The organism is Ruegeria sp. BK1 (assembly GCF_056535645.1).
Genome location: NZ_JBQFIS010000003.1, coordinates 403,701 through 458,150, shown reverse-complemented (window position 1 = coordinate 458,150; position 54,450 = coordinate 403,701). Strand labels below are relative to the sequence as shown.

The window sequence follows — 54,450 nt, the reverse complement described above, 5'->3', positions numbered from 1 at the left end:
TCCGATGGACCGCGCCCAGCGGGATGTAGACCGATTGGTTTTCCGGAGACCAGACGCACCTCGTCATCAATCGTGACTTTCGCCGTTCCTTCCACAACGATCCAGTGCTCGGACCGATGGTGATGCGATTGCAAGCTTAGCGCGGCGCCGGGATGCACGTGGATGCGTTTGACCTGAAAGCGGTCGCCGATCACCAGGCTTTCGAACCAGCCCCAGGGGCGATGATCCACCGGCAGGGATCTGCCTGCTTCGCGCCCTTTTCCTTCAGGGCGGCAACAGCTTTCTTCACGTCCTGCGCCCGATCCATACTGGCCACAAGAACGGCGTCTGGCATTGCAATGGCGATCATGTCTTGTACCCCCAACGCGACTACTTCCTGCGCCGAGGATTCCGAGCGGATCAGCACGTTCTGACAGTCGATAGCGGTCGCCTCGCCTGCAGTTGCGACCCCTTGCGCGTCTGGTTCTCCCAACTCGTGAACAGCGGACCAGCTGCCGACATCGGACCAGCCTGCGGCATAGGGCACGACGCTCAGGTTCGGGGCTTTTCCATGACGGCGTAGTCGATCGAGATATCCTCGACCTGCGACCAAGCCTCGGGGTCAAGGCGCAAGAAACCAAGGTCCGTTTTGGCGTTCGAGACTGCGGCGCGCACAGGGTCCATCAATTGGGCCGCATGGCCTTCAAAGGCTGCGATGATATCGCGGACCGCAAACAAGAAGATGCCCGAATTCCACAGATAGCTGCCATCCTCCAACATGGATTGTGCGCGGGCCAGGTCGGGCTTTTCAACAAACCGTTCCAGTGGAACAGCTTGGCCCTCACCGGTCGGTGCATGGCTGAGTTTCAAATAGCCATAGCCGGTTTCGGGGCGGTCGGGCTGAATACCGAATGTGACCAAATCACTGCGAGTGGTGATGGCGTCCACACCGGCTGCAACGGCCGTATGAAATGCCAGTTTGTCCGGAACCACATGATCGGACGGGGCGACCAGCATCACCGCATTGGGGTCGCTGGCGTGCAGATAGAGCGCGGCGGCCAGAACCGCCGGGGCAGTGTTGCGCCCTTCGGGTTCGATCAGAATGGGGCCGGGATCAATGCCGATTTCCGCCAGTTGTTCGGGCACCACAAAGCGAAAAGCATCATTGGTCAGAATCAATGGCTTGGCATAAGGGGCATCCGCAGGGCCACGCATCCGCTCGGCACAATCCTGCAACAGGCTTGTCGCGCCGATCAGCGGCACGAATTGCTTGGGATAGCTCTTGCGCGACAAGGGCCACAGTCGAGTCCCCGCCCCACCGCAAAGAATCACGGGATAAATCGTAGTCATCAATATCTGCCTATTAGCGCGTCGCGCCTATATTGCGCGTCTTGCGATCAAAGGAAAGAGTGGCCGATTACTGGGCCGCCTGATCCGTCGCAACAATGTCATGCAGATATTCGCGCAGATCGTCGCGCATCCGGGCGGGCCAGAGCAAAGGCCACGGTGGCTTGCAGGAACCCGGACTTGGAACCGCAGTCGAACCGCTGGCCTTCAAACTTGTAGCCAAAGACGGGAACTCCGTTGCCGATATCTTCTGCAATGGCGTCAGTCAGCTGGATCTCACCGCCGCTGCCTTTCTTCTTTTGGTTGAGGTTGTAGAGAACCGACGGCCCAAGAATATAGCGCCCGATCACAGCCAGATTCGACGGGGCTTCTTCGGGTTTTGGTTTCTCTACCATGCCGCGCGCGCACAACCGATCCGATGTTTTCACCGACATCCAGAACACCGTAAGATTTTGTTTTCTCTTGCGGAACTTCCATCGCGGCAACCATATTGCCGCCGGTTTCCTCATAGGCTTCGACCATCTGTTGAAGGCAAGGTTTGTCCCCCGCAATCACATCGTCGGGCAGCATAACGGCAAAGGGCTCATCCCCGATCAGGCGGCGGGCGCACCAGACTGCGTGCCCAAGACCAAGTGCTTTGTGCTGACGAATATAGGCAATCGCGCCGCTTTCCATATTGGTGGCATTCAGCGCTTCCAGCAGGTCATCCTTACCCTTGGCTTTCAATTCCTGTTCGAGGATGTGGTTGTGATCAAAGTAGTCTTCGAGGGCGGATTTCCCGCGTGACGTGACAAAGATGAATTCCGTAATTCCGGCTGCCCGGGCTTCGTCGATCGCGTATTGAACCAGCGGGCGATCCACCAGAGTCATGATCTCTTTTGGGACGGATTTCGTCGCAGGCAAAAAGCGGGTACCAAGTCCCGCGACCGGGAAAATTGCTTTGGTGACCTTGCGTGCCATAGTACCTCTCAAGTTCAATCTATAGTGCCGGAAATTCCGTCAGGTGCCCACGGCGTGTTCATAGGCGGTGCGGCCGGAATGTACAACGTCAACACTCGTATCAAATAACCAATCGCCGACAAGCGTGCCACTCAGACGGCAGGAAGTCAAAACGATCCGATGTCAAAGGTGCGCGCCGGGCGAATGAGTTCCAACGGTTTGGAAACAATCTTACTTATTTGAGTTAAACTAGTGCTGAATTATTAGTTAATCTTGCCTGCAAATTAAGCAGGGTTTGAATACGCCCGAAGTCAGCATTCTGACTTCGGGCCGGGTATCACCCATTGGCCATGATGGCATCCAACGGGTCGTGTTCGGCGACAAAGTGGTCAGGACGAACTTCGCTGAGGCTTGGAACATAGTCGGTCTCACCGGCAGACAACCGGCTGGGCAAAAAGCGCAGCGCGGCTTTGGGGTCCATGGGTGAGGGCAGCTCTCCTGGCAGCTTCAGCCGCTGACGGGTGCGTTCCACATCCGGGTCAGGGATCGGAACAGCCGAGATCAGCGACTTGGTGTAAGGATGGATCGGGTCCGAGCAGATTACCTCGCCATCGCCCAGCTCCACGATCCGACCCAGATACAACACCATGATCCGGTTCGACACGGCGCGTACCACCGACAGATCGTGGCTGATGAAGATCATCGACAGACCGAACTCCTGCTGCAACTCGCGCAGCAATTCAACGATTTGCGCCTGAATGGACACGTCCAAGGCCGAGACTGCCTCGTCGCAGATGATCAGCTTGGGTTTGTTGATCATCGCGCGCGCGATGCCGACCCGTTGGTTCTGACCGCCTGACAACTCGTGCGGATAACGGTTGATCATGTTGGCATTCAGGCCCACACGCTCCATCATTTCGCTGACCATCTGCTTGCGCTCGCGGTCCGTCAGATCGGGGCGATAGGTCTTGAGCGGCTCGGCGATTGAGGCCGAGATTGTCATGCGCGGATCGAGGCTGGCCAGTGGGTCTTGAAAGACGATCTGCAAGTCCTTGCGGTACTTGTTCAGCTCGGCGCGTTTCAGACCCACAATGGGATGGCCCAACCAACTGACATTTCCACCGCTGGGTTCGATCAGTTGTAATACGGCGCGCGCCAGCGTGGACTTGCCGCAGCCGGATCGCCCACAACACCCAGAGTTTCACCCTTGCGGATGTCAAAGCTGACGCCATCGACAGCCTTGAGCGGCACTTTGCGGCCGAACAACCCGCCTTTGACGTTGATCGGGAAATGCACCTTGACGTCATCGACCTTGAGCAGCGGTTCTTCGACCTTCTCCAACGCCTTGGGCGCATCGCCCGCATCAATGCGCGGCATCGCATCGAGGAGGGTGCGGGTATAGTCGTGCTGCGGGTCGCGGAAGATTTCGCGGGTGTCTCCGGCTTCGACAAATTCGCCCATGCGCATGACTTGAATGCGGTCGCACATACGGGCGACTACGCCCATATCATGGGTGATCAGGGCAATGGCGGTGCCTTCGTCTTTTTGCAGGCGCACCATCAGGTCCAGAATGTCGGCCTGAACGGTCACGTCCAGCGCCGTGGTGGGCTCATCCGCGATCAGCAGCTTGGGATTGCACAGCATCGACATGGCGATCATCACGCGTTGGCGCATCCCGCCGGACAGTTCGTGGGGGAACTGGTCCAGTCGCCGCGCGGCCTCAGAGATACGGACGCGGTTCAGCCAGTCCAGGCAGCGGGCCCGCGCCTTCGCGCCTTGCAACCCTTCATGCACCTGCAGAACCTCGCGCATTTGCTGGCCTATCCGAAGATGCGGGGTAAGTGCCGTCAACGGGTCCTGAAAGATCATGCCCACGTCAGAGCCACGGATCTTGTTCAGGCGGTTGATCGGCAGGTTCAGGATTTCGGTGCCGTTCAGAGTGGCCGACCCCAGCGCCCGTCCTGCGGGTGGTAGCAAGCCCATCGCGGCCATGAAGGTCTGGCTTTTGCCCGACCCGCTTTCGCCCACGATGCCAAGGCATTCGCCGGGGTTGATGTCGAAGCTGATGCCTTTGACGGCCTCGACCGCGCCATCGGGGGTGTCGAACTGGACCTTCAGGTCTTTTACGGAAAACAGGCTCATATCAGCGATCCTTCGGGTCCAGAGCGTCACGCAGACCATCCCCGATGAAGAACATCGTGATGATGATGGCGACGTAGAAAGTCAGCGGGAACATCAATTGCCACAGGGTGCCATACCCCATGGTTCCCGCCCCTTCCGCGATGAGACGACCCAGCGAGGTGTACGGTTCTGAAATCCCCAGCCCAAGGAACGAGATAAAGCTCTCGGTCAGGATCATTTCGGGCACCAGAAGCGAGGCATAGACGATCACAACGCCCAGCAAGTTGGGCAGGATATGGCGGTACATGATGGTAAATTCGCTGACACCTGCGGCGCGGGCGGCCTCGATAAACTCGCGGTTCTTCAGGGTCAGGGTCTGACCCCGTACGATCCGCGCCATGGTCAGCCAACCAACCGCGCCAAGGGCGATGAACAGCATGAAGAAGGATCGACCCGCCACGACAAGCAGCAGAATAATCACCAGAGTTGCCGGGATCGCCAGCAAGATGTCGACAAAGCGCATCATGACGCTGTCGGTCCGGCCACCGATATAGCCGGCGGCGATGCCATAGCAGGTGCCAACGATCAGCGCTGTCGCTGCACCGATCAGACCGACCAGCAGCGATGTGGTGGTGGCCTGAATGACGCGGCTGTACAGATCGCGCCCCAAGTCATCGACGCCAAAGAAATGGCCGGTTTCGACTGAGGGCATACCCATGCCCTGCACGTCACCCATAACGTTCCAGTCGATCTCTTCATTGTTCCAGACCGCGAAGTAGGGCCCGATAAGGGTGAACAGAACGATCAGCGCCAGAATGATTACGCTGGCCATCGCGGCCTTGTTGCGCACAAAACGCATCCGTGCGTCTTGCCACAGTGAACGCCCCTGAATGACCGTGTAATCGGTGATATCTTCGGCCAGATGGGCGGCTTTTTGAGATTTTCCAAGCATGTTTCGCCCCTTAGTACCGGATTTTCGGATCGAACCAGGCATAGGCTAGGTCGGTCAAAAGGTTCACGATTACGGTCAGCGCGCCATAGAGGATCGTGACCCCCAAGAGCACCGCATAGTCACGCGAGAGGGCCGAGCCGACATAGGCTTGCCCCAGACCGCCGGTCGAGAAATAGATGTCAACGAAGACCGAACCCGTCAGAACATAGACGAAGACCGGTCCCAGATAGGACACCACCGGCAAAAGCGTCGGTTTCAGCGCATGGCGCCAGATCACGGTTCTGGTCGGCAGTCCTTTGGCCCGCGCGGTGCGGATGAAGTTCGAGTTCAGAACCTCGAGCATAGACGATCGTGTGATCCGCGCGATCGAGCCGATATATGAGGTCGCGAGCGCGATAACGGGCATGATCAGATATGGCCATTGCCCTCCGTTCCAGCCACCGCCCGGCAGCCAACCCAGCCAAAGGGTGAAGGTCAGGATCAGGATCGGGCCCATGATGAAGTTCGGCAGCGCCTGAGCTGCAATGCCCAGACCGACAGCGAAATAGTCGATCCAGCTATTGTGCTTGATGGCCGCCGCAATCCCCAGCCCCACACCAATCGTGGTGGCAAACAGGAACGACAGGGACCCATAGGTCAGTGAGATCGGGAAACCTTGGGCGATGATATCATTCACATCGCGATCCTTGAATTTGAAGGATGGCCCGAAATCGAAATGCACCACGATGTTATACAGATAGTCCCAAAGCTGCTTCCACAGCGGCTGGTCCAGCCCATAGCGTGCCTCGATATTGGCCAGTACCGCGGGCGGCAGAGGCCGTTCCGAGGTAAAGGGCCCACCGGGCGCGAAGTGCATCAGAAAGAAACTGGCGACGATCAGCAAAAGGATCGTCGGAACGGCGACCAATAGCCGCCGGATAATATAGGCAAGCATTTCATGCCCCCAATTATTGGCTGTGCCCCAAAGCGGTCCTTGGGGCACAGCGGGATCTAAAGGTGATTACTCGGCTGTTTTGTAGAGGTTTTGGAGTACCAGTTCTGCTCTACGTTATTGACCGGCCAGTTCCCCACATCGCTGTCCATCATATAGACGCCAGCATAGTGATAGATCGGGATGACGGGGTCTCTTGCGCGATGATACGCTCGACCTCGGTATAAAGCGGCGCGGCATCGTCTGCGGTTTTGGCAGAGGCCAGCAGTTCATCAACTTTGGCGTTGTTGTACTTGCCGTCGTTATAGCCCGAATCGGACTGCAACAGGTCCAAGAAGGTCGAGGCTTCGTTATAGTCGCCACACCATGCGCCACGGGCCAGATCGAAGTTCTGGTTGCCGCGCTCTTCCAGGAACACTTTCCATTCCATGTTGGCCAGCTCGGCGTTCACGCCCAGTTTCTGTTTCCACATCTGGCTCAGCGCCACGGCAACTTTCTTGTGCGCTTCTGACGTGTTGTAGACCATCTCGAAGCTCAGCGGATTGTCTGCGCCATAACCAGCCTCGGCCAGCAGTTCTTTGGCCAGTTCGTCCCGTTCGGCTTGCGACATCGACGCCATTTCGACGTCCGGAACGGTGAAGCCTGCGGTTGCTTCGGGTGCGAAAGTATATGCCTGCGGCTGACCGCCTGCCATGATGTTCTCGGTGATGATCTTACGATCGACAGCAAGCGACAGGGCCTGACGGACATTCGGGTCTTTGAACGCTTCCGGACCACCTTCGGACAGGTTGAACGTGTAATAATAGTTGCACAGACGCGGGAAGCTGATCGCCTCTTCCGGGTGCTCTTTTTGCAGGCGCGGGAACTGGCCTGCGGGCACTTCGGTGCGGTCCAGTTCACCGGCCAGATAGCGGGTCAGGGCCACGTTTTCGTCGTTAATGACCAAGGCCACGACTTTTTCGATAATCGTGTTGTCGTTGTCCCAGTACATCTCGTTGCGCTCGCGAACCGAGCGTTCCTGCGGCAGATGCTCGGTCAGAACATAAGCACCGTTCGACACGATGTTGCCGGGCTTGGTCCAGGCGTCGCCGAACTCCTCAATCACTTTCTGCGGGGCAGGGAAGGTGGTCGCATGCGTGGTCATCTGCGGGAAATAGGACAGCGGCGCGCTAAGCTTTACTTCCAGCGTGTGGTCGTCGATGGCTTTGACGGCCAGATCGTCAACCGGCTTTTCGCCTGCGATAATTTCAGACGCGTTCTCGATCGACATCAGCTCCATGTACCACGCATAGGGCGAGGACAGCGCGGGATCAACGGCACGTTTCCAGGCGTAAACGAAATCGCCAGCTGTAACCGGATCTCCATTGGACCACTTGGCATTGTCGCGCAGGGTGAAGGTATAGACGTCCTTGGCATCATTGGTGGTGAAGCTGGTGGCAACACCCGGCACCAGATTACCGTCTTCGTCCTGGTTCATCAGACCTTCGAACAGATCGCGGACGATCTCGGCGCCCGAAACATCCTCAACTACCTGCGGATCGACCGAGCTGTGCTCGTCCAGAATGCGATAGGTGAACGTCTGGTCATCGGCCAGCGCTTCGCCCGTGGTTGGGTGGGTTCCGGCGGCAAAAGCCGCGCCGGTGATCATAGTCGAGGTCAGCAGGCCTGCTAGAGATGTCCGAATATACTTGTTCATATTGTTAACTCCCGTTTTTTGAAGGCAAGGCGCACGCAGCCGATCAGGGTGGCCCGTTGCCACCTTGATTGCCCGACCAGAAAGCGGCCCGGAACAGGTTCAGATTTTGCTTTGTCAGATCGCAATGAACACCGCGTCACTGGGTTTCGGTTTGCAGTCAGGAATGTTGTTGCGAAAGTCGCCTTTCACTGGGGCAGACGTTGGCATTATTTCAAAAAAGGTTAAAGCCTTTGCCTGCAAATTAGGCAACCTTAGGTGGATTGTGAATGAAACCGAGAGGTCGCAGGCAATAAAATGGCGAAACTTCACGTGTTCTTGACACTTTCGTGAAGCATGAGGCTTGGACTTGACCTGAAGTCTTTGTGTTTCCCTCACGTCACCTGATCCAAAAATGCGAATCGCTCCTGAATCCATCTGTCCGTCTTGTGATCCGGCAATCAGGCGCTTGGGCCTTGGCACCGCGCACGACAGAGTATAACAGGGCGCATCCCGGTCGCAGCCTACCCGGGTATCAAAACAAGGGTTCAAAATATGAAAACGATCGTAATCTGCTCGGGCGGGCTGGATTCGGTATCTTTGGCGCATATGGTTGCGCAGAATCACGAATTGGCGGGCCTGATCTCTTTCGACTATGGCCAGCGCCACCGCAAAGAGCTGGACTATGCCGCGCTGTGCGCGCAGCGCCTTGACGTGCCCCATGACATTATCGACCTGCGCCCAGTTGGGGCGGTGCTGACCGGTTCGGCCCTGACCGATGATGTGGATGTGCCCGACGGGCACTATGCCGAAGACAGCATGAAGGTGACCGTGGTGCCCAACCGCAACGCCATCATGCTGACCGTTGCATTCGGTGCTGCGGCCGCATGTGGGGCGGATGCTGTTGCCACCGCCGTCCATGGCGGGGATCACTTTATCTATCCCGATTGCCGCCCTGCCTTCACCGAAGCCTTTGAGGCAATGCAGAAGCTGGCGCTGGACGGCTATGCCGACGTCTCGCTGTTCACGCCGTTCGTGCATCGCAGCAAAGCCGATATCGTGACCGAGGGCGCGCGTGTGAACACCCCCTTTGCCCAAACATGGTCCTGCTACAAAGGCGGAGACAACCATTGCGGGCGCTGCGGTACCTGTGTCGAGCGGCGAGAGGCCTTCCATCTGGCCGGTATCCCTGACCCTACAACCTATGACGACCCTGATTTCTGGGTGGCAGCCACGACACAGAAGGAAAGCGCCTGATGTATCGGATCACCAAGGAATTCCACTTTTCTGCCTCGCACCAACTGACCCATCTGCCCGACGATCACCAATGCGCGCGGATGCACGGGCATAATTATGTGGTCGAGGTCGAACTGGCCGCCAAGGACCTGAACGCTGACGGGTTTGTCCGCGATTATGGCGAGCTGAAGCCGCTCAAGACCTATATCGACGAGACGTTTGATCATCGCCATCTGAACGATGTGATGAACATCCTGACCACGGCCGAGAATATGGCGCGTCATTTCTATGACTGGTGTGCTGCCCGTTGGCCGGAAACCGCTGCCGTGCGGGTCAGCGAAACTCCTAAAACATGGGCCGAGTATCGCCCATGACCCGCCTGCGCATTGCCGAGATTTTCGGCCCCACGATTCAGGGCGAAGGCGCGCTGATCGGGGAACCTACTGTATTCGTGCGCACCGGCGGATGTGATTACCGGTGCAGCTGGTGCGACAGCCTACACGCGGTTGATACTGCCTATCGTCATGACTGGGCGGCGATGACCACGGATGCGGTTTGGAGCCGAGTGCGCGACCTGTCAGGCGGGCGGCCTTTGACCGTGTCGCTGTCGGGTGGCAATCCTGCCATTCAGGATTTTGCCCCTCTGATCGCCAAGGGAAAGGTCGAAGGCTATCGGTTCGCCTGCGAGACGCAAGGTTCTATCGCAAAGCCGTGGTTCAGCGATCTGGATACGCTGGTCCTAAGCCCTAAACCGCCCTCGAGCGGGGAGTCGGTGGATTGGGTCGCGTTCGACGCCTGTCTGACGGCTGCTGGAAACGGCCCCAAAACGGTGATGAAAATCGTGATCTTTGATGAGCGTGACTACGCTTGGGCCCGTGCCGCGGCGGATCGCTATCCGGCGCTGCCACTGTATCTACAGCCGGGTAATGAGACGGTCGACCCCACGCAGCCCGTCGATCCGCAAACCCTGTCGGATCGGCTGCTATGGCTGGTCGAGAAAGTCACCGCAGATGGCTGGTTCACCCCTCGGGTGTTGCCGCAACTGCATGTCCTATTGTGGGGCAACAAACGCGGGGTCTAAAACCCCATCAGGAGAAGACAATGGAAACCATCTACAGCGACCTGACCCAATTGGGCGGCAAAACCGAACTGCCCACCTCTCCCGAAACCGCCGAGCTGGAACGGGTGCAAAACCCGCAGGCCGATATCGACTATTGCGTGCGGTTCACCGCGCCCGAGTTCACCTCGCTGTGCCCGATGACGGGGCAGCCGGATTTTGCACATCTGATGATCGACTATGTGCCCGGCGAATGGTTGGTGGAATCGAAGTCGCTCAAGCTGTTTCTGGGCTCGTTCCGCAATCACGGCGCGTTTCACGAAGATTGCACCGTGTCCATCGCGCGCCGTCTGGTCGATTTTCTTGACCCGCGCTGGCTGCGGATCGGCGGGTACTGGTATCCGAGGGGCGGTATTCCGATTGATGTTTTCTGGCAGACGGGGGCCATACCCGAGCATGTCTGGATTCCCGATCAGGGCGTGCCGCCCTATCGTGGGCGCGGCTGACACCGCTCGCTTGGGTCGGGCGAAAATCCGACCCGAAAAAGCCTTGAGTAATCGTGTGACTCTGCCGATAGTTGACCCAGATATCGGTATAAGGGCTTTTGGGTGTGAGGTATTTCAATTGGTCGCGGGTGCTCGTGCTGGTTGTGCTTGCACTTGTGTCCGCGCAATCCGTTTTTGCCAGCGACAGTTTTCTGGACCCGCAGGGGCCGATTGCGGCCGTGCAGAAGACCCATCTGCTGCGCGCAACGGCTCTGATCCTGATTGCGGTGATCCCGGTGTTGGTGCTGGTACCCCTGATCGCCTACCGCTATCGCCGTCGCCCCGACACCTCTGCCACTTACCGACCCAAATGGGATTTCTCGGGGCCTCTGGAATTTGCTATGTGGGGTGTGCCGGTACTGATCGTGGCCATCCTGTCGTTCTACTTGTGGAAAGCGACGCATCGGCTTGATCCCTATGCCGCCCCGTTTGGAGACCAACCCGCCCTGAACGTGCAGGTTGTGGGGCTCGACTGGAAATGGCTGTTCATCTACCCCGATCATGGCATCGCCAGCGTGGGAGAGTTCGGCATACCCGTGAACCAGCAGGTGGCCCTGACCTTGACGACCGATACGGTCATGCAATCCTTCATGATCCCGGCGCTGGCAGGGCAGATTTACGCGATGCCCGGCATGACAACCAAATTGCATCTGGTGGCCGACACCCCCCGGACCATGCAGGGCGAAAACACCCAATATAACGGCCGTGGGTTCACCAAGCAGAAATTCGTGACGCAAGCGATGCAACCGGGCGATTTTGAGGCCTGGGTCAACAGCGTCCGCACCCATGGCATTCCGCTGACCGATGAGACCTATCAAACATTGGCCATGCGCACCGATCGCGATGAGGTACAGGCCGCGTTGGGTACGCCGCTCATGCCGCTCAACGCGCTGTATTTCACGATTGAGGAGGGGGATTTGTTCCACTCGATCCTGCACCGATATCACGGTGGGCAACCGCTACCGACAGATCAGCAACCCGGAACTGCAACCTATGGGCAGGAGGGTGCGCAATGACGTCGGAAGCAGGAGGGCTGATCGGGCGGTTAAGCTGGGATGCGTTCCCGATCGTAGGTCTGATCCAGACGCCAAACGCCAATGAGATCGTGGCCAATGCCGCCGCCGCCGTTGTTCTGGTCGGGGTGGTTGCCGTTGTAGGGCTGCTGACATGGTTCCGCCTGTGGGGGCCCTTGTGGCGTGATTGGCTGACCAGTGCGGATCACAAGAAAATCGGTATCATGTACATCGTCTTTGCGATCGTCATGCTGGCGCGTGGGGTGCTGGAAGGCGTCGTTATGCGCGCCCAGCAGGCTGCGGGGCCTGGGGACGGGTTCCTTGAAGCCGAACATTTCGCCGAGCTTTTCAGCACCCATGGCACGATCATGGTGTTCTTTGTGGCGGTGCCCTTTGTATTTGGGGTCGCGAACTTTCTGATCCCCCTGATGATCGGCGCGCGTGATGTTGCCTTTCCGGTCATGAACCAGATCGGCTTGGGCCTGACGGTTTCTGCCGGGATGATGTTGATGGTTTCGCTGGTGGTGGGCGCGTTCTCGACCGGAGGGTGGACGGCCTATCCGCCCTATACCGGCGCCGCGTTCAACCCAGGGGTCGGGCCGGATTACTGGATTTGGGCGATTGTCGTATCGGGGATCGGCACCACCCTGACAGGAATCAACTTTGCGGTGACGATCTACAAGCTGCGGGCGCCGGGTATGACCTTCATGCGGCTGCCGATGTATTGCTGGACGATCATTTGCAGCTCGATCCTGATCATCTTTGCAATGCCGCCTTTGGGTGTGGCCGCCTTGATGTTGGCGGCTGACCGGTATCTGGATTTCCACTTTTTCACCAATGACCTTGGCGGCAACATGATGAACTACGCCAATCTGTTCTGGCTGTTCGGCCACCCCGAGGTCTACTTGTTGGTTCTGCCCGCCTACGGGATCTATTCCGAGATTTTCGCCACCTTTTCGGCCAAACGGCTTTACGGTTACAACTCGCTGGTTATTGCGACCATGTCGATTGCGATACTGTCCTTTACCGTCTGGCTGCACCATTTTTTCACCATGGGGCAAAGCGCGCTGATCAATGCGGTTTTCGGGATCGCCACGATGCTGATTGCCATCCCGACCGGTGTGAAAGTCTATGACTGGACGGCAACGCTGTTTCGCGGGCGCATCCGGTTTTCGGTGCCGATGCTTTACGGTTTGGCCTTCCTGATGCTCTTTGTGATCGGAGGGCTGTCGGGTGTCATTCTTGCCAATCCGACCATCGACTATCAGGTGCACAATACTCTGTTCTTGGTGGCGCATTTCCACAATGTGCTACTGCCGGGGGTGCTGTTCGGGCTGTTGGCCGGGTATAACTATTGGTTCCCCAAGGCCTTCGGATTTCGCCTGAACGAAACATGGGGCCGGATCTCGGTGGTCCTGTGGACGGTCGGGTTCATGCTGACCTTCCTGCCGCTTTATTTCGTGGGGCTGATGGGGATGCCGCGCCGGTCGTTCAGTTGGGAAGACCCCAGCTTTCATCCTTATATGATCGTGGCTGCACTGGGCTCGCTGGTCATTCTTGCCGCACTTCTGTCGGTTGTCGCGCAGTTGTGGGTCAGTATCAAACAGCGTGAAACCACACGCGTTCCTGTCGGGGACCCATGGGACGCGCGCACGTTGGAATGGTCCATCCCGGCCCCGCCGCCGCCCTATAATTTCGCCGTTATCCCGCAGGTGACAGACCGTGACGACTTTGCCGAAGCGAAAGAGCGCGGCGCGGCCTATCCAACGCCGGATGCCTACGAGGATATCCTGCTGCCGCGCAACACAAGCATCGGTTTCATCCTCTGCGTGCTCAGCGGGGTGTGGATGTTCGCACTTGTCTGGTGGATCTGGTGGCTGGCGGCGCTGACTACCGTTCTGATGCTCGTGTCCTTCATCGCCTGGACGTTCAGAACCGATACCGAAGAAGTTATCTCAGCCGAACAGGTGCGCAAGGAACACGAGGCCTGGCTGGATCCGGTCCGCGCAGCGACCCCGTTGACCGCGATCACGAATATGCGTCGGAAAACCGCGGTCTCGCTCGCCCCGATCTGGAGGTGGCGACATGAAACGCGCGCCCACTCACAGCTATCCGGGCCTGAATCTTGGTCGCCGCCACCCCGGCGCGGACAAGGCCAGTGAGGTCGTCTCGTTCGGGTTCTGGGTCTTTCTGATGAGCGATCTGGTTTATTTCGGCCTGATGTTCGCCATCTACATCACCATGATCGACGCGCAGGCCGGTGGCCCCGGTCCGCATGAGCTGTTCGATCTGACCAGTATTTTCGCCCAGACGCTGATCCTGCTGACCAGCAGCCTGACGGTCGGGCTGGCAATGCTGGCGCTGAAATACAACCTGCCCCGATCCCGCATCGTGATGTGGTTCGGGATAACGCTGGTCCTTGGCCTCAGCTTTCTGGTGCTGGAACTGCGCGACTTTATGGCCATGGCAGAGAAGGGCGGAGTACCCCAGCGCAGCGGCTTCCTGTCGGCATTCTACGGGTTAGTCCCGCTACACGGGCTGCATGTTGCGGCGGGGTGTCTGTGGTTGGTCGTGCTGGGCATACAGCTGCGCGTCTTTGGCCTGACTGATGTGCTGATGTCCCGCGTTGTGCGTCTGGCGCTGTTCTGGCACTTTCTCGACCTGATCTGGATCGGCATCATCACTATCGTCTACTTCGGAGGGCTGACCTATGGATAACCTCACCGAGATGCACCGGCGCGAACGCAGACGCTATGTTGTCGGTTACGGCGGTTCATTGGTGCTGACGCTGATCGTTTTCATCATTGCCTATGTGTTCGGCATTAAAACCACGGGCGTCTACCTGACGATTGGTCTGTTGGGCCTGGCCCAACTGATCGTGCAACTGGTGTATTTCCTGCATATTGATCGCCGCCGCAGCAGCCGCGAGGATTTGGACCTCGTGCTGTTTTCAACGCTTGTCCTGTTGATCATCATCGTGGGCACGGTCTGGATCATGGGCAATCTGTCGGTGCGGATGCATACCTATCCGATGTAGCTTGCCGGGGCTGCGATCAGTCACTGCGTCAGCCACATTCCCAGTACTACCGCCCCCCAGCACAGGGCAAGGCTGAACGCGATGTTGCCAGCGGCCAACACAAGGGTGCGTTCTCGTTTCAGGTCCAGCGTTTGATAGGCAAAGCTAGAAAACGTGGTGAAGCCGCCGCAGAATCCGAATACCAGTCGCCGCGCCTCCTCCCCCATCTCGACTGGCCCGCCGAGAACCCCTATCCAAAGCCCCAGCAACAGGCTGCCCAGCACGTTCACAAACAGCGTTGCAATCGGCAGATTGTGCCGCAGCCACAAGGCGATCCAATGGCGCAGAACCGCTCCCAACCCTCCGCCGAGGCCAAAGATGGCGTGCAGATAGGCTTCGGTCATCTGGCCCCCTTCACGCCGTGAACGCGCCGCCCGACTGCCTCACCCAACAGGGCTGCGGCAAGGCCAAAGACAATCTCGGACGTGGCAGCATAGACCGCGCCCCATGGGCTAGTTGAGGCGATCGCGGCCAGATCGGCCACGAAAGAGGAAAAGGTGGACAGCCCGCCGCAAAACCCCACAGCTCCCAGATGCAATACATGCGCATGAACCCGGTGCCGGATGGAATAGAGCCAGCCTAGAACGAAACAGGCAAGAACATTGATCCCGAAGGTCGTCGTTACGGCCAAGATACTGGGCAGCGGGACCGACAACCCTTCACGCAGCAGCGAACCTGCCGCGCCGCCGACAAAAACGGCAAGGAACATGCGCCCAATGTTGGGTTGAAGTTTGCTATCAGTCACAGACCCTGCCCAGTTCTTTGTGCCTTTCGGCATACCCACTGGCTGGGGACGGATCAACCATCGACCGCCACTATCACGAATCCGCTGGAACAGGTGACAAATGGCATAAACGCTTGCAACAAAAGATCGAATTGCCCAACTTCCGATGTAACGCAGGCCAGTTCAGGAGAGCCCCAATGATAGTCCGCCGACTCTATTACTTTCTAAGCTGTGTTTGCCTGCCGCTGACCCTGATCCTTGGGTTTGTCTGGTCTCCGATCCATTGGCTGTTGATCTTGCTGATCCCCTACGCAGTGATCGGTCTGTACGACATACTGACGACGAAGCACAATGTTCTGAACAATTACCCGGTGCTTGGGCATTTTCGCTATATGCTGGAGTTTGTCAGCCCCGAAATCCGCCAGTATTTCGTAGAAACGAACGAAAGTGGCCGCCCCTATAACCGAATTGTTCGCGGGTTGGTCTATTCCCGCGCGAAAGGTCAGGTGGACACGCAGGCTTTTGGGACGCAGTACGATATCAATTCCGTGGGTTATCACCGCACCAATCACTCACTCGCCCCCAAACATGTGGACGAAAGCGAAGAGCGCGTTTTGCTTGGCGGTCCGCAATGCTCCCAGCCTTACAATGCTTCGCGCCTGAACGTGTCGGCGATGAGCTTTGGCGCGCTTAGTGCAAATGCGATCAGGGCTCTGAACGGCGGTGCCAAGGATGGAGGATTTGCTCATAACACTGGCGAGGGCGGTTTGTCTCCGCATCATCTGGCCGAGGGTGGGGATATCATCTGGCAGATCGGAACCGGCTATTTTGGATGCCGCTCAGCGGATGGCGGGTTCGACAAGGACAAATTCGCCGAAAAGGCCAAAAAGGACGTTGTAAAGGCAATTGAGATCAAACTGTCGCAGGGGGCCAAGCCCTCGCATGGGGGGGTGTTGCCTGCCGCCAAGGTTGATGAGGAGATTGCTGAAATTCGTGGCGTTCCGGTGCACCAGGACGTCATTTCGCCCCCCACGCACTCCGCCTTTGAGGGTCCGACCGGATTGATGCAGTTCGTTCAGCATCTGCGTGAGATGTCGGGTGGTAAGCCGGTTGGCTTCAAGCTATGCATCGGTCGCCCGTCGGAATTCATGGCAATCTGCAAAGCGATGCTTGAGACAGGCATTCTGCCGGATTTCATCACTATTGACGGGTCCGAAGGGGGCACTGGCGCTGCTCCGGTCGAGTTCACCAACCGTCTGGGCATGCCTCTGAACGAGGCATTGATCTTTGTGAACAATTGCCTGCGTGGCGCAGGGTTGCGCGACAAGATCCGGGTGATTTGTTCGGGCAAAGTGGCCACCGGTTATGACATGATCGAGAAATTCGCGCTTGGTGCGGATATGTGTAACGCGGCAAGGGCGATGATGTTTGCCATTGGCTGTATTCAAGCGCTGCATTGCAACACCAACCGCTGCCCATCCGGCGTCGCCACGCAGGATCCGATCCGGGGACGTGCGGTGAACGTACCGCAAAAACGCCAGCGGGTTCATCGCTATCACGACGCCACGCTGGAAAGTTTCCGCGAAATTCTGGGGGCCATGGGCAAAGAGAAAGTGTCCGAACTTAACCCCTCGGATATCCGGCGTCGTACAGCGGATGAGCGAGAGCACTCTTACGCAGAACTGTACGATATCGTGGAAGAGGGCGCGTTCCTGGGCGATGCCGTCCCGGATGAGTTCGCAGCCGATTGGAAAATCGCCTCGGCCCAGCATTTCTGATTTTTTTCACGCGCGCGCCAAGGATTGACCTTTTCCATCCGTCTTACTCATCGTGATGCGTATGGAAACATCGGATGAGGATCTGGCCCGGGCGGCGGCAAAAGGCGACGCGGACGCGTTCGCTTCTCTTTTGCGGCGCCACTATGACCGGATTTTCCGGCTGTGTTTCCGGCTGACCGGGCGGGCGGATCAGGCTGAGGACCTGACGCAGGATATCTGCGCGGCGCTTCCTTTGAAGGTTCAGGCCTTTCAGGCGCGGGCCAAGTTCACCACATGGCTTTATCGTGTGGTGGTCAATGCAGCCGAGGATGCGCGTCGCCGCGCCACTTCTCACAGTCGCGCCGCAGCAGGGTGGGGCGACGTCGAACAGATGCGCCGGGCCGAAGCGACCGAGGCCGCCGAGGCCGTGGATTGGTTGCAAAGGGCAATGCGCAGCCTGCCGCAGGATTTGCAGGAGACGCTTGCCCTGACCCTTGAGGAAGAGATGACCCACGCGCAGGCGGCTGAGGTTCTGGGCGTGTCTGAAGGGACGGTCTCGTGGCGTATGTCGGACATCCGAAAGCGCTTGCGGGCCATGCGGCAAGAGGAATTGGACCAATGACCGACGATCTTGACCATCTCAAATCGCTGATGGATGCGGCAACACCCGCCCCCGACAGCGCACGCCGGGCGAATAATCTGGACCGGGCACGAAAATCTTTTGCGCGTGCCCAAGGATCTCGCGTCGGCGCACGTCCCACTGTCAAGCGTGGCCCAGTAGCCCGCCTGACAGAAGGAGCGATTTTCATGCTGAATTCCCTGACTTCCCGTGGTGTTTTGACCGCTACAACAGCCCTTGGGGCTATCGCATTGGTGCTTATTGTCCCGCAGATGCAAACTGGCCCGCTGCGCGTGACGGACCAGATCGAAAGCCGGGTTGTTGAACCGGCAACTATCCCTCAGCCGTTGCCACAAGCCGAGGAAAAATTTGCCGACGCTATCGCCGCTGCCCCGCAGGCGCTGAGCAAGCGCGCGGAAGGTGCAAACAGCGAGCCGACGGTTCGCCTCGGTCGAGATAATGTCGCCGAGGTTGCCCGGATCGCCCCGGCTGCACCCGACGTCGTAGTCGCATCAACTCCGAACACAGAAGCCTTCGCAAACGCCGATAGCAATCCACTGAAAGTCACGGCCGAGGACCCAGTTTCGACCTTCTCGATCGACGTGGACACGGCATCCTATGCAATTGTCCGGTCCTCGTTGTTGAATGGTCAGATGCCGCCGAAAGACGCGGTGCGGGTGGAAGAGATGGTGAATTACTTCCCCTACGCCTATCCGGCACCCGATGGTGAGGCCCCGTTTCGTCCGACGATCACGGTCAGCCCGACGCCTTGGAACGCGGGAACGCAGCTTGTGCATATCGGTATTCAGGGCGCGCTGCCCCAGATTGCCGAACGTCCGCCCCTGAATCTTGTGTTTTTGATCGACAGTTCAGGCTCGATGCAGGATGCAAACAAGCTGCCGCTTCTTAAACAGTCTTTCCGGCTATTGCTGTCGGAACTTGGGCCTCAAGATCAGGTCTCAATCGTGACCTATGCGGGCAATACAGGGCAGGTGCTGGAACCGACCCCGGCCACCGAGCGGAGTCAGATTTTGGCGGCGCTGGATAAGCTCGAGGCTGGAGGCGGGACCGCCGGACAAGCCGGGTTGCAACAGGCCTATCAGGTGGCCGAGGAGGTTGCGTCGGATGGCGAGGTGACGCGGGTCATTCTTGCAACAGACGGTGATTTCAATGTGGGGCTGTCGGATCCGGAGGCTTTGAAGGACTTCATCGCTCGGAAACGCGACAGCGGAACTTATCTGAGCGTTTTGGGCTTTGGACGCGGCAAACTGGATGATGCCACGATGCAGGCCTTAGCGCAGAACGGGAACGGGCAGGCGGCCTATATCGACACGTTGGGCGAGGCGCGTAAAGTGCTGGTCGATCAATTGACCGGCGTGCTGTTTCCGATTGCCAACGACGTCAAAATTCAGGTCGAGTTCAACCCCGCGCAAATCGCCGAATATCGCTTGATTGGCTATGAGACGCGGGCACTTCGGCGTCAGGACTTTGACAATGATGCAATCGATGCAGGCGATATCGGGGCAGGGCACAGTGTGACTGCGATTTACGAAGTCACACCTGTCGGCTCCGACGCGATCCGCAATGGTCCCTTGCGCTATGGCGCGTCTCAGGTGGTCGCGGATACGGACGAGGAGATCGGATATTTCAAATTGCGCTACAAGCAACCCGGATCGGACCGCAGCCAGTTGATCGAAAACCCTATTCGTTTCGACCAGGGCGTTGTGACGGACGATGTCGCGTTTTCCCACGCGATTGCGGGATACGCCCAGGCGCTGCGGGGCGATGAATATCTGGGCAATTGGTCTTATCCGCAAGCCATCGATATGGCCACGGCGGCACGGGGGGACGATCCGTTTGGATACAGGGCCGAGGCAATCATGTTGATGCGCCTGGCCCAGGCCTTGGCCGATTAGAACGACCTTGGGTTATTGGTCGAGTGTGTGTGTATTCTTCGAACGCTCCACTCGACCGCGTCGCGCATGGTTTTGCCCAGGGCGATATCGAAAGCGTTGACCAGATCCGGGGTTTGTTCACTTTCGGCAATCACGGCTTCTTGAAACGAACCCGACGCTATGATCTTGTCTTCGAACTCGTCGATTATCTTGATGTTCATGCGCACTTCTATGCGAACGGTCGACTCGCCATCGGTGCCGCTGACGACTATGCCCTGAAACTCGCGCAGATCGGGGACGATGACATAATCTGCTCGAAGGCCAACAGTGGACCGTCCAACCGCGGCCACTTTGCCGCTGTTTTCATAGCTTTCAACCATTAGCGCCTGCACGATCAGGGGAGCTCGGTCGACCCAACGCGCGCGGGACAGGTACTGTACTTGCAGATGCGAAGGCTGGATCGCAATCTGATCCGTATTGACCGCCGCCGTTGCGGTCGGCTCTTCTACAACGATCTGTTTCTGTACGCGTGGCAGCGACGATGAAAACGTGCTTTTAGGCGTCAGCAGATACAGGTCGTTGGGCTTTGACGCCTGTTGCAACGTACCCAGCCCGGTGCATCCAGCAAGAACCACTGCCGCCAGAACGAAAGGAAGAAACCTGATCATTGGCGAAACTCCGATGCTTGAGTGCCCAGCAGAAACCGCGCTGGGTCACGTTCAACCTTATCGACCAGCCGATCCAAAGTGACCACCAATCGTTGGGATTGTTCGATGAACCGGGTGAATTGGGGCAGGCCAACGCGCATGAAATCCGAAATCTGACGACGATTTTCCTGGACGATTCCGTCAATCGTTCCCAACAGGTTCGAGGCCGATTCCGACGCGCTGAGGATATCCTTGGAAATCTCGTCCAGCCTGTCGGTGACGCTAGTGACAGTGGTTGCTACCTGATTGGCGGCGTTGCGGATGTCGGCCATGACAGCGCCCACGTCTTCGTTGATCACGCGATTGGCTGAATCAAAGGCGCTCTCGGCAGATGTCAGCGTGCCTTTTGCGGTGTCCATTGCACCGGTGATAGAGCCCAGTGTTTCGTTGGCATTCAGGAAGGTTTCCGTGGCAGTCGCAAGCGCCACGCTGCCTTCATCTGACAGGCCGGACAGATTTTCTGCCAGAGATGAGGCGCGGTCAATAAACGGCCTCAGATCCTGCTGGATAACCTGGTCTGCGGTCTCAAAAGTCGTCTTGGCGCTATCCAGCGCGGCGGCAGCGGATTCAGAGGCCGTCTTGACGCTATTCAGTGTGTCGGTTCCGGTGGTCAGAGTGGTCTCGGCCGTATCGGCGAGCTGATCCAGGCGTTTGGAGAAGTCCGAAATCTCTCGGGCAGCGCCGCCCAGATCGGCCGAGAGGGATTCGAAATCTGACAGAGTCTTGTCTAGCCGCCCGGTGGCCGAGGCGACGTTGGCCAGAATATCGGACACGGCCTGCCGGTTTTTATCGTCTACAACCTCGTTGATGTCTTCAAGCAGGGTGATGGCTTTCTCCATCAACAAAGGCGCGCCTTCGAAGAGGGACTGAATGGCGCTGCGTTTGCTTTGGATCAGGCTGTTCTGCGGTAGGCGTTCTGCGGTTGACGATCCACCGGTCAGTTCCACGAAACTAACGCCGGTCACCCCAAGTGATTGCAATTGCGCAATAGTTTCGGATGTCACCGGGATTTCCGCGTCCACCTCAAGACGGACTCGTACTTTCGAAGGATCGTCCTCATCCAGCTCCAGCGAAATGACCTGTCCGACGGGCAACCCGTTATAGCTGACCCCACCGGCGGCGGAGAGGCCCGAGACATTGTCGAACAGCACCTCATAATACGCGTATTGGCGCGAGATTTCGAATTTGGCGAGCCAAAGGAAGAACCCGAACGCACCAAGAATGCCCGCAAGCGTGAAGGCACCGATCAGGATATAATTTGCTCGGGTCTCCATTGCCTTTACCTGCCTAGCCCTTTTTCTTGTGCCGCGCGTGCCCTTGGGCCGGTGAAATATTCTTGCACCCAAGGATGATCGACTTTGGTCATTTCTTCAATCGGACCTTCAACCAGGACGCGTTTTTCTGCAAGTACGGCAATCCGGTCACAGATGGCATAAAGGCTGTCCAGATCATGAGTTACCATGAAAACGGTCAGCCCAAGCGCGTGTTGCAACTCGCCGATCAGATCGTCATAGGCGGCGGCCCCGATCGGGTCCAAACCGGCGGTGGGTTCGTCCAGAAAGACAATCTCGGGGTCCAGCGCCAGCGCACGTGCAAGGGCGGCGCGTTTACGCATCCCTCCGGACAATTCGGACGGAAACTTGCTGCAGCTAAATTGTGGCAGGCCGACAAGGCTGATCTTGAGGTTTCCTAATGCGCACATCAGACTTTCACTAAGGCCCGTGTGTTCGCGAAGCGGCGCCATGATGTTTTGCAACACGGTCAGAGAGGAAAACAGCGCGCCATCCTGAAACGCAACGCCCCAGCGCTGTTCAATCCGGCGGCGTTCCTGTTCGGGGCCGTTCACAACATCGACGCCCAAAACCTCGATACTGCCAGCGGCCGGTTTGTTTAGCCCGACGATCGTGCGCAGCAGAACGGATTTCCCGGTGCCTGATCCGCCAACGATGCCCAGAACTTCACCACGCCAGACATCTAAATCCAGATTTTGATGCACGATCTGAGGGCCGAATTGGTTGGTCAGGTTGCGCACGCGGATAACAGCTTCGCGCTGTGTGTCCGTCTTTTGGCTGTGCTGCGGCAAAGTCCCGTCCATGTCAGACACCCATCACCGAAAAGAAGATGGAAAACAAGGCGTCCAACGCGATCACCATAAAAATGGATTGAACCACAGACGCCGTTGTACGCTGCCCAACGCTTTGGGCCGAGCCCTTGACCTGTAACGCCTGCCAGCAGGCAATCACCCCGATCACAAGCGCAAAGAAAGGGGCCTTGATCATGCCGATGGCAAATTGCCAGATGCCGGTGTTTTCTTTCAGACGCGTGGCGAACATGCCGGGGCTGACGCCCAGATCAATCCAGCTCATCAATCCGCCGCCGATCAGGGCCGCCATATTGGCAATGAACCCCAGAATGGGCAGCATGACCAGCAATGCCATGACGCGGGGTATGACCAGAACTTCGATCGGATCCAGGCCGAGGGTCCTCATCGCGTCAATCTCTTCTTGCACTTTCATCGACCCGATCGAGGCCGTAAAGGCCGAGCCAGAGCGGCCGGCCACGATGATGGCCGTGAGCAAAATGCCCAGTTCCCGAAGGACCGAGATCGAGATCAACTCGACCACGAAGATCTCGGCTCCGAATTGCTTCAGCTGGGTTGCGCCCTGAAACGCCAGAACCACCCCGATCAGAAAGCCCATCAGCGCGACTATTGGAATGGCGCGAAAGCCGGTTTCCTCCATTTGCGACACAAGCGCGGCACCGCGCAGTCGTCGAGGCATCATTAGGGTGCGCATCAACCGGTGCAGGGTCATCCCAAGGAATTCCAGCATCGACAGCGTGTCTTTCCACCCTCCTGCAGTCCGCTTGCCCAGACTTTCGATCCAATCTGCGAAACTGCGACTAGTGTCTTCTGATTCCGGATCCTCGGGGATGTTGCGTGTGACCGTCTCGATCAGGTCGGAATACGCGGGCAACGCCCCTTGAAACCGCACCTCGGCTCCGGCCAGTTTCGCCCTATGCGCAAGGTCGGCAACCACCCAAGCCCCACTGGTGTCCAGCGCCTGGATTCCAGACAGATCAATGATCAGATTGCTATCGTCAGGCTTATACGCAGCAAAGCTCTGTTCGACGCTACTGAGTGTCTGAGTCAGCAAGTCTCCGGACACCCGAAGGTAAACGCCGTCGGCGCTTGTTTCCGAATTCAGGCTAGGTCGCGTCATGGCTGTATGTGATGTAAAACTGTGTGGGGCTGCAATGTAATTTTTTGGGAAGAAGCAATTTTGTCCCTGCATCATGTCGTGAATGCGACAAGCCCCAAAGCCTGATTGCGCATGGTCTATACCTATTGCTCAATTCACCTGTTCAGGACAGTGTGGCCGCAGGTTAAATTCGGGTTTGAGAGAATTGACATGCCGCAGTCGGGGAATGTCCTTTTCATTGTCATTGATCAGCTTCGGGCAGATTGTCTGAGCGGCGCTCTGGCGGATTGTATCGAGCTGCCGAATCTCAGGGCGTTGATAGCTGATGCCGTCCGCTTTGACCGCCATTTTTCAGTCACCAATCCCTGTGGGCCGTCGCGGGCATCTATCCTGACTGGGCAATATGCGATGAACCACCGGTCTGTGCGCAACGGAACGCCCCTGCGGCATGACACGCCCAGCATCGCATCGGAAATGCGAAAGGCGGGGTATCGCCCGATGTTGTTCGGCTATACCGATACTTCGGCGGACCCAAGGGCCTATGATGCGTCAGACCCGATCCTCAAATCTTATGAGCATCCGATGCCTGGTTTTGATGAAGTGCTGGAGATGCGGTTGGAGGAGTCCTATCCTTGGCGCGCCCATCTGATGCAAAAGGGCTATGCGTTTCAGGACTATTGGGATATTCACAAGCCAACCGCACCCGACGGTGGCGCGCCAAGGCTGAACGATCCCGCACCTTATCGGGCCGAGGACAGCGACACAGCCTTTCTGACGGACAGCTTCCTGAACCATATGGCGCCGATGGTTGGTCAGGGCTGGTTTGCGCATTTGACCTATATCCGGCCGCATCCGCCGCTGGTGGCCCCGTCGCCCTATAACGACATGTATGATCCCGCCGCGTTGCCTTTGCCGATCCGGCACGCAGACGAGGCGAAAGATCGCGCCATGCACCCGTTCTTTGAGCCGACCATAGATCGCCATAGCGCAGGTGACGTTGTGTTGGGGTTCGATGAAGTCGAACCGAGTGATCAGAATATTCAGACATTGCGGTCCGTCTATCTGGGCCTGACCACAGAGGTCGATCACCATATTGGGCGAGTTATCCAGTTTTTGAAAGACAGTGGCCAGTATGAGCAGACGCTTATCGTAGTGACCGCAGACCATGGCGAGATGCTGGGCGATCATCATAGCTGGGGCAAAATGACGGTGTTTGACGCCGCCTATCATACGCCACTGATCATTCGGGTGCCGGGCAATCAGGCACAGGCCGGTCAGGTTGTGACCGTTCCGACCGAGTCCATTGATATCGCGCCCACCATCCTCGACTGGGTTGGCCGGACGCCGCCCAATGCGATGGACGGACGGTCATTGCTGCCCTTGCTGACGGGGGACGCGCCCGAAGATTGGCGCAATTATACCTACAGCGAACTGGATTTCGGAGATCCGCAAGCAAAAACTCTATGGCAACAGCGGCTTGGAACCGGCCATAGCGACTCGAACCTGTCCATCTTGCGCGACGCGCGGTTTACTTTGGTCGAATTTGCCGCCGACCTGCCGCCCATTCTATTCGATCACCAACAGTCCGGTGAAATGCAAAACGTAGCCAACGACCCCGCATTTGCGATCGATCTGGCCCGTTTGGGGCGGCAGATGCTACGTCACCGGATGCGCAATACGGATCATACGCTGTCCTTGCACTCCATCACCTCGGATGGACCGAAGGTGCAAACCCGCTATTGACGCGCACCGGCGCGAATGTCGCGCCTGTGCCCTCTACACCTGTGAAAGATCCGGTGCTACGCATATGTCGGGGAGGACGGGTTTGGACTTAACTGACAAGAACATAAAGGCCATGACGACCGCAGGCCTAAACCTGATTGGTCAGGGGCTGTCGATCTATGACAGCCAGTTGCGGATGGTCGTCAGTAATCGTCCGTTTCAGGAAATGTTCGATTTGCCGGATCGCTTGGTCCAGCCAGGCGCGTTCTTTCATGACACGATCCGATATCTTGCCGAACTTGGCGAATATGGCGACGTAGCCGATGTCGATACAATCGTTGAACAGCGTGTCCAACAGGCACTTGCTTTCGAACCCCACTATATGGAACGCGTGCGGGCCAATGGGCAGGTGATCTCGGTAGAGGGGGCACCGCTTCCTAAAGGTGGCTGGGTCGCCGTTTATACCGACATAACCAACACCAAACAGGCTGAGGCCCTGTTGCGTGCCCGATCCGAGGAATTGTCCGAACAACTTCTGGACCGGGCCGAAGAATTGACAGCAACAAACCGGAAACTGGCTGCGACGATCTCGGCGCTAGAGGAAGCCAAGCGACAGTTGACCGAGATCGAAGCCCGTACCCGGATGACGACAGAAATGATGCCAGCCCATATCGCGCATCTGGATTCTGAGGGACGCTATGACTACTCGAACCGCCGTCTGAGCACCGTACTGCCTGGCCGGCCGTCCGATATACTTGGGATGCATATTTCGCAAGCGTTGGGATCGGCCACATATCTCCGGGTCGAAGCGCATTTGCAAAATGCCTATGGCGGAGAACCTTCGGTTTTTGAGTTTAACGAGGATCAGGATTCTCGTCGCATTCGGGTCTCGTTCACGCCAGATGGCGAAGGAGGCGTCTATGTCATGTCGGTGGACATAACCGAAGAAACGCAGGCCAGAGTCGCGCTGCAACAAACACGTCGTCGGGCGATGGCCGCGCAGATGACCAGCGGGCTGGCGCATGATTTCTCGAACCTGTTGACGATCATTCTGGGCATACAGTCGCGGTTGCAAAAGATGGATCTGCCCGAAAGCGCCCGAGAACTTGTGGCTGCTACGCAACAGACGGCGCGCCGGGGCGGCCAGCTTCTAAACCGGATCGCTGACATGACCGGCAGCAGAACTCCGCAGCCCAAGGCAACCGATATGCGAGGTTTATTAGAGGATTTGCGTATCCTTGCCTCACCCTCCCTGCCACGCGGCGTGGGTCTTTCGGTGGTGAATACTTTGCCCGATGAGGCGCTGATGCTGGATCCGGGCATGGTGCAGGACGCATTGTTGAACTTGGTTCTGAATGCGCGCGATGCCTGTGGCGGCTCGGGGCAGGTGACGATCAGCGCACATACGATCGGGACGATCTGGATCGAAATTGCGGTGTCCGATACAGGCCCCGGTTTCTCGCCCGAGGCGCTGGACAAGGCGCTGAACCCGTTCTTTACCACCAAGGGCGACAAAGGATCGGGCCTGGGGCTGCCAATGGTCTATGACACGGTGAAACTGGCAGGCGGCGATCTGAGCCTGCGCAACACGCCGTCCGGTGCATCCGTCGTCCTGCGCCTGCCCTATCGTCCCGCGCCGCCGGTGCAGGAAGGGTTGGTCTTGTTGGTCGAAGATAGCGATGCCTTGCGCCAGAACTTTCGCGATATGCTGATTGATCTGGGGTTCACTGTAATCGAAGCCACCTCTGCCGATGAAGCGCTGGCTTTGACCAGTGACCTGAACGACATCGCGTTGGTTTTGTCAGATATTCGGCTTGAAGGGGATGCAACCGGTTTGGACTTGCTGACACGGATGCGGTCACGTTTACCAACAATCCTGATGACATCCCTGCCATATTCCGACCCGTTACACCGCGAAGCTCTGACGCGCGCCCCTGTTCTGCGCAAACCCTTTACGCGGGCACAACTTTCCGCCCTTCTCCGATCCGAGGTCGCTTGATGACACAGCCATTGGTCACCATCGTCGATGACGAACCTGAAATCCGCCGCATCCTGACCGATGCCCTGGAAGATGCCGGGTTCCGGACTCAAAGCTTCGCCCGAGCCCGCGAATTCGAGGCGTCGCTAAAACGCGCCACACCCGATGTCTGCCTTGTGGATCTGTCTCTGCCCGACACGGACGGCTTGGCGCTGGTGCACCGGTTGGCGTTGGAGCAAGGCGCGGCAGTCATCATCATTTCCGGCCGAGCGCAAGTTCAGGACCGCGTCACAGGGCTTGAATTGGGGGCCGATGACTATATCACCAAACCCTTTGATCCTGCCGAAGTTGTTGCGCGTATCCGCGCCCGATTGCGATCGCCGCGGGTACAGGCCGTGCAGTCGGATACGGCCCGCTTTAACGGCTGGTCGGCTTATTTCGATCGCTACATCCTTGAGAACGAGGATGGTGCAGAAACTTCGTTCAGCCATGCGGAAGGCGAAGTTCTACGACTGTTTCTTGAAAGTCCTAAACGCTTGATCAGCCGCGCTCAGATGCAAGAGGCGCTGGGTGGGGGAGCCGGTGACAGTTTTGACAGGGCCATGGATGTGCGCATATCTCGGCTGCGGACGAAGCTGGGTGAAGACCCTAAAAATCCGCGTCTGATCAAGACGATTTATGGCGCAGGCTATATTTTTCTGGGGGATGTTGAGTGGGCCTGATCGGACGGTCTCATAGTCGTCGAGACCCCGCTGCCCAGTTTGTACATGAGATGCGGAGGCTTTCAGACGGGACTATTCGCGAAACGCTTGGTCTTTGACTTTGACGACGGGACGCAAAACGTAGTCCAGCACGGTTTTCTTGCCCGACAAAATATCCACTTCTGCGATCATGCCTGGGATGATTTCCACTTCTACACCATTGGCATCCAAAATCGAGTGTTTGGTCTGAATTTCGACGACAAAAACCTCTTCGTCATTTCGCTCGGACCGGGTGATGGTGTTGGCTCCAATCCGCGTGATCTGGCCATCCAATGCACCATAACGGGCAAAGTCGTAGGCCGTAATCTTTACTTTGACCGGCTGCCCTGCGCGCAGAAAGGCGATATCTTCCGGTTTTACATAGGCTTCGACCAGCAAGCGATCGTCGAGAGGGATAATCTCGATCAACTCTTCTCCGCTTCTGGCCAGCCCTCCGATCGTAGTACGGTAGATCCGATTAACCACGCCGCGCATTGGGGATTTGACTTGGGCACGTTCGGCACGATCCTTAAGGGCCGGTAAAAGAGGTTGTAGGGTCGCAAGTTCTGCCGTAGTGATCGCCAAATCGGTCAATGCTGCGCTTCGAAACCGGCTTTGCGCTGCTAAAATCCGATCGTCAATTTCATCCAGCCCGGTTTTCAAGCGATGCGTGATCGCAACAGCCCGTGTAAGCCGCCCCTCCCATTCGGCCTCATTTCGTCGCAACGTCAGCAGTGTCGTCGCGGGTTCCATGCGCTGTTCGACCAATGGTGTCATGATGGCGCGTTCCTCTGCCAGGATTTGCAAGGTTTCGTCGGCAGTTACCTGATCAACCAAGCTTTCCTCGTATTCCCGGTGACGTTGTTGTCGTTGTCGCTCCAGGATCGCGATCTCAGATCTCAACTCGGATTGCCGGGCGTCAAATAGGGCCGCTTCCGATCTGACGACTTCCGGCGCGCCTTCGACCAGCCTTGGCGCAAATCGCAATTCGGTTTCGTTTATTTCCGCCTGCAACCGGTGGACTCTGGCCATCAAGCCAAAAGCCCTTTGTTGTTCCTGATTGAGTTGGCTGTCTATTTGCGTGGTGTCGAACTCCATCAACAAAGTGCCCTCATCCACGATTTGGCCTTCTTTGACGTGCAGCGATCGCAATACGCCGGATTCTGTGGCGTCGATGAGTTGAACATTGGCTGATGGAACGATGCGCCCGTCCACGCGTGTGACGTCGTCCAACTCAGTAAAATACGCCCAGAACCCTACTGTCAGCAGGCAAGCCAGAATTGCAAACAACAACACAGAACCGCGCCAAGGAGATTGCCCCCTTATTTCATTGGCCAATGATGCAAAGTCAGGATGCTGCGACATTCAGATGCCTCCCATTGGGGCGTGGCTGCCGTGTCAAAATCGATTTTGGCCCATCTGCGGCAACCTGTCCGTTTTCGATCACGATAATCCGGTCAACAAGCGCCAGAAGGCTGGTGCGATGGGTCACGATAATCATCGTGTCGCGTTTGGTAGCGCTATACAGGCGCTTTATGACCTCAGCCTCGGTTTTCACATCCATCGCGCTCGTGGGTTCGTCCAGTAAAAGTACCGGAGGACGGCCAATCAAAGCCCGTGCCAAGGCAATGGCTTGGCGTTGCCCGCCGGACAATCCCTCGCCACGTTCGGCAAGAGGCTGGTCATAACCGCCAGGATGGTCGGCGATGAAATCTTCCACTCCGGCAACTTGCCCTGCGTCAATTAGGTCCTGATCTTGCGGCCTGATCGTGCCACTGGCAATGTTCTCACGGATCGTTCCCGAAAACAGCCATATGTCCTGAAGCACTGAACCAATGTTGCGCCGCAGGTCGCCTGGATCAATTTGTCGGATGTCTACACCATCCAGCATCACTGACCCTGCGCGGGGCTGGTAGAGACCCAGCAATAGCCGCGAGATAGTGCTTTTGCCCGACCCGATGGGGCCTAGAATTGCGACTTTTTCGCCAGTTTCAATTTCGAAGGACACATCGCTGAGGGTGTCACGGGTTTGACCAGGGTAAGAAAACGAGACGTTCTTAAATGCGATACGTCCTTCAATAGTGCCACGGGTGATCCATGTCCTCCCTTGGGGACGCTCGCTTTCTGCTTCCATCAGCGCGTTCAGATTGCGGTACGCGCTGCGCGCCTGATTTGCGCGTGTCAACGTTTGCGCGAGTTGCCCCAAAGGGCGAGAGCCCGACCGGTTAACATGACCGAGGCGACAAGGGCACCCATACTGGTCGCCCCTTCGGTGATCAGAAAGACACCATAGAACACGATCAAGACCTGGGCTGCTTGCTGAGTGAACCCTGTCAGGTTAAGAGCCAATTGAGTAATAGCTCGACTTTTTACACTGTGTGATGCCTGCCGTTCGACCGCACCTTCCCACCGGCAACGCATCTGATTGGCAGCGGCCGTCGTTTTGATGGTTTCAAGTCCCGAAACCGTTTCGACCAAAACGGATTGTTTGGATTGCCCTCCGGAAAAGTTTTGTTCGGCCAACCGGGACAAAAACGGTTGCACGGCCAGCCCCGAAAGCAACACGATTGGCACTGCCATGGCTGGTATTATGGCAAGAGGGCCACCAACAAGGTGGATGGTGAATACGAACAAAGCGACAAAAGGCAGATCAACGACAGCAACCAAGGTTGCCGAGGTGAAAAACTCGCGCAGCGTTTCAAACTCGCGAACTGTGCTGGCCATAGCGCCCGTCGATCCGGTTCTGGATTTCATCTGAATGTTGAGAAGGTGGTCGAAAATGCGTCGTCCCATCATCCTGTCCGATTTTTGACCTGCTCGGTCGATAAACCCGGCGCGCAACAGTTTCAGGAAGAAGTCGAATACCAGTGCTAGACCGACACCAAGGGTCAATGCGATCAGCGATTCAGTTGCTTCATTGGGTAGCACTCGATCATAGACCACCATGATAAAGACAGATGTGGAAAGCCCGAGCAAATTTGCCACCGCAGCCGCAAGCGCAACTTGCGCGTAGGACCAGCGGTTTGAACCAATGGCCGACCAAAACCAATGACCGGTCTCGGGTCTGAATGTCCTGTTGTGATCTTCGTTGTGCACGCGCCGAAACAATATCGCGTAGCCAGTGTAGATCGTTGCCAACTTAGCCCCTTCGATCTCGGTTATTTCGTTTCCCATCTTTGGGTCAAAAATCAGGAGATCGCCGTTTTCCGAAAAACCGTGAAAGACGACGGCGTGTTGATCTGTCAGAAGTAAAATTGCGGGCGTAAAACTACTGTCCAAATCCCCGAGCGCCCAACGCCCATAACCGGCTTGCAACCCAGCATTCTGAGCCACCTCGAGCAGGTCGTGAATGGTCAGCCCGCCGCCGTCTCCGGTTAGTGCGGCATTCAATGCAGCGCTTGTAAGTGGACGATCGAGATGAGCTGCAACATGCAAAAAACACGTTTCAAGCCCAGACGTTTTGGACGGCCCAATCAGAATTTGTTGTTGTGTCATTGTCTTGCCCCTGGGTCACGACCTCAAGGCCGAGAAGGTCCAAAATGTCACCTGTCAAACTGAGCGCAGCATAGTTCGTCAAAAAGAAATTCTGATCTGCCAGGATCAGCCTTTCCTGAGCGTTTACATAGTCACGTTGGGCGTCGAGAATTTCGATGAGACTACGCCGACCTATGGTGAATTGCGCCTGCGCTGCCTCCACGCTGTCTTCGTTTGCCTTCGCGGCGATCTTGGCAGCTTGCAGTCGCTTGGCGCCGGCTTGCTGGTCAGAGCGAATAAAGTCAAGCTCGCGCCGGATATCTCGTATCAGCGTCTCGCGCGCGAATTCGGCTTCGCTTACTCTGGCTTCAGCGGCAGAAATCGAAGCGCGGCGCTGGCCGGTGCTATCCAGCTCATAGTTCACGGACAGGTCAATTCCGAAATCTGTATCATCGTCATCGTCGCGGTCTGCAAAGGCAGCCAATTCAACGCCCGGACGACGGCGTGCCAAAGCCGCTGTCAAATCTGCCTTAGCGGCCAATAAGGCCGCGTCTGCTCGTCTGACCTGAGGGCTGTTCACTACAATTTCCGTGTCTGTTCGCGTCAGCTTCGGCGCCTTTGCCGGCTTCGATAGATCCCCGGCCTGTTGGCCGAAGATGTCGCGGAATTGCGCTTCGGCACGGTCGATTCTGGCGCGTGCATCTGCGAGGCGTGTCTGCGCATCCGCCATTCGAGATCGCGCCGCCATGACATCCGCCGTTGATCCGGCACCAAGAGAGGACCTTTCAGTGATCTGGTGCAGGATATCTTCGTGAACTTCGACGTTTCGAACTGAAATGTCGAAAATCTCACGACGGCTGAGAACCGAAACGTATGCTTCGATTGCTGCAAGAGCTATTGCGGACCCTGTTTGCAGTTGGTCTCCCCTGCTTTCAAGGACGCGCGCTTTTGCTGCGATTAGCTCACTGGAGGCGACCCCGCCATCATAGACGAGTTGGGAAATACGAACGTAGGGCGTGAAATTCGCAAGGTCGGAATCGGACCGTTGCGATCGAGCGCTGAGACCGAGATTTACTTGGGGAAGAAAAGCTCCACGTGCCGCTTCTTCGGTTGCGGTAGCTCTTTTATAGCGGCTTTCACTTTCCGCAAGGCTCGGGTTGTCCTCGACCGCCTGCTTAACGCGTTGCCCAAAAGACGTTCGAAGCAGGGTCAGTGAAGGAGCAGTGGCCCCGCGACCGACTGCACCAGCGGAAAGAGACGAGTCGACATAAGATAAATTCGGTCCGAAAGCGCAAGCGGTAAGCCAGCCTGAGAGGATGAAGTAAAGGACCAGTCTTCTAGGGGATAGCCGCATTTAATAACTACCGTTTTGTTGAATTTCGTTCCATTGGGCGAGGGCCATTGCGCCGAGGAAACCCGATAGATCTGAATTTTCGGTGTACGAGGTTTGGACTTGACAAGTTGTCAGATTTCGCTCGGCGCTTGCCAGCCAAGCGCAATGAGACAACGACACTTGATGGGCGTGAACCAGCCGCAGCGTTCCATCATTGATCAGCGCCAGTTTGTCTTTGTCGGTCAGGGCTGCCAGCTTTCCAGAATCTACGATAAGAATACCTTCGGGAAATTCGATTCCTTCGTGCATTCCGGCGGATTGCAGCAAGTCAAACGTATCCAATTTATTGCAAATCGCTGCGGTTTTCTGTTCGTTTTGAGCCCGCATTTTTAAGAAGCCAAAGACCTGGCGCAGTTCAGGCGTTAGATCACCGCTGGCATTGAAGAAGGGTTCTCCTTCCTGACCTACAAACCCCAGTGACTCGTCGACCAAAAGCCCCTCTGCGTTCAAGTCCTGCTTGGCTGGATCTTGACTGGCGCGCCAGCGAAAAGGAGGACAGCGCAAATCGGATGGAACATAGCCTGCCAACCATCGCCCATCATCTGAGACGAAAGGGGTGCGGGCGCCGCTTAGACTCAGCAAAGCAAAGGGGTGAATTTCAGTGCCCGCGCGCCGAAACACGATCGGAAAAGCCGCCGCAACCTGACGAATCTCTTTCTCGACGATCGGACATTCCGTGAGGTTTTGCGCAAAGCGAAAAGAGGTAAAACGTTTCCAGTATTTTCCTTGGTACCTCGAAAACGTCAGTGGAAACTGACCGTTCTGTGCCATATTCACCTCATGCGGATATAAGACACCGCCGATTTTCAAATTCGGCGGTGTCGTTGGATCAGGCGGATGCGCCAGTTGGGTCGGTGTGCAGGATATTGTCGGGGGACAAACCGCTTAGGTCGTCCAGCCCTGTGAATTCTGCAACTGTTTCAACCGATGCTGCATTTGGTGCGCTGTATTCGACATGGACCAACACGCTGTCATCGCCATCTGTGGCCATGACATAGATTTCGTCACCCGCTTGCAGATCGCTCAAACTCTCGACAGCGTTTTCAATTGTGCCTGCGCTCAAATCTACCAAAACGGTCGTAAGACCCACGAAACCAGTATTTGTGCCAACGGCGTCTCCCAGTTCCAGGGTTTCGAAATTAGTTCCGTCTCCCCGCAGTGTGGTACTGTCGAACCCATTGAACATAATCGCATCTGTGACCTCAGCCTTTGCGCCGAGCGTAAAGCCCGTAATGGTATCCACGCCGTTGGCTGCTGGCGTAGCTTCGAAGACCACGACATCCCGCCCTGCGTTCGATACGTCTATGGTGTCGTTTCCTCCGAAACCTTGCAGGAAATTGTCGACGGCGTTTGCGGTGAGCGTATCGTCTCCTCCACTGCCCAATTGGTAGACCGAAGGACCACCGTCGGGCGTGTCTATGGTCAGAATGATTGGTTTGGAAGGATCAACGACAGCCGCGGTAAATGTCACAACGGGTTGTGACAGGTCCGAATAGGTCGTTGCGACCCCCGCGATGTTGACAGCTGATGCTCCGACTGGATTGGTCAGGAAAAGCCCGAAATCACTGTTCTCGGAAATGGAGGTAGGGTTGATTGTGACAACGGCCGGATCAAATCCGATTTCTGCTGTGACGGCCAGCCCGCCCGAAATATCGCGGTTCAGGTCGGCGTGAATTTGGAATATCACTGAAGAACCATCGTTGCTGACTTCCGAGATTGTGTATGCGGCGGGTAAATACGCGGTTGTTGTATCCGTTGTAGGTGCGGGATCCGGCCCACCCGTAACTGTTGCCTGAACTTGAAAAGTGAGGTCGTCACCAGCGTTTAGACCAGCAAAGTCGCTTGAAGAGACCGGCAAAGACCATGTCCCGTCTGCGCCAACCGAGGCTGTCCCCACAGGTGTTCCGTTCAGGGTTACACTAACAGTCTGTCCAGCTGTAAGACCTATCGAACTTCCAGAGACTGTGAGTCCCGTACTCTGCGCGTCTGCGAGCAAGACCGCTCCGTTGGTACCCGTGGAATTCAAGGATAGTATCGGGCGGAAATCCGTCGTTATCGCTGCCGTCGCCGGTGTCGCCGGATTGCCTGCCAAATCAGCGACATTTGCGCTTATGGTGAAGGCTGTTGTGTCTGCCAGGCTGCCGAGATCTCCAGAAGAGATGGTCGCGCTCCAACTTCCCGAAGCAACCGTGGCGACATAGTCCTGACCGTTCAGAGAGACCGTAACAGTTTGCCCATCCTCAGCGGTCGTGGTGCCGGATACCGTCAGGTCCGAGCCCCTTTCCGCGATGTCCAGCGTAGATCCGACAGCTAATGGGTCAATCGCTATGACAGGCGCTGAAAAATCGGTATCGAAAGTGCTGATGTCGGATGCGGTATTGCCTGCCGTGTCGGAAACAGAGGCGGATACGGTGTAGGATTCCGTGTCTTGTAATTCAGTCAGGTCAGAAGGTGGCGCGGTAAACGACCAGCTTCCCGAATTCACAGTGGCGGTCCCTGCGACGTCTACGGTGCCATCCCCCCGGACAATTTGGACGGAAACGACAGCTCCGTCGCCCGCATCGGAGGTGCCGGAAACCACGAGGTTGGTACTAAGTTCTGCGAAGTTCAGAACAGGCCCGTCCGAAAGTGAAGTCACGTTGATTGAGGGTGCGGAAAAGTCGGTGTCAAAGCTGCTTGTGGCTCGTACAGCTGGGTTTCCGGCCTCGTCGGAAACATCAGCGGTGACGGCGATGGTTGCGCCGTCCGATAGGGCGGCTACGTCACTCGCAGGAGCAGTTGCTGTCCATGCGCCGCCAGATACCGTAGCGATGTAGGATTGGCCTCCGAGATTGACGGTGACCGTTTGCCCGTCTTCGGCGTTGGTGGTGCCAGTGATTGTCAGATCCGTACCCCTCTCGGATGCATTCATGACAGCGCCAGCCGAAAAACTGTCGATGCTAAGGGTCGGCGCGGTGACGTCCTTGACGATGGCCGTGCTGGCTTGCGGTGCTATCAATCCATCCGTGTCAGACACATCTGCTGTGATGGAAAATGTTTCGCCATCGGTCAATGCGCCGAGATCGGATGCAGGGATAGTAACGTTCCATACTCCACTTGTGACCGTACCTGTATAGGTCTGGCCGTCCAGTGTGACGGTTACGGTTTGACCATCCTGAACATTTGCCGTCGTCCCGGAAATTGTCAGGTCTGATGTCACTTCCGCCGTGTTCAGTGCGTCGCCAACGGGGAGGGTTGCGATCGAGATCGATGGCCCGGTCAAGTCGACCGGAATAGATGCGTTGACCAAGGTAGAAATGTTGCCAGCCGCATCTGCTACTGAAACGCCAATTGCGACAGGTGTGCCGGTCGACAGTCCGCTTAGGTCCGCGGCGGGGATTGTGACAGTCCAGTTTCCTCCGGATGCGGTGCCCGTGTAGACCTGCATATTGAAGTCAAGCGAGACTATTTCGCCATCGGCAGCCGTGGTCGTCCCGGTAATATTAAGGTCACTCCCTACGTCAATCAGGTCGATGGATCCGCCAGCTACCGGATTGAGGGTCAACGTGGGCGCGGTGAAATCCGTTTCAAAGCTGCCTGTTGCCTGTGGCGCAGGGTTGCCCGCAGCGTCTGTCACATCTGCTGTTACCGAAATAGTTGTTCCATCTGGCAAAGCTGACAGGTCTGCCGCTGGTATTGTCGCTGTCCATAGGCCTGCGTTCACCGTGGCTGAATAGACTTGTCCGTTGACGGACACCGTGATGGTTTGCCCGTTTTCAGCGTCCGAAGTTCCGGATACGGTAAGGTCGTTTCCTTGCTCAATGGCGTTCACAACCGCGCCGTGCGAGAAATCGGTTATTGCCAGCGTCGGAGCAATTGTATCGACATTGAAGGTCACGTTTTCGACCGCCAGTTCGTTCCCCTCGCCGTCAAGATGACGGATCGTAACGGTGTTGACACCTTGGGGAAGGTTTGCCGCTTGGTCGGGTGTCAGTGCAACGTTCCAGCTTCCGTCTGGTTCGGGCACCACCGATACGGAAACGGATCCGATCGACACTTCGATATCTGTTGTCCCATCGGGCGTGACCGAATTTAGTGCGGTGCTGCTCAGCGCGTTGGATTGGGCTCCTGCCAAATTCAGGTGGGGATATGTTGGTGCCGGAGCGGGATCATCGCCCCCGCCTCCGCCCCCGCCGCCTGCAGCAGCGGCCGCCCCGGCCAAACCAAGTCCACCTAGTGCGGCAGCGCCAACCCCACTGATGCCACTTGCGGCAGCCGCGCCGCCCGCTTCTGCGGCCAGGCTGAACTGCGCAATCTCAGCCACGATATCTTCCGCGATCATGATTGCACCACTATCGAGAATCTGGATGTTCTCTGACGCCACGATCATCGATTTCCCGTTCGCCAATTTAACCAGGACATCGCCATCTTTCAGCAGTTTGACCGATCTGACACCTGGGATGGTTTCGGCGAATTGAAAGGCGTAAAGCTCTTCGATCGTAGCTTGCCCCAGAGCAGGCAGCGCCATCAGCGTTGAGCCCAACCCACCTGCAAGACCCCGACCTGCCCAGCGGCGCATTTTGTCATCAAGCCAACGACGAATCTGCGCTTTGTCCTCGACCCCGGTCACGGGGTTGTTCGCGTGGCGATTGGAATCGTGGTCTTTGGTCATCTTACCCTCACATGTGGTGTCCGCGTCCGCCCAAGGGGTACAGCTCTTGTTCATCTGTCTTGCCCTCCAGTGACTCATGGGGTCGGACCAGAAAAAATTGAGTTAAACTGATGCCGAACTTCACGTTTTCACCACATTTGTGCTTTGGTTTCGGACCGGGCATCAGATCATCCTGTCATTGAAGCCAAGTGTGGCACGGGGTGATTTGACATGATGCTTCAGTTCGAAGGTGTGGTTGCAACGGGAAGCGTAGCGCTCGATTCAGGTATCAGCGACACGGCTTTAAAAACGTTTAACGGGGACACGTTTCTATACAGCGTGACGGGCCCTGGAGGCGGCATCACGGTTTGGAAGCTGCTAGAAGGCATTGTTCCGCAACAGCAAGACATTCAATATTACAGCGGGACGATTTCGCAACAAATAGGCAATAGTGCCGAGCTCGTGACGCTTGCCGGTAGTGACCAACTGATTCTGGATGTCGATTTGGCCACGGGATTGGTAGGATACACACTTAATCCAGATGGAACTGTCGGAACGTTACAGACTATCGACAGTCTGATCGGGGGCGGAGATGTTTCCGCGCTTGTGCAATACTCGGTTGAGACGGGTGGAGTGCTGGCCTTGGCCCATGAAGATACGGGTCAAATCTCGACCTATCTAGTGAATCCGGACGGAAGTCTGACGGTGTCGGGATCCATCGCCGGTCGCGCCGACTCGATGGAGGTCATTCAATTTGGCAGTGAGAATGTCGTGGTGGCCTCTGATGCAGAGACGGATTCCATCGCGATTTACACAGTGGATTCCGCCACGGGGGGACTGTCAGAAGTTGATAACAGCGATGCGCTGAACCAACTGGGCATTGCAGTGCCTACCGCGGTTGACGTGGTGCAAGCGTACGGTCAGTCATGGGTCGTCGTCGCCGGGGCGCAGAGCAATTCCATCAGCTTGATGAAGCTGGATGCCTCGGGTTCGCTTGTACCCACGGATCACGTGTTGGATTCGTTGCACACGCGGTTCGAAACCCTTCAGGACATGTCCGTCATCGAGGTGGACGGCCATGTGTTCTTAGTGGCTGGGGGAGGCGATGACGGGGTCACACTTTTCACGATGACACCGGGCGGGCAACTGGTTTACCTGGACAGTTTTGCCGACACGTTGGACACCGGACTACAGAATGTTGAGACGGTGATCACGGCTCATGTCGGGGATGAGTTGCAAATATTTGCCTCCTCACAACATGATGGTGGTCTGACGCAATTGACAGTCGACCTCTCTGATCTGGGGATCGTGCAGGAAGGGTTTGGCGCGATCACTGGCACAGATCAAAACGACATTCTTAACGGAGGTATTCTCGACACGAGTTTGTCGGGTGGGGTGGGAGATGACATCCTGATCGCCGGTGCCGGAGCCACAGAGATGACCGGTGGGGCCGGAGCGGATATTTTCGTCATGCAGCATGGCAGCGCCCCTGTGATCATTACTGATTTCGAGGCGGGTACAGACCGTCTGGACATGTTCGATTTCCCACTGCTGCGCACGCCGGATCAACTTACATTCACGGCTACAGGTCAGGGGGCCTTGATAGAGTTTCTGGACACTACGGTCGAACTCATATCCGCTGCGGGAGGTCCATTGTCCGAGCAACAGATATTCGGCGCGGGCTTTGGTGGCCCCGATCATATACCCGTGGACCTGGGGACTTTGGGGGGCCTGGACCCCGGTAGCTCGGATGGTGTTCTGGGCGATATCTCGATCGATTCCCAAACGCAGAATCCGGCTTTGGCGAATGCAGAAATCCAGTTAGCGCTCGAAGGCGGGGGCATTTTGACCGTGCGCGCGGACGAGAATGGTGTATTCGACTTTGACCTCCCTCCTGGGATGTTCTCGGGTGAGTTTGACGTGATCAAGGGCTATTCAACGGCAAGTGCCGATATCAATGCTCTAGACGCGCTTCAGGTTTTGAGTATTTCCGTCGGGCTTGAACCAACATGGGGACCGGCCTCGGCCGAGAATCTGATTGCGGCCGACATCACGCAAGACGGCACTGTAAATGCGTTGGACGCGCTGGCGATTTTGCAGGTTTCTGTTGGGCAATCTACCCCACATTCGCCGGAATGGGTGTTCTTGGACGATGATGCGGATCTCAGCGGCATCACGCCGAACAATGTGTCCTACGAAACAGGGGTCGATATCGTTGCCGTAGACAACGTGATCACCGCAGATATGACCACTATCCTGCTTGGCAATATTGAACAGGCCTAGCCGCTCTATTCCCGGAACGCCCTGTTGAAATAGTCCGACAATGGTTTGACCAGGTAGGACAGAGGCGTACGCTCATCTGTTTTAATCATGGTTTCGACGGGCATTCCGGGGAGCAGTTCCTGACCGTTCAGACGGCCAAGCTGTCCTTCATTTGGTACAACTTCGGCGCGATAAAAGGTCAGCCCGGTGTTGTCATCGGTAAAAGCATCAGCCGAAACGTTGATGACTTGCCCTTCGATTTCTGGTGTTTCACGCTGATTGAACGCGGTGAATCGCAGCAGGACAGGCTGTCCCACGTGCAGCTGATCGACATGAATGGCGTCCACGCGCGAGGCTACCAGCAAAGGTGTGTCCAAGGGCACCACATACATCATAGGCTCGGCGGGTTGGACCACGGATTGCAACGCGAAAACCTGACTGCCATAGACGACCCCTGTCACCGGTGCGCGAATATCCAGCCTTGACAGACGCACGGTCAGGGACAGGCGTCGCTCGGCCAGTTCAGCGATCTGTGCTTGAACATCGCGCAGGGTCGATATCGCCTCTTCTCGGCGGGCAGCTTTCAGCTCGACAATCTGGATCTCGGTTGCCGCGATCTGCCCGCGCAAACGGGCGATATTGGCCTCTAACCGGCCGATATCCCCGGTCAGGCTGGCCTCTTCCCGCAACAGCGCCGAGACCCTGCTGGCCTGTGTCAGGCCCCGATCGAACAAGCTCTGCTGATCTTCCAGCTCCTCCCGGATCAACTCGACTTGACGGCGCAGAGAGATAAGCTGAGCCTCCGTACCTTCAATCTCGCTTTCCGTCTGAATGCGTTGCTTCCCGAGCTGCTCGGCTTGTTGACTTAATGTGTCCAACCGGGCCTCGAACAAACGTTGCTGGCCGCCGACTAGTTCGGGTTCGATGGCCTCTTGCCGTTCCAATTCGTCCAGACGTGCGCGCAACTCCTGTGCCGGGATGCCGTCACGTTCCGCTTCCAGTCGGGCTTTGCGGGCCAAAAGCTCGAATAGTTGAGTTTCTACGATGATTTTCTCAGATTTCAGAAAAGTACCGTCCAACCGGATTAACAGATCGCCCTGCTGAACCTCGTCACCGTCGCGCACGAAAATCTCTCCGACCACGCCGCCGTCGGGGTGCTGAACGACCTGCCGGTTGCTTTGAACTTCGATCGTCCCCTGCGAAATGATAGCGCCTGCAAGTCGGGTTTGAACGGCCCAGTTCCCCAAACCGCCAACCAGAATGGCTAAGGCGACAAATCCCACCATCGCCGGAAATGTGATGCGCCAAACAGGACGAGTATCAGAGCTGCTTTTTTGCATCATTCCCCCGCCTGACTGAGGCCGCGTTTGATCGCACCCGCGTTTTGGACCGTGGCTCCCAGCACCTCGTCGCGAGCACCGGACTTGATGATCTGTCCACGTTCGACAACGATCAGGTTTTCACATTCCGAAATTGCCTGCGGACGATGCGTCATGATTATCGCGGATTTCCCAGCTGCCTTGAAGCCGCGCACTGCAGTGTTCAGTGCCTCTGTCCCATCGGCGTCCAAGGCCGAGTTCGGTTCGTCCAAAATCAAAAGTACCGGGTCTCCGTAGAGGGCGCGCGCCAGAGCGATCCGCTGTTTTTGACCACCTGAAAGCTGGCTATCGTTGCCTTCAAGAAACGTGTCATAGCCTTTTGGCAGCGTCAGGATCAGCTCATGCGCGTTCGCTTTTCGGGCAGCTTCAACCACGGCCTCGGCGTCCGGGTTTTCCGACATTCGTGCGATGTTTTCCGCAACAGTGCCATTGAACAGGGTCACGGTCTGCGGCAGATAGCCGATATGCTGGCCCAGATCGGTCGGGTCGTATTGATCCAACGTCGCACCGCCCAAGCGGATTTCGCCGACCGCCGGATGCCACAATCCCAGCAAGGCTTTGGCTAGTGTCGATTTGCCCGAACCACTGCGCCCGATCACGCCCAGAGCGCTGCCCGGTGCCAGGTTTAGGGAAATGTTGCGCAAAGTTGGTTTTTCCGCACCCGGTGGAATGACGGTTAGTCCCTTGGCCGTCAACCGGGCCTCGGGAACAGGCAGCTTGGTACGAGGCGTTTCAGGTGGAGTTGAATCCAGAAACTCGTTCAGAGACCCCCAGGCTGTTCGGGCACGTTCGATCATCGCCCATTGGCCAATCGTCTGCTCGATCGGAGCAAGCGCGCGACCCAGCAGAATAGAGCCAGCAATCATCGCGCCCGGTGTCAACTCGTTGCGCAGAACCAGCCAGGCTCCCAAGGCCAGCATAGCGGATTGCAGGAACAGTCGCAGTGATTTGGTCAGTGAGGTAAAACTGCCAGTCCAGTCGCTGGCTGCGATTGTCTGGTGCAATGCATTGGTGCGTTGTTTTTGCCAACGCTGAATGATGTCCTTCTGCATCCCTTGAGAGCGTACAATTTCCGCCGCTTGCCGCGCGTGTTCGGAAAAGGAATTCGCCTGTGCCGAAGCCGATTGCGCCGTGGCCACCTTGCGCCGTGTCAGCGCTTGGTTCAGCAATGCTATAGTCACCAGAAATGCTCCGCCGCCTACGGCAAGCCATCCCAGCATCGGGTGGAACAGGAAGATGGCAGCCATGAAAACCGGTGTCCACGGAATGTCCATCACAGCCAACAATACCGGCGATGAGCAGAGGTTTTGAATGGCTTCCAAATCCCGCAAACCTGTTGAAGGCGCAGCCCGGACCTGAGGATTCAAAGATCGTTGTAACGTCGCCTCGAACACACGTTCGTCCAGGGTTGACTGGAACCGGGCACCAAAACGGGCCACGATACGGCCCCTGGCATAGTCTAGCATTGCCATCAACCCGTACAAAAGCGCCACTAACAGGAAAAGAGCAGTCAATGTTTCGACCGCGCGCGACCCCAGAACGCGGTCGTAAACCTGCAGCATGAACAACGGTCCGGTCAGCATCAGCAGATTCACGAAGATGCTGAACAGGAAGGCGAGCGTCAGAAAGGCTGATCCCTGATTGCGAACTTTGCGCAACTCGTGTTGTGGAGGTTGAGAGAAACGGCTTGCTGGCTTCACGAATAGGACTTTCGACGACAATGCTGTTTTGACTCTAACGCACCACAAAGGCAGTTAAAATGCATGGGTTGCGAGATAGAGCGGAACACTGCCGCAAAAGCTACATCAAACACACAGTGATGGGAATGATCGGACCGCCGCGGATCAGACGCCGTTGCTCCCCTGACAATTCCGGAATTGCGGCGATAATGTCTCACGACGCCCTCGGGCCGTTTCGGCCAGTTGAATAGCGGTGCAATCGGCGTCTACGATGAATCGGAACAAATTGATTAGTTTTTAAGTTCCGGTATACGGAGATGAGAGAACTCGACTACACGTATCACTATGCGGGCCGGTCATCTCTGACCGGAATGTCATCTCAGCAGAAGCTGAGTCTGGTGGCTGATCAGTCCGATCCAGATGCTTCTCAGGATTTCCTGATCGCACACGCCAAACACCCTCTGATCACGGCTAGGTCTTTGCGCGCGGTTTCCGATATCGTCGGCAGCCGCTTTTACGTCCCACCCGCGATGCTGGCCCGGATTCTGCGCGAAGCGGACCCAGTGGTCACAGTAGGGCACGAAACCGTGCGGTTTGAGGGGTTTTCAGCTTGTTGCAGCACCTATGCCCGTCTGGACATAGATGAGGCCGCGCTAGACGCCGAACAGCGTCGCACAGGGACAACCAATGTGGATTTTGGCCCCAACTTGAGGGCTATGCTGGCCCAGGTTTCGCCCGACAGCCAGTTGCAGATCTCGATTGGGCCCAAAGCCGTGGCCCTGACACATGATGAAAACCGACTCGTCGAACGAAAAGTACCGCTTCCCTTGCGCTGGTTGAAGGGATTTGCCGAGGTGCAGAGCCATATGGCTGGTATGGTACCCGCTCTTTCATTGGCCCCGACACCAGCACAGAAATTTTTGCGCAGTTTGCCGCGATCGAAATCGGATCATCTGGTTTGGGTATCGGCTCAGGGGCAGCGGGTCAGAGCAACAACCCGAGCTTCGCTGGGTAGCGTGCCGTTGCGCGGTGGTCATCGGTTAAACGTGTTGCTGTCTCTGGCTCCCAAGGCGAAGACACTGCGAGTTTTTGTCAACGATGGTCTGAAAAGTTCAGCCTGGGTTTTGGATTTTGCTGGGCAGCGTTTGTGTCTGGTCTTGAATGCAGATCCTTGGCGCGGGTTTTCAGGCGACGGGCAGTTGCTCTCTGACCTCACGACCGAGGCCGAGAAAACGGCTGCAGTAACCGCGCAATTGAACTGGCAGGACCGGCTTGATCCCAATATCCTGGCACCCCTCATCAACGCCTCACCGCACGAGGTGCACATCGCGCTGTGCCAATTGGCTGCGTTGGGTCGTGTAGGTTATGATCTTTGGTCGCAAACCTGGTTTCACCGAGAACTCCCCTTTGGCTTCGAGCGCGTCAGATCTTTGAATCCAAGGCTGAAAGCCGCCGCAAACCTGGCGGACAACGGAGCGGTCGCATTGTCCCAAAACTATGCGGATGTGAAAAGTGGCGATGTTACGCATCGGGTTCGCTTTGCCGAGGACGGGCACAGCTGCACATGCCCGTGGTTTGCTGCCAATGGCCATACGCGTGGTCCCTGCAAACACATTTTAGCCGTCGAACTGATGATGGAGCGCCAAGCGTGACTGAACAGGAGTTTCTGACCCTGATTACAACGCGCACTGCGCGCTATGTTCTAAAGGCCCTCGCAAAGATGTCGGAGGCGGATCGAAGGCCATTTGCCCGGCATGCGCTGAAGACGCAAAAAGCTTATGAAAAGGTCTGGTGGGAAGCGCAGATGAAAGGCCAAAAGCCGCTCAAAGCATTTACCAAAGACGGCGAAGCATTGGGGATCGCCGTGATTGCCACCGCCAGACCCTCGGAATATGCCTGTGGGGATTGGCGTATCTTGCCGCAATCCCTTCCTTTGGACGAAGTGTTTGCGCAGCTTAAGCTCAGTTGGATCGACGCCTGGGCCGAGGCTGCGGTTGAAGACAATCCCCGCCTGATCGACGCGGTACATTTGTTGAACCGAAAAGGGTTGTGCTCAATCCCTCAGACGGACGCCTATATTCTTGGCTACTACGCCATTCAGGCGGGCGTTCCCGACAACGCGCGGGATCAGTTTTTGTCTCAGGATGTCTGGCGGTTCTTCGAGGTTGAAGGCGGTGGTGATCTCAGTCTTGCTGCGCATGACAAATATTCAGGACCCCGCGCAGGATGGGCGGATGTTTTGCGAGCTCTGAGCGAAATCGGTGACCTGGACCGACAGCGCTTGTTGGATAGCTCACTAGAGGCCCTGAAGCGGGATTTTGCGCAGTTTCGCGCGGGTTGGTACTCGCGGTTTCATACAGCGCTAGAACCGAGCGATGCTGAAATCGTTGAGCGCGTCGATCAGTACCTCGGCCTCCTCAATAGTGCGGTTCCCCCGACAGTGGCGATTGCGGTCAAGGCGCTGAAGCGCGCCGACAAATGTGGTGAACTTGATGCCAAAGCCCTGCTCGACGCGATTGAACCTGCTTTGCAAAGCCGCCAGAAATCGACGGCTTTGAATGCGTTAGGTCTATTGAAATCCTGCGCCAAACGCACTCCGGATAGGGTGGCCGAAATTGCCGAAACCGCCACCTCGTCTTTGATATCAGAGGTTGGGGATGTGCAAACGCGGGCGGTGGATCTGATAGAAAGCCTCGGTCAGATGCATAATGCCGGGGTTCAGACGGCGATGGCGGACTATCTGGATGTGGTGACGCCGACGGTCCGCGCGCGGCTTGCTGACACCGCACCTTTGGCCAAAGCGGAAATCACCGACTTTCCCGTTCCTAGACCTGAGCCGTTTGAGCCTGTTTCCTCCGTAGATGAGGCGGTTTCGGCATATCTGGCCCTCCTGGAGGATTGCCATGACCCCTTCCTGATCGAGCAGGCATTTGATGGAATAGCGCGGTTCGGAGCCGAGGCTGACCCGCTACTTGGCCCTCTAAAAAAGCGGGCAAATCAGATCAGAACGCGCGATCTCGAGGGCGGTTTTAGTCCGGGTAAGTATTTTCAGCGACCTATTTCGGTTGCGGGATTGAGCTGGGCCAACGGGTCCTATTTCGATGCCGAACTGCAACCCTATCTAGAGCCACGATATTCCGGTCACCAACCCTTGGGTATTTCGCCCCATAGTTTCGAAGGGATATTCGCGGCGCGCGCCAAAGAGCTGTTGTCTTTCGTTCAGGCGGGCCATTCGGTTCCGATGCTCTCGGCCCCTTCCGACAATCGCGGATGTGTTGACCCATTGCGTTTGATTGACAGGCTGGAACATTACCGTGGCCTGGGTGTTCGGCCGGGGGCCATGGATTTCAGGCTTGCGATCCTGCGGCTGGGGTCGGAAGGGCGCGAAAAGGCGTTGGCGGCTCTAAACCCGCGGACCGAAGCAGAGCGTGCGTTGGGATATGCCTTGGGCGGTGAGTTCAGGCCTGAAACAGATTGCCAACTCTGGGCTATGGCCTGGCAGGGGCGCCGACCGATTGAGGCCGACCCCAATATCCAGCGTTTGGTTGGGGGTATTATTCCCGGTCTGGGTACTCCTGCAGAGTATCGTTTCACGGCCAAAATCCGGCGTATCGACGAATATTTCTGGCCGCAGCCCAGCGTCTCTATTTTACCGAAAATGCCGGGTGATGTTGATCCGAGTTTGGGTTTTGTCCTGCCTGCGAAATTCGAACACAGCTATGGAAGCGATCCTGGTGCCAGCTGGCTGCTAGGACTGAACCCGTGGGCAGTATTGATGAACCCATCGCAGCCAGAGTTGTATTTCGTTGCCGGTATTTTCGATCTGGAACTGGATCAAAAGCTGACGCGGCACCATTGCCTGACCTATCTGGACCCGTTTTTTCGCCCCGGATTGCAGCCGGGTAAAATGGCCCATGCGATGTTGGCGTGGTATCTGGCAAGTGCGGATGAAGGTATCGGAATGACCACCAGTGACGCAATCGCAACCTTGATTGCGCAGGGCAGATTTCAATCCGAAGAATTTGCCGACGCCGCGCGCGAGTTGGTCTTTTTCGGAGCGCCCCTGCGGCGCTGGACCAAACGCATGGCGCAAGTCTCTGAGCTATCCAAAATGCACGCGCATGAGATTCAAAAAGCTTTGTCAGCGATGCTGTATGACTTGCCCGACACGCTTCCGCGCGATTTGGGCGGAATTCTGGAACTGCTCCATGAGCTTTGTGTGCTGTCAGGGTCTGGTTTGACAGCACCAAAGTCTACAGCAGCTTTGGCGGCGATCAAAGCTGGCGGAAAGACCGGTAAGTTTGCAAAGAAACTGTTGAAGCTTCATAGCCTATAGGGCCTTGAGCCCGTCAGGCCGCGGCGGAATTGACGAAGATCGAATAGACAGAGGTCGAGGCCGTGATGAACAGCATGTTCCCGCGCGTGCCCCCGAATGTTAGGTTCGCAACCGTTTCGGGCACTAGGATCTTACCCAGCAAATCTCCTGCCTTCGAAAAGACATGCACCCCGTCTGCTGCCGAGCACCAGATATTGTCGTAGCGATCCACCCGCAACCCATCCGGCAATCCGTTGTCGATGGTTGCAAACTCCTGACCGCCGCTCAGACTGCCATCCGTGTCTACGTCGAACGCTCGTAGCACTGAAGGAACTTCAGGGTCGTGGCTGCTGCCTGACTCCGCAATATAGAGCCGGTTTTCGTCGACCGAAAAGGCAAGTCCGTTGGGCTGAACGAAATCGGTGACAACCGCCGAAAGTGCCTGCCCATCCGGGCTGGCGCGATAGACAAAGCTGCCCTCTTGTTCCGGGGTGGCCTGATGCCCTTCCAGATCGGACAGAATGCCATAGGTCGGGTCCGTGAACCAGATGGACCCGTCCGAGCGAACCACCACGTCGTTAGGAGAATTCAGGCGCTTGCCCATGTAACTTTCGGCAATCACCTGCCGTGTGCCGTCATGTTCCGTGCGCACAACCGAGCGGCTTCCATGGTGGCAAGTAACAAGGCGACCGTTTGGATCGCGGGTGTTGCCATTAGAATATTCGGACTGCTGACGATACACACTTGCCCCACCACCTTCGGTCCATTGGTAGATGCGGGCATGGGGTATATCTGAAAACAGCAACAGGTTATGTGCGGGAAACCAGACCGGCCCTTCTGTCCAGCGGTGCCCCGATGAGAGGCGCGCAAGGCCCATATTGCTATGGATCAGATCGCGGAACTCGGGCCGGATGATGTCGTAGGTCTGCGAAAAAATCATACGTCATATCCTTTACGGCTGGCCAATGCGACGACTCCGACGATGACAAGCCCGGTCAAAATAAGCCGGACGCCAGCCCCCAAACCGTAGGAGTTCAGCATTGAGACGATGAGAAACATAAACAAAGCGGCGCCCCAGATACCGGGCACGTTGGAATTGCCGCCACCAATGGAAGATCCGCCGATCACGACGACCGCAATGGACATCAACATGTATTCAGTCCCCATATTCAGGTTTGCACCCCCCGAAAAGCTGGCCAGAAGAAACCCCGCCAGCGCAGCACAGACAGCCGAATTGACATAGACGCCAAAGCGGACCGCGTTGACAGGAACTCCGCTGAGTCGGGCAGCGCGCAGGTTCTGGCCGATGGCCGATATCCACCGTCCCGCGATCGACCGTTCCAAAAGTACCCAAGCGCAAATCGCCAGAAGGATACCGATCACGGCGACGTTGGGAATTCCAATCGCGCCACCGGTTGCGAAATCGGCCAGCGGCTCAGGCGGTTTGATACGCAGCCCTCGGTTCGACCAGATGGCCAGTGATTGATAGAGGAAAGAGGCAGACAGGGTCGCGATGATTGGTGGAATACGCAGCAACAGGATCAAGGCGAAATTCACCAGGCCGCAGCCAATGCCGACGCCGATTGCAACCAATAGACCGGGTATGATCAGCGCGGTTTCCGAGTCCATGAACTTCAGGGCCAGCGTCGCCGACAATGTCATTGATGCGGGGATCGAAAGGTCGACATTGCCGGGACCCAAGGTGATCACCAGCATCTGCCCGATCCCGACGATGGCGGAAAAAGCAGCAAATGTCAGGGCGGCATAGAACAGCGACCCAGCACCGGAACCGGCGATCAGACTGGTTGCCGCAAAAGTCAGGGCGGCGGCCACAAAGGCCCAGATCCAGGGTTTTGAGAACAAGATCCGTACAGGATTCACCGGCCCTTCGGTGGATGAGGTATTATCGGTCACGCCGCAGCCTCCTTCCGAACGAAGAGCAGCCGCACCGCCAGAACAAGGATCAGGATCGCCCCTTGCGCTCCGATCTGCCAGTCAGGCGACAGGCGCAAGAAGGACAGGAAACTGGCTGCAAGGGTCAGGGTAAGCGCGCCGATCACCGCCCCAAACGGAGAGATGCGTCCACCGACAAACTCGCCCCCGCCCAGAATGACACCGGCAATGGACAGCAGAGTGTATCGCAGCGCAATGTTGGCATCTGCCGCTGTTGTCAGACCGACAAGGCACATTCCGGCCAGAACGCCGAACAACCCGGCCAGCCCATAGGCGGACGCGCGCAGTTTGACCAGAGACCACCCTGCGCGCTCCATCGCGCGGTCATTGCCGCCGACCCCTTGCAGGATCACGCCGACCCAGGATCGTTTGATCAGCAGGTGTACCACCAACGCGATAACTAAAGGTGCGACCACAGCAATGGGGACCAGAGGTGTCTTGTAACTCATCAACGTCTTGAGCCATTCCGGCGATGCGCCACCGGGCGAAGGCAGGATCAAAACGGCCAGCCCGCCCCAGACAAAAGACATACCCAAAGTTACGACAATGGCAGGCAACCCTCGGAATTGGATCAGCGCGCCCAAACAAGCATAAGCCAGAATAGCCGTCGCCAGGATGGCATAGCCGATCAGTGGTGTGTCGTGAACGAACGTAGCAGTCACGCAGGCGCAGAAGCTGACAAATGTACCAATCGACAGGTCGATATCGTTGACCATGATGATCATCATCTGGGCGATGGTCGCTAAGGCGACCGGAATCGCCAGATTGAACAGCAGGTTCAGACCGAAATAACTCATCGCGCGCGGTTGCAGGTAGAAGACAGCTCCCAAAAGCACGGCCAGCGACAAAACGGGCAGGGCGAGACGCAGACGATCCCCGGTCATTCTGCGGCCTCCTGCATTTCGAATGAGGCGGCAAGAATGTTCTCTTCGGTGATGTCATCCCCGCTGAGTTCCGCTGCAATGTGTCCGGTGCGGAAGACAAACACTCGGTCGCATTCTAGAATCTCGTCCGTCTCGGTGGAGTACCACAAGAAACTGCGTCCCTTGGCGGCTTCGTCGCGGATCATTTGATAGACTTCCTTCTTGGTGCCCACATCGACACCGCGCATGGGGTCGTCCATCACCACAATCGGCGCGGATGAGGCCAAGGCCCGTGCGAACAAAACTTTTTGCTGGTTCCCCCCGGACAGAGACAGGATGGGGTTCGATACGTTGTCGGTGCGAATTCCAATCCTCTGTTTCCAGTTCTGAACCAGATCGGATTCCTTTCCGCGATCCACCAAAATTCGGCTGCTGAATTCGGACAGGGTGGTCAAAGACAAGTTTCTGAGGATCGACCAAAGCGGCATAACCCCGTCCCGGGTACGGTCACCCGCGACGAAGACCACCTCGGGATCTCCCGAGGATTTCCAGACCGATGAATGGTCGAAAAAGATCTGTGCGAGCGCCTCGGCCTGACCATGACCGGCCAGCCCGGCCAAGCCCACGATCTCGCCTTGACGGGCGTTCAGGCCATTCTCGGCGCGCACAACCTCGGCACCCAGCGTTTTGGTGGCGCGGGTTTCGCTGGTATCGGTGTCGTCTGGTGCCACGTGGCCCATAGCGTCCACAATGCTTTCGCGGGTGAAATTTCGGGCCGGTTGGTCATCCACGATCTGACCATCCTTCATGATCACGATCCGGGTCGACACATCGAAAATCTCACCCATCATGTGCGAGATGAACAGAACCGCGCCACCCTCGGTGCAAAAACGTTTGATATGATCCAGCAACTGCTGCGCGATGGCCGCATCAAGTGATGAGGTCGGCTCATCCAAAATAACAAGGCTGGGTTCGCTGTCGCGGTCTGCGAAGGCAATGGCAATTTCGACCATCTGGCGTTCGGCAATGGTCAGGTTGCCGACAGTGGCACTTGGTTTGATGCCGTGGCCGGGAAAAACCAGATCCAGCGCGTCCTGCATTTTCTGCCGCGCCACGCGTCGCCAATTCTTGCGTGGCATGGTGCGAAATGGAATGCGTAGGTTTTCCAGCACGGTCAGGTTCGGGCAAAGCGACAATTCCTGAAACACGCTGCGCACGCCGGATGCCTGCGCTTTTTGTCCATTGGTCAACGTGGCATCCCCGGCGCGGTAGGTCACAGCGCCCTGAGTGGGGGACAGCCGCCCGTTGATTACATTGGCCAGTGTCGACTTGCCCGCGCCATTGTGGCCGACCAATCCGATACACTCGCCCGCGGCAATTTCCAGCGTCGCTGCGCGCAACGCGTGAACGGGCCCAAAAGACATATGGGCCGCGTCCAGAGACAACCGGCGCAGAAACTGCGCCGGGTATCGTGTGTAAATCGCTCATTGACTACTGAGCCGACGAAATCACGGTTTTGGCCTGTTCCAACGTATATTCAACGTTGGCGACCGACCCTTTGGGTGTGGTTTTCAGCGACTCTTCCAATTCGTCCTGGGTGATGGTCAGGAAAGGCACGGTCAGGTCCTTGGGCACGTCGTTTCCGTCCAGAATCTGTTGCGCGACCCAGAAAGCAAGCGTGCTGACGCCCGGAGCAATGGACAGCGACGTGGTTTCATACCCGTTGGCGGCTTTTTCGTCGGCCCACCACTGCAATTCGTCCTGACGGTTGCCCATGACGATGGTTGGCATCGAGCGGTCGGTGGCTCCAATGGCCTGTGCGGCGCCATAGCCGTCACCACCTTGGGTCACGACACCGACGATTTCCGGCAGGCTTGGCAGAATGCCCGCAACGGCCTTTTGCGCAACGTCCTGCGCCCAGTCGCCATGAACCGAACCTACGATCTCAAAGTTGGAGTTCTTTACCTCGTCATGAATACCCGCGCTGATTTCATCATCGACGAAGACACCGGCCAGCCCACGGATTTCCAAAAGGTTGCCGCCATCGGGATAGCGCTCGGCCAGGTATTTCACTTGTTCGCGGCCCATCTGTTGGAAGTCGACGGCGATGCGCCATGCGCAGGGCTCCTGCACGATCCCGTCAAACGAGACAACGGTGATGCCCGCGTCACATGCAGCTTTGACCGCGCCATTGATTGCCGTGGGCGAGGCTGCGTTAATGACGATGGCGTCATAGCCCTGCAGGATCATGTTCTGAATCTGGGCAGCTTGTTCGGTCGCCTGATTTTCAGAGGTGGTGAAGGCATCCGCTGCGGCAACCAAGCCTTCGGCCACGGCTGCATCCCCATTTTTCTGCCAGCTTTCCAGCATGGCCTGACGCCATGAGTTTCCGGCATAGTTGTTGGACAGCGCGATGCGTTTGTCGGATGTGTCTGCGGTGGCACCGGTGGCCGCCATTACGGTAATCCCGGCGACAGCGCCAAGCATGATTGCCTTGAGTGTCATAGTTTCCTCCCTGGGCGGCCCCTCCGCCGCACGTTCATCGGGCCCGCTCAATCCGGCAGGCAGCGAGAGGATTCCGCGCAATGGGCAAAAGTGTAAGAGTAGGATGCGCGCAAAGATTGCGGGTTCCCGCAAAACTATTGCGGTGATCCGCATGACAGGGTGGGGTCGGACTTCTATACTGTGTTGTGCCGGTCGCCGCGGACCGGTTTTTCGAAAGTGCGTCCATGGCCGATCTTGCCTATTACCTGCGGATTTCCAATCACCTGGCAGGCAACCTCGACATCAAGTCCGCTTTGCGCTCGGTCAAGTCCGAGATCGACCGCATTTTGCAGGTTGATCACCTTGACGTGTGCCTGGTTGACGACAAGGGAAACTGGAACACCAGCTACGAGGTCGGTCTGCGCACCAGTTGGAGCCGCACGCGCGCGCCTGTCGAGGTTTCTCCGGTGCGCGATATCCTGCGGGGGGAATGCGACAGCATGTTGACCGGCAACGCGCTGGAAGACCCGCGATATGTGTTCGAAGGGGCCGATTGCGAGCCGATCATCAAACATCAGATGCGCAGTCGCGTTAACGTGGCGATGAAAGTGCTGGGACGCACGATCGGTGCCTTGAACTGCTCGTCGCAGAAGCTGGATTTCTACGATGACCAGGCGGTCGAACAGGTTCGCAACATCGCCGATATTCTTGCCCCCTATTTCTATGCGCTGCGAGCCAACGAACAATCGCGGCGCGAAGCGATCATGCGCGCGGAATTGCAGGCGCGTGAAGAAGGGTTGCGTCTGGGTGCATTGAGCCTGACCGACGCGCTTGAGCTTGAGCGGCAGAGGATCGGTATGGATCTGCACGACCAGACGCTGGCCGACATGACCCGGATCAGCCGAGAGCTTGAGCGCTGCAAAACTCAGAAAGATATCGAAGCTGTGCGCGGGTCGATGCAAACCTGCATCCAGGGGCTGCGCGAGATTATCGACACTTCGATCCCGTCCCTGCTGGAGCTGTTCGGGTTCCAGCACGCCGTGCGCACGCATCTTGAGCGCGCGGTCGGAACGGATCAGGAGATCGACATTGACGTGCGCGACCTGTCCGACGGGCTGATCGATGATCTGCCACAGACCAAACGGATTGCGCTCTTTCGTATCGCGCAGGAGGCAATCAATAATGCAGTACGCCACGCTCAGGCCTCGTCCATTTTGGTCGAGATCGAATGCCGGGATGGGCTGCATCTATCAGTGCGTGACGATGGGGGCAGCTCAGCAGCGATCGAAACTGGGAAAGTCTCGGGCGGTTTGACCCATATGCGAACGCGTGCCCGGCTTATCGCGGCACAGTTTGATATCCGCTACGCCGAAGGAACTGAAATCAGCGTCAGGCTCCCGGTGTCGGAATGCCGCGGCAGAGAGGAGGTGGCATGAAGGTTCTTCTGGTCGAAGATGATGCCATGCACGCCAACTACCTCAAAGAGTTGGTACTGGAGGCTTTGCCCGAAGCGTCGGAAATCAGCCTAGCCTCTAACGGGCGCGAGGGTGAGGTCAAGGCCCGAGAAGATGGTGTCGACGCCATCGTCATGGACCTGCGCATGAAAGAGCGCAACGGGATCGAGGCGGCCCGCACCATTTGGTCCGAGCGACCGGAAACGCGCATCTTGTTCTGGTCGAACTATTCAGACGAAGCGTATCTGCGCGGCATCGCCCGGATCGTCCCGAAAGAGGCCGCGTATGGCTATGTTCTGAAAACCGCCAGTCCATCGCGCATGCATTTGGCGTTAAGGGCAGTCCTGCTGGAAG

41 protein-coding genes and 4 pseudogenes (1 of these 45 cut by a window edge) are annotated in these 54,450 nt (G+C 57.1%); 19 read left to right on the top strand and 26 right to left on the bottom strand.

Annotated features, from left to right (window positions below):
• From ACR3E7_RS22965 to ACR3E7_RS22940, 6 genes and pseudogenes are all read right to left on the bottom strand, one after another.
• Positions 1-1,329, bottom strand: a pseudogene (locus tag ACR3E7_RS22965) (mannose-1-phosphate guanylyltransferase/mannose-6-phosphate isomerase); the annotation flags it as partial.
• A 67-nt stretch (positions 1,330-1,396) separates the two neighbouring features.
• Positions 1,397-2,286, bottom strand: a pseudogene (gene galU, locus ACR3E7_RS22960) (UTP--glucose-1-phosphate uridylyltransferase GalU).
• Positions 2,287-2,602: 316 nt separating this feature from the next.
• Positions 2,603-4,407, bottom strand: a pseudogene (locus ACR3E7_RS22955) (ABC transporter ATP-binding protein).
• A gap of 1 nt (position 4,408) precedes the next feature.
• The gene (locus ACR3E7_RS22950) at positions 4,409-5,338 is read right to left on the bottom strand and encodes an ABC transporter permease subunit (protein ID WP_170773324.1); all 930 of its coding nucleotides are present in this window, start codon (positions 5,336-5,338) and stop codon (positions 4,409-4,411) included.
• A 10-nt stretch (positions 5,339-5,348) separates the two neighbouring features.
• Positions 5,349-6,272, bottom strand: coding sequence for an oligopeptide ABC transporter permease OppB (gene oppB / locus ACR3E7_RS22945; RefSeq protein ID WP_170773326.1), 924 nt, complete (start codon positions 6,270-6,272; stop codon positions 5,349-5,351).
• Between the two features lie 66 nt (positions 6,273-6,338).
• Positions 6,339-7,917: pseudogene (locus tag ACR3E7_RS22940) on the bottom strand (peptide ABC transporter substrate-binding protein).
• 579 nt (positions 7,918-8,496) lie between these two features.
• Here ACR3E7_RS22940 and queC point away from each other — a divergent pair.
• The 8 genes from queC (at position 8,497) to ACR3E7_RS22900 (ending at position 14,829) form a co-directional block, all read left to right on the top strand.
• The gene (queC, locus tag ACR3E7_RS22935) at positions 8,497-9,198 is read left to right on the top strand and encodes a 7-cyano-7-deazaguanine synthase QueC (RefSeq protein ID WP_480503709.1); all 702 of its coding nucleotides are present in this window, start codon (positions 8,497-8,499) and stop codon (positions 9,196-9,198) included.
• Positions 9,198-9,551 carry a 6-carboxytetrahydropterin synthase QueD gene (gene queD / locus ACR3E7_RS22930; RefSeq protein ID WP_170773332.1) on the top strand — a complete coding sequence of 118 codons (354 nt, stop codon included), beginning with the start codon at positions 9,198-9,200 and terminating at the stop codon, positions 9,549-9,551. Before queC ends, queD begins: the two co-directional genes overlap by 1 nt.
• Positions 9,548-10,258, top strand: coding sequence for a 7-carboxy-7-deazaguanine synthase QueE (gene queE / locus ACR3E7_RS22925; RefSeq protein ID WP_480503711.1), 711 nt, complete (start codon positions 9,548-9,550; stop codon positions 10,256-10,258). Before queD ends, queE begins: the two co-directional genes overlap by 4 nt.
• A gap of 20 nt (positions 10,259-10,278) precedes the next feature.
• A complete protein-coding gene (queF, locus tag ACR3E7_RS22920; RefSeq protein WP_480503712.1) occupies positions 10,279-10,740 on the top strand; it encodes a preQ(1) synthase in 462 nt (153 codons plus the stop codon).
• Positions 10,741-10,874: 134 nt separating this feature from the next.
• Complete coding sequence (locus tag ACR3E7_RS22915) at positions 10,875-11,795, top strand: cytochrome ubiquinol oxidase subunit II (RefSeq protein ID WP_480503713.1); 921 nt, start codon at positions 10,875-10,877, stop codon at positions 11,793-11,795.
• Entirely contained in the window at positions 11,792-13,954 is a 2,163-nt protein-coding gene (locus ACR3E7_RS22910) for a cbb3-type cytochrome c oxidase subunit I (RefSeq protein WP_480719561.1), read from the top strand. The genes ACR3E7_RS22915 and ACR3E7_RS22910 overlap by 4 nt, the downstream gene beginning before the upstream one ends.
• Positions 13,878-14,510, top strand: a complete 633-nt coding sequence (locus tag ACR3E7_RS22905) for a cytochrome c oxidase subunit 3 (RefSeq protein ID WP_170789937.1) — start codon at positions 13,878-13,880, stop codon at positions 14,508-14,510. Before ACR3E7_RS22910 ends, ACR3E7_RS22905 begins: the two co-directional genes overlap by 77 nt.
• A complete protein-coding gene (locus tag ACR3E7_RS22900; RefSeq protein ID WP_237217442.1) occupies positions 14,503-14,829 on the top strand; it encodes a cytochrome o ubiquinol oxidase subunit IV in 327 nt (108 codons plus the stop codon). Before ACR3E7_RS22905 ends, ACR3E7_RS22900 begins: the two co-directional genes overlap by 8 nt.
• Before the next feature lie 20 nt (positions 14,830-14,849).
• On the opposite strand, the gene ACR3E7_RS22895 is transcribed toward ACR3E7_RS22900, so the two are convergent.
• Entirely contained in the window at positions 14,850-15,212 is a 363-nt protein-coding gene (locus ACR3E7_RS22895; protein WP_480503716.1) for a fluoride efflux transporter FluC, read from the bottom strand.
• Positions 15,209-15,613, bottom strand: a complete 405-nt coding sequence (locus ACR3E7_RS22890) for a fluoride efflux transporter FluC (RefSeq protein ID WP_331252561.1) — start codon at positions 15,611-15,613, stop codon at positions 15,209-15,211. Before ACR3E7_RS22890 ends, ACR3E7_RS22895 begins: the two co-directional genes overlap by 4 nt.
• Before the next feature lie 176 nt (positions 15,614-15,789).
• On the opposite strand from ACR3E7_RS22890, the gene ACR3E7_RS22885 reads away from it, so the two are divergent.
• From ACR3E7_RS22885 to ACR3E7_RS22875, 3 genes are all read left to right on the top strand, one after another.
• On the top strand, positions 15,790-17,370 hold the full coding sequence (locus tag ACR3E7_RS22885; protein WP_480503718.1) for an FMN-binding glutamate synthase family protein: 1,581 nt from the start codon (positions 15,790-15,792) through the stop codon (positions 17,368-17,370).
• 61 nt (positions 17,371-17,431) lie between these two features.
• Positions 17,432-17,971 carry an RNA polymerase sigma factor gene (locus ACR3E7_RS22880; protein WP_170773347.1) on the top strand — a complete coding sequence of 180 codons (540 nt, stop codon included), beginning with the start codon at positions 17,432-17,434 and terminating at the stop codon, positions 17,969-17,971.
• Positions 17,968-19,884 carry a vWA domain-containing protein gene (locus ACR3E7_RS22875; RefSeq protein ID WP_480503719.1) on the top strand — a complete coding sequence of 639 codons (1,917 nt, stop codon included), beginning with the start codon at positions 17,968-17,970 and terminating at the stop codon, positions 19,882-19,884. The genes ACR3E7_RS22880 and ACR3E7_RS22875 overlap by 4 nt, the downstream gene beginning before the upstream one ends.
• On the opposite strand, the gene ACR3E7_RS22870 is transcribed toward ACR3E7_RS22875, so the two are convergent.
• The 5 genes from ACR3E7_RS22870 to ACR3E7_RS22850 form a co-directional block, all read right to left on the bottom strand.
• Entirely contained in the window at positions 19,881-20,531 is a 651-nt protein-coding gene (locus ACR3E7_RS22870; RefSeq protein WP_170785788.1) for an ABC-type transport auxiliary lipoprotein family protein, read from the bottom strand. The genes ACR3E7_RS22875 and ACR3E7_RS22870 overlap by 4 nt on opposite strands.
• Positions 20,528-21,844 carry an MlaD family protein gene (locus ACR3E7_RS22865; protein ID WP_170789940.1) on the bottom strand — a complete coding sequence of 439 codons (1,317 nt, stop codon included), beginning with the start codon at positions 21,842-21,844 and terminating at the stop codon, positions 20,528-20,530. The genes ACR3E7_RS22870 and ACR3E7_RS22865 overlap by 4 nt, the downstream gene beginning before the upstream one ends.
• A 5-nt stretch (positions 21,845-21,849) precedes the next feature.
• Complete coding sequence (locus tag ACR3E7_RS22860; protein WP_480503720.1) at positions 21,850-22,665, bottom strand: ABC transporter ATP-binding protein; 816 nt, start codon at positions 22,663-22,665, stop codon at positions 21,850-21,852.
• A 1-nt stretch (position 22,666) separates the two neighbouring features.
• A complete protein-coding gene (locus ACR3E7_RS22855) occupies positions 22,667-23,791 on the bottom strand; it encodes an ABC transporter permease (protein ID WP_170785795.1) in 1,125 nt (374 codons plus the stop codon).
• 129 nt (positions 23,792-23,920) lie between these two features.
• Positions 23,921-24,118, bottom strand: coding sequence for a hypothetical protein (locus ACR3E7_RS22850; protein WP_480503831.1), 198 nt, complete (start codon positions 24,116-24,118; stop codon positions 23,921-23,923).
• Between ACR3E7_RS22850 and ACR3E7_RS22845 the strand changes: the two genes are divergently transcribed.
• The 3 genes from ACR3E7_RS22845 to ACR3E7_RS22835 all read left to right on the top strand — a co-directional run bounded on the left by ACR3E7_RS22845 (position 24,038) and on the right by ACR3E7_RS22835 (position 28,192).
• The gene (locus ACR3E7_RS22845; RefSeq protein WP_480503827.1) at positions 24,038-25,513 is read left to right on the top strand and encodes a sulfatase-like hydrolase/transferase; all 1,476 of its coding nucleotides are present in this window, start codon (positions 24,038-24,040) and stop codon (positions 25,511-25,513) included. The two genes, ACR3E7_RS22850 and ACR3E7_RS22845, sit on opposite strands and share 81 nt — an antisense overlap.
• A 112-nt stretch (positions 25,514-25,625) precedes the next feature.
• Entirely contained in the window at positions 25,626-27,491 is a 1,866-nt protein-coding gene (locus ACR3E7_RS22840; RefSeq protein WP_480503722.1) for a PAS-domain containing protein, read from the top strand.
• Positions 27,491-28,192, top strand: coding sequence for a response regulator transcription factor (locus ACR3E7_RS22835; RefSeq protein WP_170785802.1), 702 nt, complete (start codon positions 27,491-27,493; stop codon positions 28,190-28,192). Before ACR3E7_RS22840 ends, ACR3E7_RS22835 begins: the two co-directional genes overlap by 1 nt.
• Positions 28,193-28,264: 72 nt before the next feature.
• On the opposite strand, the gene ACR3E7_RS22830 is transcribed toward ACR3E7_RS22835, so the two are convergent.
• Genes ACR3E7_RS22830 through ACR3E7_RS22805 form a run of 6 tightly spaced genes read right to left on the bottom strand, consistent with a single transcriptional unit; the run spans position 28,265 to position 37,728 of the window.
• Positions 28,265-29,575: an HlyD family type I secretion periplasmic adaptor subunit gene (locus tag ACR3E7_RS22830; protein WP_170773358.1), complete on the bottom strand. Its 1,311-nt coding sequence runs from the start codon at positions 29,573-29,575 to the stop codon at positions 28,265-28,267.
• Positions 29,559-30,395, bottom strand: a complete 837-nt coding sequence (locus tag ACR3E7_RS22825) for an ATP-binding cassette domain-containing protein (RefSeq protein WP_480719559.1) — start codon at positions 30,393-30,395, stop codon at positions 29,559-29,561. The genes ACR3E7_RS22830 and ACR3E7_RS22825 overlap by 17 nt, the downstream gene beginning before the upstream one ends.
• Entirely contained in the window at positions 30,392-31,705 is a 1,314-nt protein-coding gene (locus ACR3E7_RS22820) for an ABC transporter transmembrane domain-containing protein (RefSeq protein WP_480719556.1), read from the bottom strand. The genes ACR3E7_RS22825 and ACR3E7_RS22820 overlap by 4 nt, the downstream gene beginning before the upstream one ends.
• Positions 31,656-33,038 (bottom strand): TolC family protein, encoded by a 1,383-nt coding sequence (locus ACR3E7_RS22815; protein WP_480719554.1) that lies wholly within the window; start codon positions 33,036-33,038, stop codon positions 31,656-31,658. The genes ACR3E7_RS22820 and ACR3E7_RS22815 overlap by 50 nt, the downstream gene beginning before the upstream one ends.
• A complete protein-coding gene (locus ACR3E7_RS22810) occupies positions 33,039-33,848 on the bottom strand; it encodes a SapC family protein (protein WP_480503726.1) in 810 nt (269 codons plus the stop codon).
• 58 nt (positions 33,849-33,906) lie between these two features.
• Positions 33,907-37,728, bottom strand: coding sequence for a beta strand repeat-containing protein (locus tag ACR3E7_RS22805; RefSeq protein WP_480503727.1), 3,822 nt, complete (start codon positions 37,726-37,728; stop codon positions 33,907-33,909).
• Positions 37,729-37,938: 210 nt separating this feature from the next.
• Here ACR3E7_RS22805 and ACR3E7_RS22800 point away from each other — a divergent pair, with 210 nt between their 5' ends.
• Complete coding sequence (locus ACR3E7_RS22800; RefSeq protein ID WP_480503728.1) at positions 37,939-39,990, top strand: hcalcium-binding protein; 2,052 nt, start codon at positions 37,939-37,941, stop codon at positions 39,988-39,990.
• A gap of 5 nt (positions 39,991-39,995) precedes the next feature.
• On the opposite strand, the gene ACR3E7_RS22795 is transcribed toward ACR3E7_RS22800, so the two are convergent.
• Entirely contained in the window at positions 39,996-41,312 is a 1,317-nt protein-coding gene (locus ACR3E7_RS22795; RefSeq protein WP_480503729.1) for an HlyD family type I secretion periplasmic adaptor subunit, read from the bottom strand.
• Positions 41,309-43,048: a type I secretion system permease/ATPase gene (locus tag ACR3E7_RS22790; protein ID WP_480503730.1), complete on the bottom strand. Its 1,740-nt coding sequence runs from the start codon at positions 43,046-43,048 to the stop codon at positions 41,309-41,311. Before ACR3E7_RS22790 ends, ACR3E7_RS22795 begins: the two co-directional genes overlap by 4 nt.
• Before the next feature lie 296 nt (positions 43,049-43,344).
• Here ACR3E7_RS22790 and ACR3E7_RS22785 point away from each other — a divergent pair, with 296 nt between their 5' ends.
• Together ACR3E7_RS22785 and ACR3E7_RS22780 are read left to right on the top strand one after the other, a co-directional pair.
• A complete protein-coding gene (locus tag ACR3E7_RS22785) occupies positions 43,345-44,679 on the top strand; it encodes an SWIM zinc finger family protein (protein WP_480503731.1) in 1,335 nt (444 codons plus the stop codon).
• On the top strand, positions 44,676-47,363 hold the full coding sequence (locus tag ACR3E7_RS22780; RefSeq protein ID WP_480719552.1) for a DUF6493 family protein: 2,688 nt from the start codon (positions 44,676-44,678) through the stop codon (positions 47,361-47,363). The genes ACR3E7_RS22785 and ACR3E7_RS22780 overlap by 4 nt, the downstream gene beginning before the upstream one ends.
• A 13-nt stretch (positions 47,364-47,376) precedes the next feature.
• On the opposite strand, the gene ACR3E7_RS22775 is transcribed toward ACR3E7_RS22780, so the two are convergent.
• The 5 genes from ACR3E7_RS22775 to ACR3E7_RS22755 all read right to left on the bottom strand — a co-directional run bounded on the left by ACR3E7_RS22775 (position 47,377) and on the right by ACR3E7_RS22755 (position 52,663).
• Positions 47,377-48,282, bottom strand: a complete 906-nt coding sequence (locus ACR3E7_RS22775; protein ID WP_170789952.1) for an SMP-30/gluconolactonase/LRE family protein — start codon at positions 48,280-48,282, stop codon at positions 47,377-47,379.
• Complete coding sequence (locus tag ACR3E7_RS22770; RefSeq protein WP_480503733.1) at positions 48,279-49,256, bottom strand: ABC transporter permease; 978 nt, start codon at positions 49,254-49,256, stop codon at positions 48,279-48,281. The genes ACR3E7_RS22775 and ACR3E7_RS22770 overlap by 4 nt, the downstream gene beginning before the upstream one ends.
• On the bottom strand, positions 49,253-50,179 hold the full coding sequence (locus ACR3E7_RS22765) for an ABC transporter permease (protein WP_170773368.1): 927 nt from the start codon (positions 50,177-50,179) through the stop codon (positions 49,253-49,255). The genes ACR3E7_RS22770 and ACR3E7_RS22765 overlap by 4 nt, the downstream gene beginning before the upstream one ends.
• On the bottom strand, positions 50,176-51,582 hold the full coding sequence (locus tag ACR3E7_RS22760) for a sugar ABC transporter ATP-binding protein (protein WP_480719551.1): 1,407 nt from the start codon (positions 51,580-51,582) through the stop codon (positions 50,176-50,178). The genes ACR3E7_RS22765 and ACR3E7_RS22760 overlap by 4 nt, the downstream gene beginning before the upstream one ends.
• A gap of 67 nt (positions 51,583-51,649) precedes the next feature.
• Entirely contained in the window at positions 51,650-52,663 is a 1,014-nt protein-coding gene (locus ACR3E7_RS22755; RefSeq protein WP_480503735.1) for a substrate-binding domain-containing protein, read from the bottom strand.
• 224 nt (positions 52,664-52,887) lie between these two features.
• On the opposite strand from ACR3E7_RS22755, the gene ACR3E7_RS22750 reads away from it, so the two are divergent.
• Positions 52,888-54,078: a GAF domain-containing sensor histidine kinase gene (locus tag ACR3E7_RS22750; RefSeq protein ID WP_480503736.1), complete on the top strand. Its 1,191-nt coding sequence runs from the start codon at positions 52,888-52,890 to the stop codon at positions 54,076-54,078.
• On the top strand, positions 54,075-54,450 hold the 5' portion of the coding sequence (locus ACR3E7_RS22745) for a response regulator transcription factor (protein WP_170789956.1). 356 nt of this gene lie beyond the right edge of the window; the window shows 376 of its 732 coding nt (coding positions 1-376); the start codon lies at positions 54,075-54,077; its stop codon lies off the right edge, out of view. The genes ACR3E7_RS22750 and ACR3E7_RS22745 overlap by 4 nt, the downstream gene beginning before the upstream one ends.

Excerpts from the sequence above, each read along its gene's own strand:
- ACR3E7_RS22830 (WP_170773358.1), bottom strand. The coding sequence starts at position 29,575 with ATGTCGCAGCATCCTGACTTTGCATCATTGGCCAATGAAATAAGGGGG.
- ACR3E7_RS22835 (WP_170785802.1), top strand. The coding sequence starts at position 27,491 with ATGACACAGCCATTGGTCACCATCGTCGATGACGAACCTGAAATCCGC.
- ACR3E7_RS22805 (WP_480503727.1), bottom strand. The coding sequence starts at position 37,728 with ATGACCAAAGACCACGATTCCAATCGCCACGCGAACAACCCCGTGACC.
- ACR3E7_RS22775 (WP_170789952.1), bottom strand. The coding sequence starts at position 48,282 with ATGATTTTTTCGCAGACCTACGACATCATCCGGCCCGAGTTCCGCGAT.
- ACR3E7_RS22840 (WP_480503722.1), top strand. The coding sequence starts at position 25,626 with ATGACGACCGCAGGCCTAAACCTGATTGGTCAGGGGCTGTCGATCTAT.
- ACR3E7_RS22885 (WP_480503718.1), top strand. The coding sequence starts at position 15,790 with ATGATAGTCCGCCGACTCTATTACTTTCTAAGCTGTGTTTGCCTGCCG.
- ACR3E7_RS22855 (WP_170785795.1), bottom strand. The coding sequence starts at position 23,791 with ATGACGCGACCTAGCCTGAATTCGGAAACAAGCGCCGACGGCGTTTAC.
- ACR3E7_RS22810 (WP_480503726.1), bottom strand. The coding sequence starts at position 33,848 with ATGGCACAGAACGGTCAGTTTCCACTGACGTTTTCGAGGTACCAAGGA.
- ACR3E7_RS22765 (WP_170773368.1), bottom strand. The coding sequence starts at position 50,179 with ATGACCGGGGATCGTCTGCGTCTCGCCCTGCCCGTTTTGTCGCTGGCC.
- queE (WP_480503711.1), top strand. The coding sequence starts at position 9,548 with ATGACCCGCCTGCGCATTGCCGAGATTTTCGGCCCCACGATTCAGGGC.
- ACR3E7_RS22785 (WP_480503731.1), top strand. The coding sequence starts at position 43,345 with ATGAGAGAACTCGACTACACGTATCACTATGCGGGCCGGTCATCTCTG.
- ACR3E7_RS22850 (WP_480503831.1), bottom strand. The coding sequence starts at position 24,118 with ATGGCGGTCAAAGCGGACGGCATCAGCTATCAACGCCCTGAGATTCGG.
- ACR3E7_RS22815 (WP_480719554.1), bottom strand. The coding sequence starts at position 33,038 with ATGCGGCTATCCCCTAGAAGACTGGTCCTTTACTTCATCCTCTCAGGC.
- ACR3E7_RS22750 (WP_480503736.1), top strand. The coding sequence starts at position 52,888 with ATGGCCGATCTTGCCTATTACCTGCGGATTTCCAATCACCTGGCAGGC.
- queC (WP_480503709.1), top strand. The coding sequence starts at position 8,497 with ATGAAAACGATCGTAATCTGCTCGGGCGGGCTGGATTCGGTATCTTTG.
- ACR3E7_RS22870 (WP_170785788.1), bottom strand. The coding sequence starts at position 20,531 with ATGATCAGGTTTCTTCCTTTCGTTCTGGCGGCAGTGGTTCTTGCTGGA.
- ACR3E7_RS22795 (WP_480503729.1), bottom strand. The coding sequence starts at position 41,312 with ATGATGCAAAAAAGCAGCTCTGATACTCGTCCTGTTTGGCGCATCACA.
- oppB (WP_170773326.1), bottom strand. The coding sequence starts at position 6,272 with ATGCTTGCCTATATTATCCGGCGGCTATTGGTCGCCGTTCCGACGATC.
- ACR3E7_RS22950 (WP_170773324.1), bottom strand. The coding sequence starts at position 5,338 with ATGCTTGGAAAATCTCAAAAAGCCGCCCATCTGGCCGAAGATATCACC.
- ACR3E7_RS22800 (WP_480503728.1), top strand. The coding sequence starts at position 37,939 with ATGATGCTTCAGTTCGAAGGTGTGGTTGCAACGGGAAGCGTAGCGCTC.
- ACR3E7_RS22910 (WP_480719561.1), top strand. The coding sequence starts at position 11,792 with ATGACGTCGGAAGCAGGAGGGCTGATCGGGCGGTTAAGCTGGGATGCG.
- ACR3E7_RS22760 (WP_480719551.1), bottom strand. The coding sequence starts at position 51,582 with ATGTCTTTTGGGCCCGTTCACGCGTTGCGCGCAGCGACGCTGGAAATT.
- ACR3E7_RS22895 (WP_480503716.1), bottom strand. The coding sequence starts at position 15,212 with ATGACCGAAGCCTATCTGCACGCCATCTTTGGCCTCGGCGGAGGGTTG.
- ACR3E7_RS22865 (WP_170789940.1), bottom strand. The coding sequence starts at position 21,844 with ATGGAGACCCGAGCAAATTATATCCTGATCGGTGCCTTCACGCTTGCG.
- ACR3E7_RS22860 (WP_480503720.1), bottom strand. The coding sequence starts at position 22,665 with ATGGACGGGACTTTGCCGCAGCACAGCCAAAAGACGGACACACAGCGC.
- ACR3E7_RS22880 (WP_170773347.1), top strand. The coding sequence starts at position 17,432 with ATGGAAACATCGGATGAGGATCTGGCCCGGGCGGCGGCAAAAGGCGAC.
- ACR3E7_RS22820 (WP_480719556.1), bottom strand. The coding sequence starts at position 31,705 with ATGACACAACAACAAATTCTGATTGGGCCGTCCAAAACGTCTGGGCTT.
- queF (WP_480503712.1), top strand. The coding sequence starts at position 10,279 with ATGGAAACCATCTACAGCGACCTGACCCAATTGGGCGGCAAAACCGAA.
- queD (WP_170773332.1), top strand. The coding sequence starts at position 9,198 with ATGTATCGGATCACCAAGGAATTCCACTTTTCTGCCTCGCACCAACTG.
- ACR3E7_RS22900 (WP_237217442.1), top strand. The coding sequence starts at position 14,503 with ATGGATAACCTCACCGAGATGCACCGGCGCGAACGCAGACGCTATGTT.
- ACR3E7_RS22755 (WP_480503735.1), bottom strand. The coding sequence starts at position 52,663 with ATGACACTCAAGGCAATCATGCTTGGCGCTGTCGCCGGGATTACCGTA.
- ACR3E7_RS22905 (WP_170789937.1), top strand. The coding sequence starts at position 13,878 with ATGAAACGCGCGCCCACTCACAGCTATCCGGGCCTGAATCTTGGTCGC.
- ACR3E7_RS22875 (WP_480503719.1), top strand. The coding sequence starts at position 17,968 with ATGACCGACGATCTTGACCATCTCAAATCGCTGATGGATGCGGCAACA.